General features: G+C 54.8%; 52 protein-coding genes and 1 pseudogene (1 of these 53 only partly in view). 19 read left to right on the top strand and 34 right to left on the bottom strand.

Going from position 1 to position 51,386, the window contains the following annotated elements; genetic code table 11:
• Positions 1–295 (top strand): hypothetical protein (locus BM205_RS24440; RefSeq protein ID WP_217646048.1); only part of this gene is annotated, 295 nt, incomplete at its 5' end.
• A 104-nt stretch (positions 296–399) separates the two neighbouring features.
• On the opposite strand, the gene BM205_RS14050 is transcribed toward BM205_RS24440, so the two are convergent.
• On the bottom strand, positions 400–1,104 hold the full coding sequence (locus BM205_RS14050) for an MgtC/SapB family protein (RefSeq protein ID WP_092355103.1): 705 nt from the start codon (positions 1,102–1,104) through the stop codon (positions 400–402).
• Positions 1,105–1,429: 325 nt separating this feature from the next.
• Positions 1,430–2,302 carry a tRNA cyclic N6-threonylcarbamoyladenosine(37) synthase TcdA gene (gene tcdA / locus BM205_RS14045; protein WP_092415444.1) on the bottom strand — a complete coding sequence of 291 codons (873 nt, stop codon included), beginning with the start codon at positions 2,300–2,302 and terminating at the stop codon, positions 1,430–1,432.
• 213 nt (positions 2,303–2,515) lie between these two features.
• On the opposite strand from tcdA, the gene BM205_RS14040 reads away from it, so the two are divergent.
• From BM205_RS14040 to BM205_RS14030, 3 genes are all read left to right on the top strand, one after another.
• Positions 2,516–3,064, top strand: coding sequence for a hemerythrin domain-containing protein (locus BM205_RS14040; protein ID WP_092415442.1), 549 nt, complete (start codon positions 2,516–2,518; stop codon positions 3,062–3,064).
• On the top strand, positions 3,061–3,714 hold the full coding sequence (gene pdxH / locus BM205_RS14035) for a pyridoxamine 5'-phosphate oxidase (protein ID WP_092415440.1): 654 nt from the start codon (positions 3,061–3,063) through the stop codon (positions 3,712–3,714). Before BM205_RS14040 ends, pdxH begins: the two co-directional genes overlap by 4 nt.
• Positions 3,715–3,795: 81 nt before the next feature.
• Positions 3,796–5,010: an SAM-dependent methyltransferase gene (locus tag BM205_RS14030; protein ID WP_092415438.1), complete on the top strand. Its 1,215-nt coding sequence runs from the start codon at positions 3,796–3,798 to the stop codon at positions 5,008–5,010.
• A 70-nt stretch (positions 5,011–5,080) separates the two neighbouring features.
• Here the strand turns inward: BM205_RS14030 and msrA are convergent, their stop codons facing one another.
• The 9 genes from msrA to BM205_RS13985 form a co-directional block, all read right to left on the bottom strand.
• Positions 5,081–5,614: a peptide-methionine (S)-S-oxide reductase MsrA gene (gene msrA / locus BM205_RS14025; protein ID WP_092415436.1), complete on the bottom strand. Its 534-nt coding sequence runs from the start codon at positions 5,612–5,614 to the stop codon at positions 5,081–5,083.
• Between the two features lie 171 nt (positions 5,615–5,785).
• The gene (locus tag BM205_RS14020; RefSeq protein ID WP_092415434.1) at positions 5,786–6,502 is read right to left on the bottom strand and encodes an OmpW/AlkL family protein; all 717 of its coding nucleotides are present in this window, start codon (positions 6,500–6,502) and stop codon (positions 5,786–5,788) included.
• A 272-nt stretch (positions 6,503–6,774) separates the two neighbouring features.
• Positions 6,775–7,830, bottom strand: coding sequence for an L-threonylcarbamoyladenylate synthase (locus BM205_RS14015; RefSeq protein WP_371326493.1), 1,056 nt, complete (start codon positions 7,828–7,830; stop codon positions 6,775–6,777).
• On the bottom strand, positions 7,831–9,027 hold the full coding sequence (locus tag BM205_RS14010; RefSeq protein WP_092415480.1) for a 5-(carboxyamino)imidazole ribonucleotide synthase: 1,197 nt from the start codon (positions 9,025–9,027) through the stop codon (positions 7,831–7,833). It lies immediately after the preceding gene.
• Positions 9,028–9,032: 5 nt separating this feature from the next.
• Entirely contained in the window at positions 9,033–9,542 is a 510-nt protein-coding gene (gene purE, locus BM205_RS14005) for a 5-(carboxyamino)imidazole ribonucleotide mutase (RefSeq protein WP_371326492.1), read from the bottom strand.
• On the bottom strand, positions 9,542–10,438 hold the full coding sequence (locus tag BM205_RS14000) for a phosphoribosylaminoimidazolesuccinocarboxamide synthase (RefSeq protein ID WP_092415428.1): 897 nt from the start codon (positions 10,436–10,438) through the stop codon (positions 9,542–9,544). The genes purE and BM205_RS14000 overlap by 1 nt, the downstream gene beginning before the upstream one ends.
• 230 nt (positions 10,439–10,668) lie before the next feature.
• On the bottom strand, positions 10,669–11,733 hold the full coding sequence (gene fba / locus BM205_RS13995) for a class II fructose-bisphosphate aldolase (protein WP_092355129.1): 1,065 nt from the start codon (positions 11,731–11,733) through the stop codon (positions 10,669–10,671).
• Positions 11,734–11,828: 95 nt separating this feature from the next.
• Positions 11,829–13,262: a pyruvate kinase gene (pyk, locus tag BM205_RS13990; RefSeq protein ID WP_092415426.1), complete on the bottom strand. Its 1,434-nt coding sequence runs from the start codon at positions 13,260–13,262 to the stop codon at positions 11,829–11,831.
• A 71-nt stretch (positions 13,263–13,333) separates the two neighbouring features.
• On the bottom strand, positions 13,334–14,524 hold the full coding sequence (locus tag BM205_RS13985; RefSeq protein ID WP_092415424.1) for a phosphoglycerate kinase: 1,191 nt from the start codon (positions 14,522–14,524) through the stop codon (positions 13,334–13,336).
• Between the two features lie 283 nt (positions 14,525–14,807).
• On the opposite strand from BM205_RS13985, the gene BM205_RS13980 reads away from it, so the two are divergent.
• The 5 genes from BM205_RS13980 to BM205_RS13960 all read left to right on the top strand — a co-directional run bounded on the left by BM205_RS13980 (position 14,808) and on the right by BM205_RS13960 (position 18,130).
• Positions 14,808–15,734 carry a branched-chain amino acid transaminase gene (locus BM205_RS13980; protein WP_092415422.1) on the top strand — a complete coding sequence of 309 codons (927 nt, stop codon included), beginning with the start codon at positions 14,808–14,810 and terminating at the stop codon, positions 15,732–15,734.
• Between the two features lie 64 nt (positions 15,735–15,798).
• Positions 15,799–16,002, top strand: a complete 204-nt coding sequence (locus tag BM205_RS13975) for a zinc-finger domain-containing protein (RefSeq protein WP_092415420.1) — start codon at positions 15,799–15,801, stop codon at positions 16,000–16,002.
• An 85-nt stretch (positions 16,003–16,087) separates the two neighbouring features.
• Positions 16,088–16,519 carry a YybH family protein gene (locus BM205_RS13970; RefSeq protein WP_092415418.1) on the top strand — a complete coding sequence of 144 codons (432 nt, stop codon included), beginning with the start codon at positions 16,088–16,090 and terminating at the stop codon, positions 16,517–16,519.
• Positions 16,520–16,560: 41 nt separating this feature from the next.
• Positions 16,561–17,532 carry a YheT family hydrolase gene (locus tag BM205_RS13965; protein WP_092415416.1) on the top strand — a complete coding sequence of 324 codons (972 nt, stop codon included), beginning with the start codon at positions 16,561–16,563 and terminating at the stop codon, positions 17,530–17,532.
• Between the two features lies 1 nt (position 17,533).
• Positions 17,534–18,130, top strand: coding sequence for a DUF2946 family protein (locus BM205_RS13960; RefSeq protein ID WP_092415414.1), 597 nt, complete (start codon positions 17,534–17,536; stop codon positions 18,128–18,130).
• Positions 18,131–18,220: 90 nt separating this feature from the next.
• On the opposite strand, the gene BM205_RS13955 is transcribed toward BM205_RS13960, so the two are convergent.
• Complete coding sequence (locus BM205_RS13955; RefSeq protein ID WP_092415412.1) at positions 18,221–19,726, bottom strand: M48 family metalloprotease; 1,506 nt, start codon at positions 19,724–19,726, stop codon at positions 18,221–18,223.
• Between the two features lie 132 nt (positions 19,727–19,858).
• On the opposite strand from BM205_RS13955, the gene moaC reads away from it, so the two are divergent.
• Entirely contained in the window at positions 19,859–20,359 is a 501-nt protein-coding gene (gene moaC / locus BM205_RS13950; RefSeq protein WP_092415410.1) for a cyclic pyranopterin monophosphate synthase MoaC, read from the top strand.
• Positions 20,360–20,380: 21 nt separating this feature from the next.
• Here the strand turns inward: moaC and BM205_RS13945 are convergent, their stop codons facing one another.
• The 9 genes and pseudogenes from BM205_RS13945 to recA all read right to left on the bottom strand — a co-directional run bounded on the left by BM205_RS13945 (position 20,381) and on the right by recA (position 29,447).
• Positions 20,381–21,862, bottom strand: coding sequence for an O-antigen ligase family protein (locus BM205_RS13945; RefSeq protein ID WP_139227270.1), 1,482 nt, complete (start codon positions 21,860–21,862; stop codon positions 20,381–20,383).
• Between the two features lie 120 nt (positions 21,863–21,982).
• Positions 21,983–22,426, bottom strand: a complete 444-nt coding sequence (locus tag BM205_RS13940; protein WP_305763957.1) for a pilin — start codon at positions 22,424–22,426, stop codon at positions 21,983–21,985.
• A 413-nt stretch (positions 22,427–22,839) separates the two neighbouring features.
• Positions 22,840–23,442, bottom strand: a complete 603-nt coding sequence (locus tag BM205_RS13935) for an FHA domain-containing protein (protein ID WP_092415406.1) — start codon at positions 23,440–23,442, stop codon at positions 22,840–22,842.
• A gap of 221 nt (positions 23,443–23,663) precedes the next feature.
• On the bottom strand, positions 23,664–24,428 hold the full coding sequence (locus BM205_RS13930) for a Stp1/IreP family PP2C-type Ser/Thr phosphatase (RefSeq protein ID WP_092415404.1): 765 nt from the start codon (positions 24,426–24,428) through the stop codon (positions 23,664–23,666).
• 378 nt (positions 24,429–24,806) lie between these two features.
• The gene (gene sucD / locus BM205_RS13925) at positions 24,807–25,688 is read right to left on the bottom strand and encodes a succinate--CoA ligase subunit alpha (protein WP_014007776.1); all 882 of its coding nucleotides are present in this window, start codon (positions 25,686–25,688) and stop codon (positions 24,807–24,809) included.
• A gap of 20 nt (positions 25,689–25,708) precedes the next feature.
• Positions 25,709–26,881 (bottom strand): annotated as a pseudogene (sucC, locus tag BM205_RS13920) (ADP-forming succinate--CoA ligase subunit beta); the annotation flags it as partial.
• Between the two features lie 28 nt (positions 26,882–26,909).
• Entirely contained in the window at positions 26,910–27,518 is a 609-nt protein-coding gene (locus BM205_RS13915; RefSeq protein WP_092415400.1) for a DUF2889 domain-containing protein, read from the bottom strand.
• A 187-nt stretch (positions 27,519–27,705) separates the two neighbouring features.
• The gene (recX, locus tag BM205_RS13910; RefSeq protein WP_092415398.1) at positions 27,706–28,164 is read right to left on the bottom strand and encodes a recombination regulator RecX; all 459 of its coding nucleotides are present in this window, start codon (positions 28,162–28,164) and stop codon (positions 27,706–27,708) included.
• 152 nt (positions 28,165–28,316) lie between these two features.
• Positions 28,317–29,447: a recombinase RecA gene (gene recA, locus BM205_RS13905; RefSeq protein ID WP_092415396.1), complete on the bottom strand. Its 1,131-nt coding sequence runs from the start codon at positions 29,445–29,447 to the stop codon at positions 28,317–28,319.
• Between the two features lie 414 nt (positions 29,448–29,861).
• On the opposite strand from recA, the gene ggt reads away from it, so the two are divergent.
• From ggt to BM205_RS13880, 5 genes are all read left to right on the top strand, one after another.
• A complete protein-coding gene (gene ggt, locus BM205_RS13900) occupies positions 29,862–31,613 on the top strand; it encodes a gamma-glutamyltransferase (protein WP_092415477.1) in 1,752 nt (583 codons plus the stop codon).
• Between the two features lie 197 nt (positions 31,614–31,810).
• Positions 31,811–32,848 carry a DUF1338 domain-containing protein gene (locus BM205_RS13895; RefSeq protein WP_092415394.1) on the top strand — a complete coding sequence of 346 codons (1,038 nt, stop codon included), beginning with the start codon at positions 31,811–31,813 and terminating at the stop codon, positions 32,846–32,848.
• Positions 32,848–34,287 (top strand): FAD-binding oxidoreductase, encoded by a 1,440-nt coding sequence (locus tag BM205_RS13890; RefSeq protein WP_254783893.1) that lies wholly within the window; start codon positions 32,848–32,850, stop codon positions 34,285–34,287. Before BM205_RS13895 ends, BM205_RS13890 begins: the two co-directional genes overlap by 1 nt.
• Positions 34,288–34,292: 5 nt before the next feature.
• Positions 34,293–35,312: a transcriptional regulator GcvA gene (gcvA, locus tag BM205_RS13885; protein ID WP_254783887.1), complete on the top strand. Its 1,020-nt coding sequence runs from the start codon at positions 34,293–34,295 to the stop codon at positions 35,310–35,312.
• Between the two features lie 142 nt (positions 35,313–35,454).
• Positions 35,455–36,975, top strand: a complete 1,521-nt coding sequence (locus tag BM205_RS13880) for an L-piperidine-6-carboxylate dehydrogenase (protein ID WP_092415390.1) — start codon at positions 35,455–35,457, stop codon at positions 36,973–36,975.
• Positions 36,976–37,035: 60 nt separating this feature from the next.
• Here BM205_RS13880 and BM205_RS13875 read toward each other — a convergent pair whose 3' ends face one another.
• Genes BM205_RS13875 through BM205_RS13855 form a run of 5 tightly spaced genes read right to left on the bottom strand, consistent with a single transcriptional unit; the run spans position 37,036 to position 41,771 of the window.
• Complete coding sequence (locus BM205_RS13875; RefSeq protein WP_092415388.1) at positions 37,036–37,890, bottom strand: SDR family NAD(P)-dependent oxidoreductase; 855 nt, start codon at positions 37,888–37,890, stop codon at positions 37,036–37,038.
• 32 nt (positions 37,891–37,922) lie between these two features.
• The gene (locus tag BM205_RS13870) at positions 37,923–38,693 is read right to left on the bottom strand and encodes an SDR family oxidoreductase (protein WP_092415386.1); all 771 of its coding nucleotides are present in this window, start codon (positions 38,691–38,693) and stop codon (positions 37,923–37,925) included.
• Positions 38,694–38,740: 47 nt separating this feature from the next.
• The gene (locus tag BM205_RS13865) at positions 38,741–39,463 is read right to left on the bottom strand and encodes a histidine phosphatase family protein (protein WP_092415384.1); all 723 of its coding nucleotides are present in this window, start codon (positions 39,461–39,463) and stop codon (positions 38,741–38,743) included.
• On the bottom strand, positions 39,460–40,527 hold the full coding sequence (locus BM205_RS13860) for a phosphotransferase family protein (protein ID WP_092415382.1): 1,068 nt from the start codon (positions 40,525–40,527) through the stop codon (positions 39,460–39,462). Before BM205_RS13860 ends, BM205_RS13865 begins: the two co-directional genes overlap by 4 nt.
• Positions 40,524–41,771 carry an acyl-CoA dehydrogenase family protein gene (locus BM205_RS13855; protein WP_092415381.1) on the bottom strand — a complete coding sequence of 416 codons (1,248 nt, stop codon included), beginning with the start codon at positions 41,769–41,771 and terminating at the stop codon, positions 40,524–40,526. Before BM205_RS13855 ends, BM205_RS13860 begins: the two co-directional genes overlap by 4 nt.
• Before the next feature lie 104 nt (positions 41,772–41,875).
• On the opposite strand from BM205_RS13855, the gene BM205_RS13850 reads away from it, so the two are divergent.
• Positions 41,876–42,817, top strand: coding sequence for a LysR family transcriptional regulator (locus tag BM205_RS13850; RefSeq protein WP_092415379.1), 942 nt, complete (start codon positions 41,876–41,878; stop codon positions 42,815–42,817).
• Positions 42,818–43,246: 429 nt separating this feature from the next.
• On the opposite strand, the gene BM205_RS13845 is transcribed toward BM205_RS13850, so the two are convergent.
• The 5 genes from BM205_RS13845 to BM205_RS13820 form a co-directional block, all read right to left on the bottom strand.
• Positions 43,247–43,765, bottom strand: coding sequence for a hypothetical protein (locus tag BM205_RS13845; protein WP_139227268.1), 519 nt, complete (start codon positions 43,763–43,765; stop codon positions 43,247–43,249).
• Positions 43,766–43,876: 111 nt separating this feature from the next.
• Positions 43,877–44,095 (bottom strand): DUF6434 domain-containing protein, encoded by a 219-nt coding sequence (locus BM205_RS13840; protein ID WP_092415375.1) that lies wholly within the window; start codon positions 44,093–44,095, stop codon positions 43,877–43,879.
• A gap of 98 nt (positions 44,096–44,193) precedes the next feature.
• Positions 44,194–44,748 (bottom strand): GNAT family N-acetyltransferase, encoded by a 555-nt coding sequence (locus BM205_RS13835; RefSeq protein WP_092415373.1) that lies wholly within the window; start codon positions 44,746–44,748, stop codon positions 44,194–44,196.
• Between the two features lie 291 nt (positions 44,749–45,039).
• Positions 45,040–45,627, bottom strand: coding sequence for a hypothetical protein (locus BM205_RS13830; protein ID WP_092415371.1), 588 nt, complete (start codon positions 45,625–45,627; stop codon positions 45,040–45,042).
• A 470-nt stretch (positions 45,628–46,097) separates the two neighbouring features.
• Entirely contained in the window at positions 46,098–46,559 is a 462-nt protein-coding gene (locus tag BM205_RS13820) for a helix-turn-helix domain-containing protein (RefSeq protein WP_092415367.1), read from the bottom strand.
• Between BM205_RS13820 and BM205_RS13815 the strand changes: the two genes are divergently transcribed.
• Positions 46,558–47,355, top strand: coding sequence for an SDR family NAD(P)-dependent oxidoreductase (locus tag BM205_RS13815; protein WP_092415365.1), 798 nt, complete (start codon positions 46,558–46,560; stop codon positions 47,353–47,355). The two genes, BM205_RS13820 and BM205_RS13815, sit on opposite strands and share 2 nt — an antisense overlap.
• Complete coding sequence (locus BM205_RS24040) at positions 47,318–47,632, top strand: hypothetical protein (RefSeq protein WP_139227266.1); 315 nt, start codon at positions 47,318–47,320, stop codon at positions 47,630–47,632. The genes BM205_RS13815 and BM205_RS24040 overlap by 38 nt, the downstream gene beginning before the upstream one ends.
• Before the next feature lie 182 nt (positions 47,633–47,814).
• Here BM205_RS24040 and trpS read toward each other — a convergent pair whose 3' ends face one another.
• From trpS to BM205_RS13800, 3 genes are all read right to left on the bottom strand, one after another.
• On the bottom strand, positions 47,815–48,849 hold the full coding sequence (gene trpS, locus BM205_RS13810; RefSeq protein ID WP_092415363.1) for a tryptophan--tRNA ligase: 1,035 nt from the start codon (positions 48,847–48,849) through the stop codon (positions 47,815–47,817).
• Positions 48,850–48,985: 136 nt separating this feature from the next.
• Entirely contained in the window at positions 48,986–49,948 is a 963-nt protein-coding gene (locus BM205_RS13805; protein WP_092415361.1) for a Tim44 domain-containing protein, read from the bottom strand.
• Between the two features lie 238 nt (positions 49,949–50,186).
• Positions 50,187–50,588, bottom strand: a complete 402-nt coding sequence (locus BM205_RS13800; protein ID WP_139227264.1) for a hypothetical protein — start codon at positions 50,586–50,588, stop codon at positions 50,187–50,189.
• A 112-nt stretch (positions 50,589–50,700) separates the two neighbouring features.
• Between BM205_RS13800 and BM205_RS13795 the strand changes: the two genes are divergently transcribed.
• Positions 50,701–51,386, top strand: the 5' portion of a protein-coding gene (locus tag BM205_RS13795) for a response regulator transcription factor (RefSeq protein WP_092415357.1). The gene runs 49 nt beyond the window's last position; 686 of the gene's 735 nt are visible here — the first part of the coding sequence; its start codon is at positions 50,701–50,703; the stop codon falls past the right edge of the window.

Here is a 51,386-nt window from a genome sequence, read left to right as displayed (position 1 = left end):
AAACGCCCACACTTATCGACTGTTAATTGTTAAAGAACCTTCTACTTCGCGTCACCAGAACCCCGGTTCGCGTCGCCGTCAAATCGTTTTGTTTGTCAGCAGCAGAGAGATGAGATTATGTGGCGTTTCCAGTTTTTCGTCAACTACTTTTTTATTCATTTCCGAAAAACTTCTTACCGCCCACACCAACTTCAACCCGCTTTATTTCCCTCAAACTCCGCACCCTAAAACAGCCTTTTTACCTCTCGGCTGCTTCGTTTATTTCGCGTCGTTCTCAACGGGAGGCGAACTATAGCAACCCTCTCCCGCCCCCGCAAGTACTTTGTTAAAAATATTTCGATTTACTTCATTTATCCAATTCAGCATCTATAAACACTACTTATTAACAGACGCTACTTATTACACATCGACAGAGTTCAATACAGCCCAGCGGGCAGCGCTGACGCCCTTCTCCAGGCTGACCCGGCTGACTATCTGCTCCAGCTGCAAGTGATTGCTAGGTGAAGTAATCAAGTCCGCCCGTACTTCCAGCTGGGTACCTGACGCCAGATCCTCGCTATGCAACGACTGCACAACCAGGTGCGGCATGCCATTGAGCATATGCAGCATCAAGGTCCGCACCTGCACCTCGTCTTCAGGGCGGCATACTACAGAGAGACGATATACCTGCTCGATTTCGGTCGCGCTATGCAGATCCTGGCGATTGATCATATGAGAGACGCCGCGCAATAACACATTCGCGCCCAGAATTGCCGCGGCGCCGATGGCGGCTTCCAGCGCATGGCCAAGCCCGCACAGCACGCCGACCGCGGCGGAGCACCACAATGTAGCTGCGGTATTGAGTCCACGCACGTTAATCCCTTCGCGCATGATGACGCCGGCGCCGAGGAAACCGATACCGGACACCACATAAGAGGCAATCCGGGTCGCGCCTTGCGGATCCGATTCAAATGCCGACACCATGACGAACAGCGCCGCGCCGATCGACACCAGGGCATTAGTCCGCAAACCCGCCATGCGCTGGCGCATTTGACGCTCTGCGCCTATCAGTGAACCTAAGGTCAGGGCGAGCAAGACTCGCAGGGTAAATATTTTCCAATCCATCTTCACTACCTTTCTGTGTGCATCGGACTGCCAGCCGGCGACATTCCATGGGTGCGCATCGCCGCCTCAGAAACTGAAGATCAGCTAGCAAATCGAACAAACGGACGGACGGGATATATATAACGTATATATAAGACGCAGGGCGGCGATGCGAAATCGCCTGAGATACTACAGCGCGTCAATTCACCGGCTGTAGTTATGATCGACTAAAAGCAGGTGAATTGCGTCGGGCTGTGCGCCCATCCACAGGTACTGGTACAACTGTCCAAAACCGGATCTCCTACAAAGATAGTCCGCACGATTCTATTTAGACACCATTGGCAAGTCAAGCAATGCCCGGCGTATCTGTCACATTCGCGGCCACATCCGCCGCCAGCTTGCGCATGATGTGGGCGGCTGCCACCAGGCCGAAGGTCGCGGTCACCACCACCGCCGAACCGTAACCGGCGCAATTCAGGCCGGTTACGCCAGGCGCGACGTCGCCATCAACGGCACATACCTCTTCACTAAGCGGCGCACTTAACGGCTCGGTAGAAAACACAGCGTCGATGCCGAAGCGCACTTTATCGCCGCGCGGGAACCGGTACTCGGAACGCAGACGCTTGCGCACCTTCGCCAGCAGCGGCTCTTGTTCGGTTTTGGCAAGGTCGCGGACTTCAATACAGGTCGGATCAACTTGCCCTCCCGCGCTGCCAATCGTGATCAACCGAATGCCCTTGTCGCGGCAATAGGCGATCAAGGCCGCTTTGGCGCGCACATTATCGATGGCGTCGATCACATAATCGTAGCGCCCTTCGCCAATCATTTCGGGCAAATTATCGGTGGTGATGAAATCCTCCACCTCGGTGACATGGCAGTACGGATTGATCTGGACGATACGGGCCGCCAACGCACTCACCTTGGCCTGGCCGAGCGTATCGGTCAACGCATGGATCTGGCGGTTGATATTAGATTCAGCCAGGTTATCCAGATCGATCATGGTCAGATTGCCGATCGCACTGCGCGCCAATGCCTCGATCGCCCACGAGCCGACACCGCCAACCCCGATCACGCAGACATGCGCTTGCAGAAAACGTGCCAGCGCGGCAGCGCCATACAGGCGGGCGATACCGCCAAAACGCCGGTCGAAATCAACCTCTTCGAGGTCTATGACAGGAACAGATGCGTCGGTAGCGCTTGATACGGCAGATGAAGGCATGGTCGGGAGCAAAAAAATGTACGGGCAATTGCCAAAATATCCAGGAATGGCCGGATATCGCTATTGACGCTATTTTACCGGCTCCGTGAGACGGAATTATTTTGAAGTGTTTTAATATGCTTGTATTGATATTCGTCGCCATTTATCGTCAAATTATCAAATAAGCATCAATTCGCCGCGAGCGCCCCAGTTTAATCCACGAGATACATCATCATGCCGAATGCACTGATAGACACCGCGCCAGATTTCAGCCAGCCGATAGCTGTCCTCAAGCACTGCCACGACCGGATACGGAAGCAGTTAACCACGCTGCAGAATTTGCTCGACCATGTGCCGCAACATGGCAACGACCCTCAGGCACAGCAAGCAGCCCACAGCGTAATGCGCTATTTCAACCAGGCCGCCCCGCATCATCACGCGGATGAGGAACACGACTTGCTGCCGATGTTGCACGCCACAGCGACCGGAGAAGATGCCGCCGTGCTGCAAAAATTGATGCCGGAAATCCTGGCTGAACATCAACAGATGGATAGCCTCTGGCATTCTCTTAACCAGCAATTGACACATATCGCCGACGGTGACGCGGCAACGTCGGAAACTCAGTTGTCGACGCAAGAAGTCAATCAATTTTCCACCATCTACTCTGCGCATATGGAAAAAGAAGAAACCTGGATCGCACCGATGGCGAAACGAATTTTCAATGCAGAGCAGATGCAACAGCTAGGAGCAGCAATGCAGCAACGTCGAGGTATTTCAGCATGAGCCAGACCAAGAACCAGTCAATCGCCGATCTCCGGATCGACTACAGCCAGGCCAGCCTGTCCGAGGCCGACAGCGCCGCCGATCCGTTTACGCAATTCGGAAAATGGTTCGATGAGGCCATCCACGCACAAGTGCCGGAAGCGAATGCGATGAGCCTGGCAACGGTGGGTAGCAATGGACGGCCGTCGTCGCGCATCGTGCTGATCAAACAATTCGATGAACATGGCTTCACCTGGTTTACCAATTTCGACAGCCGCAAGGGCCACGAACTGGCGCAGCATCCCTACGCCGCACTGTTGTTTCACTGGATAGCGCTGGAGCGCCAGGTGCGCATCGAAGGGCGGGTCGAGCGCGTCTCCGACAGCGAGAGCGACGCTTATTTTCACAGCCGGCCGTTGCGCAGCCGGCTCGGTGCGATCGCCTCGGCGCAAAGCCAGGCGATTGCCAGCCGCGACATGCTCGAAGCCGAGTACGCAAAGGTTGAACAGAAATTTGGTGATAACCCGCCGCGGCCAGATCATTGGGGCGGCTACAAACTTTTACCGGATACGGTAGAATTTTGGCAGGGACGTCAGTCTCGCTTGCATGACCGCATTCTGTATACACTGGATGCAGCTGGCAGCTGGCAGCGACAACGCCTGCAGCCTTAGCGCACTGTTATGGGTCGACGCTGACAGCTTGGCAGAGGTACGCTTGATACAAGTTACAAGTATTTAACCGGAGGAGAAATCGTGTTCTGGGAAAAACGGCTTGAAAACTGGGTTAATGAAGTTCGTCACCGTGCCGCGCTGCCACTGCGGCTCGAATTGTGGAACGGTCAGCGGTTTGACTTTGGCACATATACCGCGCCGGAGGTTACCGTACGGGTGCCGCATGTCTCAGCGCTGTCTTACCTGCTAACGCCATCCCTCGCCAATCTCGGCGAGGCTTATGTCGAGGGGAAAATCGAAGTCGAGGGGAAAATCAGGGAAATCATCGCCATCGGCAATGCACTGGCGGCGAATACGCTGAAAGCAGATGGCAAATTTGCCCGTATTACTCGCACCTTCCGCCACAACAAGGAAAAGGATGCCGAAGCGATTCGTTATCACTACGACGTTTCCAATGATTTCTACAAGTTGTGGCTGGACCAGAACATGGTTTATTCATGCGCCTATTTTGAAAACGGCGATGAAGACCTGGCCACCGCGCAAATCAAAAAAATCGATCACATCCTGACCAAGATCCAGCTTCAACCCGGCCAAACCTTGCTCGATATCGGCTGCGGCTGGGGTGCACTGGTATTACGGGCGGCGCAAAAATTCGGCGCAAAATGCGTCGGCATCACGCTTTCGGAAAATCAGTACGCGTTAGCCAAAGAGCGGGTTGCACAAGCCGGCCTTGAAGACCAGATAGAGATTCGCCTGCAGGACTATCGCGACATCACCGGTAGTTTCGACAGGATTACCAGCGTCGGCATGTTCGAGCATGTCGGCCTGAACAACCTGCCGATGTATTTTTCGCGCATCCGCAGCTTGCTGGCGGACGACGGCATCGCGATGAATCACGGCATTACCACTACCGACGTCGACAATGGCGAAACGCCATACGGTGGCGGTGAATTCATCGAAAAATATGTATTCCCGCACGGTGAACTGCCGCATATCGGCCTGGTGCTGAAAACCATGCAGGAAGGTGGATTGGAAGTATTCGACGTAGAAAATCTACGGCGCCACTATGCCAAGACTTGCGGCATCTGGGCCGACAATCTGGAAGCGCGCGCCGATGAAGTAAGGAAAGCCACCGACGACCGCCGTTTCCGCATCTGGCGAATTTATCTGGCCGGCAGTTCCTACGGCTTCGAGCGCGACTGGATGTCGCTGTACCAGGTGGTTTGCCGCAAAGCCGGTCGCAGCGCGAACACGCTACCCTGGTCGCGGGATTACATTTACCAGGCTTCGCAATAATCCGCGGGTTATCGATACATCTACCCACTGTTCTTGCAGGAACGGTGGGTAGATCAGTAGCTGCTACCGCTCAGCTACTGATCACCTTCTCGGTAAAAATCTTCCGCAGCTTTGCCACTTTAGGCGCGACCACGAATGCGCAATAGCCTTGCAACGGATGCTGGCGGAAGTAATTCTGGTGGTAATCCTCTGCCTTGTAATAAGTTTCGGCGGGACTCAATTCAGTGATGACCGGTGCGTCCCAGACGTTAGCCATTTCGGCAATCACTTGCGTCGCAACGTCCTTCTGCTCCGGCGACTGATAATAAATCGCAGAACGGTATTGCGTGCCGACGTCGTTGCCCTGCCGGTTCAGCGTGGTCGGATCGTGGATTGTGAAGAAAATTTCCAACAACTCGCGAAAGCTGATCTGCTCCGTGTCAAAGGTCACCGCCACCACCTCGGCATGACCGGTTGTGCCGTCGCATACCTGCTCATAACTCGGGTTGGCCAGGTGGCCGCCGGTATACCCCGATTCAACATGCTCCACTCCCTTTATTTCCTGGTAAACCGCCTCCAGGCACCAGAAGCATCCGCCTCCTAATACTGCAATTTCCTTGGTCATGGCTGCTCTCCCCTGGTTGCCTTCTGATTACGCTTTAACTTTAACGCAATCTGCTCACACTTGTCGATGTAGATATACGCAAAGTCACGTTCAACTCACGTGCAATCAAAGCAGGCAAAAAAATGCCCTGACTATGCAGGGCATTTAATCCAAACCTTATACGACGACGATTTAGAACTTGTAGCCGACACTCAGCACCGAAACCAAAGGGTTCAGAGTGATTTTAGTCGTGGCGTGCGTTGTCGTTCCATCGCTATGACGAGTAGCCAGATCAGCCTTGGTCTTCAGCGGGACATAAGACAGGGAGACGTTGGCGGACCAGTTCTTGTCGAAATTATAGGCCATACCAACGTTTGCGACTGGCGCAAAAGAACTGCTCAGATCGGCGCTGGTAGAAGCGCCAGGATCGCCACCGCCGAGAAGACCGGTCAAACTGTTGGACAGCTTGATATTTGAATACCATACGTACGTCGCACCCGCGCCAACATAAGGACGGAACTGGCTGTTAGCGTCGCCGAAGTAGTACTTGACCAACATAGCCGGGCTCCATTGCGTGGCCGTGCCAAGCTGACCCAAACCGTTGAGGGAGCCAGAACCGTTGAGCTTGAACTTCGGCGGGATACCCAAATCCGCCGTTACGGCGACATTGTCGGTAATGAAGTGGGTGAAAGACAGAAGAAGGGTATCAGCGTTGGAAACATGCGCACCACTATTGGGAACCGTAAAGGTCCCGAGCTTTAGTGGTTCGCTGGATTGATTCAGGCCGAGGTGAGCCCAGCCTGCATTGACGAGGTTATCGCCAGCTTGTTGCGCCATTGCGGGTGCGGCAAATGCTGCCAGCACGGACAGGGCTGCCAGCTTTGGTAATACGTTGAATTGTTTTTTCATATGTCTTCTCCAAGTTACACTTCATTTTCCATTGCGGGATCTTTGCCTGCAGCGAATACAGTACAAACCCATTTTGTGGCGTTTTGCAAATCTGGTCCGGCCACGCTAGGCCAAGCCAGACAACGCTCTCTTATTCGACTGCGGTTACCAAATTCGCGTATCCGTGATTTCCGGATATCGTCCCACGCACATTACCCCGAAAAGAACGCGCGTGCTATTCTTTTTTTACACTATGCCAGCTTTGGAATCATTTGACTATAGTTGTAGCTTTTTTACCTCAAATTATTTTTAAAACCTGCCAGAACGGCAGATGAGTCGTGCGCGGCTCGACGCAAACGATCGTTGATGCCCTGCCAGGCAAGGTCGGATGGTGGTGCTTCCACCACAATCAGGTCGGCCGCCGCGTGATCCATATTCCGCAGTGCCGCATAAAGATCATGGGCATAGGCTTGCGGCGATGCGGTCATTGGCGAGTGCGCGGCCAACGGTGGTACTTCTGCGGCGAGCGCCGAATAATTGATCAGTGCCAGACTTTGCCCGGCCTGATGTAATTGCTGCAGTGCGCCAGTCAACTGCTCCGGAGGCACTAGCAGCACTGGGGTGCGCGGCGCGTAATGCGATTCCAGCGTACCGGAAGCACGTGGTGCAGATGCATCGGCGGCTTGTACCGCAACCCCCAGCACCGCGCCGACTTGTGCGGCGCTGATGTGACCGGGCCGCAACAGCACCGGGCCATGCGAAACCAGGCGCGACAAATCGACGATGGTCGACTCGATGCCAACTTCGCTCTGGCCACCATCCAATATGCAGGCGATCGGGCTGTCCCCATCGGCGTCGAACTCATCGCGCACATGCTGCGCCGTGGTCGGACTGACATGGCCGAACTTGTTTGCAGACGGGCCGGCAATGCCGCCCTTGCCACCTTTGAACTCACGCAGCAATGCCTGAGCCACCGGATGTGAAGGACAACGCAAGCCAATCGAGTTCTGGCCACCTGAAACCTGATCCGGTATATGCGCTGCGCGCGGCAGTATCAGTGTCAGTGGTCCCGGCCAAAAAGCGGCGATCAATGCCCGCGCCTGTGGCGGCACCGACTCCACCCAATAGCCGATGTCCGCCTCGGGCGCCACATGGACAATCACCGGATGGTTGGACGGCCGTCCCTTGGCGGCATATATGCTGGCAACCGCCGCTGCATTCTCCGCATCGGCTCCCAACCCGTACACCGTTTCAGTAGGAAACGCGACCAATGCACCGGCTTCCAGCTTGCGTGCGGCCAGCTGGATTGCTTGCAGATCTATCTTCGCATCCTTCATTGTTTCCTTCATTTACGGCGCAATGCCGAGGATATCGCAAGCCGCCGTCATTTGCTTCTGAGCTTCGGTCAAGGTCGCTGCAATGAAAGTGATATGCCCCATTTTGCGCGCGCGGCGTGCCTGCGCCTTACCGTACAAATGCAAATGCGCCGCCGGCAAAGCCAGGATCCGGTCCCATGCAGGCTCGCGCGCTTGTTCGCTATCGCCGTCAAACCAGACATCGCCCAGGATATTCAACATCACCGCCGGCGAATGTTGACGGGTATCACCCAACGGCATGCGCGCCATCGCGCGGACTTGCTGTGCGAACTGGCTGGTGACGCAAGCATCCATGGTGTAGTGGCCGCTATTGTGCGGACGCGGCGCCATCTCGTTGACCACCAGGGAACCGTCTTGCAGGACAAAAAATTCAATGCACAGGACGCCGACATACGCGAGTTGTCCGATGATGGCCAGCGCTGCATGCTGGGCCCGTTTTGCAGTTTCGTCGCAAACATTCGGGCCTGGCACCGTAGTGGTAAACAGAATGCCGTCGCGATGCACGTTTTCGGCAATCGGATACACCGCTGCCGTGCCGTCGACGCCACGCACCACCAGCACCGAGACCTCGTAGGCCAGCGGCAGCATTTTTTCCAGCACACAGGCAACGCCGTTCATATCGGCAAATGCCAGGCGCACTTCGTCCAGGGTGCGCACCCGCGCTTGCCCCTTGCCGTCGTAACCGAGCCGCACCGTTTTCAGGATGCCTGGCAATAAGTCGGCCGGGATATTATCGATATCCGCTGCCGACGCAATCAGATGATGTGGCGCAGGTAGCACCGTCGATGTCTTGGCGCAATCGGTAAAGAAGCGCTTTTCCACCATCCGATCCTGCGCTACCGAGACGCAGGCGGCGGCAGGAGCGACAAAGCTGTTCCGCGCCAGAATCGCCAGGCTTTCGGCGGCGACGTTTTCAAACTCGGTCGTGACCGCCGCACACAAACCGGCCATCTCGGTCAAAGCAACTTCGTCGCTGTAATCAGCCAGGAAATGGCGATCGGCGACATGCCCGGTCGGGCAATCCTGCTCAGGCTCCAGCACGGCTACCTTGTAGCCCATGGCTTGCGCCTCGTGCGTGAACATGCGGCCCAGCTGGCCACCACCCATCACGCCAAGCCAGGTTGCCGGCGTGGTGGTTGGAACAATCGGATCGATGGAATCGTGTTGCATACTGCTCATACCGGTGGCAATTTCATATCAAGGGCAATTTGCGTCTGTTTGACGCGGAACGCCAGCAACTTGTCGGCCAGCGCCTGGTCGGTGGTCGCCAGCATGGCGATGGCTGACAGCGCCGCATTGGCCGCGCCGGCTTCGCCGATGGCGTAGGTGGCGACCGGAATGCCTTTTGGCATCTGCACGATCGACAGCAGGGAATCTTCACCGCGCAGGTACTTGGACGGCACCGGCACACCCAGCACCGGCACAATGGTCTTGGCTGCAATCATGCCCGGCAGATGAGCGGCGCCGCCAGCACCAGCGATGATGGCGCGCAAGCCGCGCGCGCGCGCGGTTTCGGCGTAAGTAAACATTTGATCCGGCATGCGGTGCGCCGAGATCACTTGCGCCTCGTGCGCCACGCCAAACTCAGTCAGGATGGCGACCGCGTGCTGCATCACATCCCAATCGGAAGAAGAACCCATGACGATGCCGATCAGCGGCTGGTTCACAGTATCCTTGGTCATCATCAATCCTTCAGCGTTTCGCCGGTAAGGCTGAACAGTGCTTCACGATACTTGGCGCCGGTTTTTTCGATCACATCATCAGGCAAGGTCGGCGCCGGAGCGGTCTTGTTCCAGCTGGTGACGGTTTCCAGGTAATCACGCACGAACTGCTTGTCGAACGAGGGCGGCGAAATGCCAACCTGATAGCTGGACGCCGGCCAGAAGCGCGACGAATCGGCGGTCAGCACTTCATCCATCAAATGCAGCGTGCCGTCCTGATCGAGACCGAATTCAAATTTGGTGTCGGCGATGATGATGCCGCGGGTTGCCGCATAGTCGGCAGCCGTCTTGTACAGCTCGATACTGATGCTGCGGATCTTGCCAGCCAGTTCCTTGCCGATCCGGCTTTCCATATCGGCAAAGCTGATGTTCTCGTCATGCTCGCCCATCTCGGCCTTGGCGGCCGGCGTGAAAATCGGCTCGGCCAGCTTGGCTGCCTGTTGCAAACCCGCCGGCAAGGTAATGCCGCAGATCGCACCGGTTGCTTGATAATCCTTCCAACCCGAGCCGATGATGTAACCACGCACCACCGCCTCGACCATGATCGGCTGCAGGCGTTTCGCCACCACCGCACGGCCACGCACTTGCTCGACCTCATCCGCCGCCACCACCGATTCCGGAGCAATCCCGGTCAGATGGTTAGGCACAATCGCCGCCAGCTTGTCGAACCAGAAATCGGACATGCGGTTCAAGACCTTGCCTTTGCCCGGAATCGGTTGATTCATGATGACGTCGAAAGCCGACAGGCGATCAGACGTAACGATCAGAATCTTGTCTTCACCGACGGCATAGTTTTCGCGCACTTTGCCGCGACCGAGCAACGGCAGGGAGGTGATGGTGGATTGGTAGAGGCTTGTCATGGTTATTCCATAAGGGGATTTACGCAAAATTCCGCCAGCAGCGTTATACCTCCTTGCCGTACATCCGTACTGTCAGCGTCGGCATGCCTTGCTGGCGAAACTTTGCGTAAATCCTACAAAAGTCAGAAAACCAGCTGCCGGATGATTGATACATCATCCTGCAAGCTGGTAAATTATTGCGCCCGGCCATACCGGGCGCTATTACTACATCTATCTGCTACTAAGATCAGTTACTGAACGATCTGCGCCAGCTCGCCCTTCTTGTATTTCTCTGCAATTTTTTCCAGCGAAACCGGCTTGATCTTGGCAGCCTGGCCTTCACAGCCAAACGCCAGGAAACGAGCTTTCACCACTGCCTTGGCTGCTTCGCGCGCCGGCTTGAGGTAATCGCGCGGATCGAACTTGCTTGGATTCTCGATCAGGTAACGGCGAATCGCACCGGTCATTGCCAGGCGGATGTCGGTATCGATATTGATCTTGCGCACGCCATGGCGAATCCCTTCCTGGATTTCTTCCACCGGCACGCCGTAGGTTTCTTTCATGTCGCCGCCGAACTCGCGGATTTCCGCCAGCAATTCCTGTGGCACCGATGACGAACCGTGCATCACCAGGTGAGTGTTTGGAATGCGGGTGTGGATTTCCTTGATACGCTCGATCGCCAGGATATCGCCGGTTGGCTTGCGCGAGAACTTGTAAGCGCCATGCGAAGTACCGATGGCAATCGCCAGCGCGTCGCACTGGGTCAGCTTGACGAAATCGGCAGCTTGCGAGACATCGGTCAACAACTGTTCACGCGTCATCTTGCCGTCGGCGCCGTGGCCGTCTTCCTTGTCGCCCATCATGGTTTCCAGCGAACCGAGCACGCCCAGCTCCGCTTCCACGGTAACGCCGATCGCATGCGAGAACTCCACCACCTTGCGCGACACTTCCACGTTGTATTCGTAGCTGGCAACCGATTTGCCGTCTTCCATCAACGAGCCGTCCATCATCACCGAAGTGAAGCCGGACTTGATCGCCGCCATACATACCGCAGGCGACTGGCCGTGATCCTGATGCATCACCACGGGGATGTGCGGGAAAGCTTCTACTGCAGCTTCAATCAAGTGGCGCAAAAATGCTTCACCAGCATATTTACGAGCACCGGCCGAAGCCTGCATGATGACTGGCGCGCCGACTTCATCGGCCGCTTGCATGATGGCGGTGACTTGTTCCAGATTGTTGACGTTGAAAGCAGGCAGGCCATAGCTATTTTCAGCTGCATGGTCCAACAATTGACGCATGGATACTAGAGGCATGTTGTACTCCGATAATAGAAACTTGTTGTGGAACAGCGTTCAAGCGTTGCATTGTTATTACTAGCCTGCAGCGCACCGATTCTGTTCCAACGAATTCAATACTCGCCGATCTTCATGATCTTGAGCGCGTTGGTACCGCCGATTTGTCCCATCGGCTCACCCCATGTCACCACCACCAGATCGCCCAGCTGCACCGCGCCCTTGGCCAGCAACAAATTCTGCGCGGCCATCAACACCGCTTCGCGGTCGGTCGATTTGGCCAGCTCGAAAGTCTGCACGTTACGGTACAACGCAGCTTTGCGCTGGGTGGCGACGCTCGGGGTGATAGCAAAAATAGGGATATCGATGTTGTGGCGACTCATCCACAGCGCAGTAGAACCAGACTCGGTCAACGCGGCAATTGCCTTGACGCGCAAATGGTGAGCGGTAAACAAGGCGCCGTAGGCAATCGACTGGTCGACGCGGGTGAAACGGACATTCAGGAAATCGGCATCGAGCTTGCAATCTTCCGATTTCTCGGCTTCCAGGCAAATCGCCGACATCGCTTCCACCGTCTCTACCGGATATTTACCGGAAGCGGTTTCAGCGGAAGTCATCACGGCGTCGGTGCCATCTAGCACGGCGTTGGCGACGTCGGACACTTCGGCCCGGGTCGGCACCGCATTGACGATCATCGATTCCATCATCTGGGTCGCGGTGATCGCCAGTTTGTTGGAAACGCGCGCCATCTTGATCATACGCTTTTGCAGCGCCGGTACGGCGGCATTGCCGACTTCCACTGCCAGGTCGCCGCGGGCAACCATGATGCCGTCGGAGGCGTCGAGAATTTCTTGCAATACCGGGATCGCTTCGGCGCGTTCGATCTTGGCGATCATCATCGGCTTGTGATCGTAAGCTTCACCGGCCACATTGCATAATTGCCGCGCCATTTCCATATCGGTCGCGTTCTTCGGGAACGACACTGCAACGTAGTCGGCCTGGAAACTCATGGCGGTCTTGATGTCGTCCATGTCCTTGGAAGTCAGCGCCGGCGCGGTCAAGCCGCCGCCCTGGCGATTGATGCCCTTGTTGTTGGACAGTTCGCCGCCGATCTTGACGATCGTATGAATTTCATTGCCGAGGATTCTTTCGACAATCAACACGATCAAACCATCGTTAAGCAACAATACGTCAGCCGGTTTCAGGTCACGCGGCAAGGCTTTGTAGTCGAGGCCGACACGTTCCTGGCTGCCCATGGCGCAATCGGCGTCGAGAATGAATTTTTCGCCATTCTTCAACTCGATCTTGCCTTGTTCGAACTTGCCGACCCGGATCTTCGGCCCTTGCAAATCGGCCATGATCGCGACTTGCTTGCCGCAGGCCGCAGCCACTTCACGCACCAGCCTGGCGCGATCGATATGGTCCTGCGCCTTGCCATGCGAGAAATTCAGTCGCACCACATCGACCCCGGCGACGAACATCCGCGCCAGTGTGTCGGCATCGCTGGATGCAGGTCCGATAGTGGCGACGATCTTGGTAGCTCTTTGCATGGACAACCTTTCAGTACATCATGAACAAACACCGGGACAGTTGGTCGGGACCAACCAGCTGTCCGATTACACTAAGCTGCGCGCTGCAACAAAATCTCAACCGCCGGCAAAGTCTTGCCCTCCAAAAATTCCAGGAAAGCGCCGCCGCCAGTGGAGATATAGCCGATCTTGTCGGTAATCTCGTATTTGGCAATTGCCGCCAGCGTATCGCCGCCACCGGCAATCGAGAAAGCCTTGGAATTGGCAATCGCCAACGCCAGGGTTTTAGTACCTTCGCCGAACTGGTCGAATTCGAACACGCCGACCGGGCCATTCCAGACCACGGTACCGGCCTGGCCGATTTGCGCTGCCAGTATCGCTGCAGTCTTCGGGCCGATGTCCAGGATCAGGTCGTCGTCAGCAACATCGGCGACATCCTTGATCTGCGCAGTTGCGGTTGGCGAAAATTCCTTGGCGCACACCACATCCACCGGAATCGGTACCGAGGCGCCACGTTTGGCCATCATCTCGATAATAGCTTTGGCTTCTTCCACCAGATCTGGTTCCGCCAATGACTTACCGATTTTCAGGCCGCTTGCCAGCAAGAAGGTATTGGCAATACCGCCGCCGACGATCAGATTATCGACCTTGTCGGCCAGCGCTTTCAATATAGTCAGCTTGCTCGACACTTTCGAGCCGGCGACGATCGCCACCAGCGGCCGCGCCGGCTGGTTCAGGGCTTTGCCCAAGGCATCCAGTTCAGCGGCCAGCAAAGGGCCGGCACAGGCAATCGGCGCAAATTTGGCGATGCCGTGGGTGGTGGCTTCGGCCCGGTGCGCGGTACCGAAAGCGTCGTTGACGTAAATATCGCAGAGCTTGGCGATCTTTTGCGCCAGCTCGTCGCTATTCTTTTTCTCGCCCTTGTTGACACGGCAATTTTCCAGCAACACCACCTGGCCCGGCGTCACTTCCACGCCGTCGGTCCAGTTTTGACGCAGCTCAACCGGCTGGCCCAGCAATTCCGCCAGACGTTTGGCGATAGGCGCCAGCGAATCTTCCGGCTTGAATTCGCCTTCGGTCGGACGTCCCAGGTGTGAAGTCACCATCACCGCCGCACCCGCATCGAGTGCCTGGCGAATCGCCGGCACCGAAGCGCGCACACGCGTATCTTCAGTAATATTGCCCGCGGCATCTTGCGGTACATTGAGGTCGGCGCGGATGAACACGCGCTTGCCTTGCAGCTGGTGTTGCGCGATCAAGTCGCTTAGTCGATTGAATTTCATGTCGATCAGGCAATATTAGTGAGGAAAAGCCGCTATTTTACTCCAGCAGCCTCTGTCGAAACACGGTTTTGCGCACATAGCGGTACTCAAAAGTCACATTCCGAAACCAATATTCTACAGAGTAGGCCTCATCGAATCCGTTAAAATGTCACTTTATACCTGAGAATCTGCCAAATATCCGTAGTGAGCGCGTCGTGAATCATGAACGCTTGGCCGCAACTACAAATAATTGCAGATTAAGCAATTTTCCAGCAACTTCTTATTATTTATCGGAGATTTGAACATGTCCATGGATGACCGCGACGGCAAGATTTGGAAAGATGGCAAACTGATTGACTGGCGCGAAGCCAATATCCACGTCCTGACGCATTCGCTGCACTACGGCATGGCGGTTTTCGAAGGCGTGCGCGCCTATGAGACAGACAAAGGTCCAGCGATTTTCCGCTTGAAGGAACACACCCAGCGCCTGCTGAATTCGGCCAAGATTTTCCAGATGCACGTGCCTTACGACCTGCAAACCCTGATCGATGCACAAATCGAGGTGGTGCGCGAAAACAAGCTGGAATCCTGCTATATGCGGCCGCTGGTCTGGATCGGTTCAGAAAAACTCGGCATTGCCGCCAAAGGCAACACCATCCACGTCGCGATTGCCGCCTGGCCTTGGGGTGCCTATCTGGGTGAAGACGGACTGGCCAAAGGGATACGCGTCAAGACATCATCATTCAGCCGCCACCACGTCAATGTATCGCTGGTGCGCGCCAAAGCCAGCGGTTATTACATCAACTCGATCCTGGCTAACCAGGAAGCATTGACTGACGGTTATGACGAGGCTTTGCTGCTGGATACCGACGGCTACGTCTCGGAAGGCTCCGGCGAAAACGTGTTTATCGTCCGCAACGGCAAGATCTATACGCCTGACCTGGCTTCCTGCCTGGACGGCATCACCCGCGATGCAGTGCTGACCATGGCGCGCGACAGCGGCATCGAAGTCATCGAAAAACGCATCACCCGCGACGAAGTATATTGCAGCGATGAAGCCTTTTTTACCGGCACTGCAGCAGAAATCACGCCGATCCGCGAACTCGACAATCGCACCATAGGCGCAGGCAAGCGCGGTCCGATCACGGAAAAACTGCAGTCGATGTTTTTCGATGTGGTGGCAGGCAAATCGCCCAAATATCAGCACTGGCTTACCGTGGTTGGGAAATAAACCGGCAAGCCAGCCTCAATACAAGTTAAACAAAAATTAAGCAAAAGCAAATTTGGAGAAGCAAATGAATACAGCAGCAACTAAGATTCAAACCCCGGTTGAACTCGACGGCAAGGATTTGCCGGCGCATTGCCCTAACCCGCTGATGCCGGTCTGGTCGTCGCATCCCCGCGTGTTCCTGAATCTCGACAGCAGCGGCAGCGCCAAATGCCCTTACTGCGGCACGCAATACCGGTTGAAACCGGGTGCAGTAGTCGCAGGACACTAATCAACACAAAGGGAGCTCGGCTCCCTTTTTTAATGACGGAAAAGCATTGCGATAGCCGATCAAACTGTTTGAACACGGAGCCCCTATGCCACATGCCAAATTCATGCACGGTTCAGCCGAAGAAACCGAGACCGCTTTTTACGACGCCATGAGCCGAGCCGATATCGAGGCAATGATGACGCTATGGGCCGATGACGACGAAATCGTCTGCATCCATCCGAATGCCACCAGGCTGCATGGACATGCGGCGATCCGGGCAGCTTTCGAAAGCTTGTTCGAACGCGGCGGCGTGCATATCCGTGTGCGTCAGCTACATGTGACGCATAATCTGTCGACCAGCATTCATAACCTGGTGGAAGAGCTGCACCAAGCCAGCGAGTCCGATCGCGAGATGCATATCCTGGCGACCAATATCTATATGAAGACGCCACGCGGCTGGCGTATCGTGCTGCATCACGCCTCCGTGGCGCCAGGCGCAGCGCCGGAAGAAACCGCATCCAGCACTACCTTGCATTGAACAGATTGAATAGATTACACAGCTCCGACATAGAAAATAGTATGCCTGCTTCCGTCTCACTCAGTTCCTACCCTGCACCGCTTTGGCTGCCCGGCGGCCACCTGCAAACCATTTACCCGGCCACCTGCATCAGCAAACCGGCGGTCGCCTACAGACGCGAACGCTGGGATACGCCGGACGGCGATTTCATCGATATCGATTTTGTCGACGGCCAGCCAGGGCAACCACTGGTGGTGCTGTTTCACGGCCTGGAAGGTTCTTCCGCAAGCCACTACAGCCGCGCCCTGATGGCTCAACTGGCAACGCTCGGCTGGTCCGGTGCGGTCCCGCACTTCCGCGGCTGTTCCGGTGAAATCAACCAGGCACCGCGTTTTTACCACTCCGGCGACGCCGAAGAAGTCGACTGGATACTGCGCCGCCTGGTGGCCAGCCGTACTACCCGGCAATTCGGAAAATTCTATGCGACCGGCGTTTCACTTGGCGGCAACGCGCTGCTGCGCTGGCTCGGCGAATCCCAGCACCAGGCAGAAATCATCGACGCCGCCTGCGCCATTTCCGCGCCGCTCGATCTGGCCGGCGGTGGCGCCGCCTTGTCGCATGGTTTCAACATGGTCTACACCCGCTCGTTCCTGCGCACGATGAAAAGCAAGTCGCTCGACAAGCTGCAACAATTCCCGCGCCTGTTCGATCGCGAAAAAATGCTGAGCGCGCGCGACCTGTACGAGTTCGACAACATCGTCACCGCACCCCTGCACGGTTTCCGCGACACCGACGATTACTGGCATCGCGCCAGCGCCAAGCTGGTAATCAACGACATCACAGTGCCGACGCTAGTACTCAACGCCCGCAACGACCCGTTCCTGCCGCCGCAGCATTTGCCGCCCAAGGCCGCCGCCAGCGTCACCCTCGAATATCCCGATCAAGGCGGTCACGTAGGATTCGCCGTCGGCGGTCCGCCCGGTCGCCTCGATTGGCTGCCGCAGCGCATGCTGCGTTTTTTGCAAGGTAGTTAAAATGGATCAAGTCGTAGCCCAAGCCATGCAGAAATGGCCCAACGTCCCCCATTGCCACGGCTGGCTGGGACTAGACGCGCGCGGCGCCTGGCGCATGCGCGATGAACAGACCCAGCGCCAGAACCTGCCCGGCGACAAGATCATGCACACAGCGCTGGTCGGTTTTATCAACCGCAATTACGGCGCGGACGAACAAGGCTGCTGGTACTTCCAGAACGGCCCGCAACGAGTCTATGTCGACCTGGAGTTGACACCCTACATCGCCCATACAGATCCGCTCCAAGGTTTTGTCCTGCAAACCGGCGAGCCGATGACGGCAATCGAATCGGTCATGCTGACCGAGCAAGGCCGGCTACTACTGATCGGCCCAAACCAGGTAGTCGCAATCGACGATCGCGACCTGGCGCAATGCCTGGCCGACCTATGCATAGATGGAAAAATCGCTAGCGATGAAGCACTACTGGAATGGATGGCAAACCCGTCAAAGAGTCAAACCCTGACATGGCAAAAAGCCGGAGCAGCACTAACAGTCGAACCCATAGCCACAGAAAACATCCCAACCCGCTTTGGCTTTACTCAAAAACCTCGCCAGAAATAGTTAAATAGGGTCAGAGTCAACTTTCGCAGGCTTTATCGCGAAACTTGACTCTGACCCTACTTAACGGACCACGGAGCAAACACCCCAGCACTAACGCTCCTTAGAAGCCTTCAACTCCTCCTTCCACCGCTCCTGCAACTCCCTCTCCCGCGCATCGATCATAGACTGATCATAAAACCCCGCATCCGCCGAGTTACGCGCAATCCGCAACTGATCCAACGCCGCCGGCACGCTCCCCGTCAACACATAAGACTCCGCCAAAGCCATATGCTGCAACGCCCGCTTCCCCTGCGCCGAATAAACCTTAGCCAGCAAATCCTGCACATCCGCATCCTGCCGATACAACTGCGCCTGCTCACGCAGACATTTTTCAGCGTCGTCTAACCGCTTACCAGCAATCAACACCCGGGCATACTGATGCGCCAATCCACGCGACAACGGATACTGCAGCTGCGCCTGCTGCACCAGCTTCAACGCCTCACTCTCGCGATCCGTAGCCAACATGATCTCCACGCCAAGATCCGTCAGCACCAGGTTCTGCTTCGCCGGCAATGCCGCCGCCACCGCCTGCCGCAGCAAATCCTCAGCCTTGTCATAAGCCCCCTGCCTGAACGCCAGGAAAGCCATGCCATATTTAGCCGCAACAATTTGCTGCTTCGTATTTTGTAATAGCTGCGTATCAAATACGACCTGAGCATCACGCCGCCCCTGCTCGGTATCATCCTGCAGCACCCGCACGCGCGCCCGAATCAATTGAAAATCCAGGCTATCGGCACGCTGCCGATAACGCTGCTCACGGATCCGCGCCTCTATGTCGGCAATCCGTTCGGCGGTCAGCGGATGCGTCAGCAGATACGGCGGAACCACATCCGAATAATTGCGGGAAGCAGTTTGCAAGCGCCCGAAAAAAGCCACCATACCGCTGGTCTCAAAGCCGCCCGCATCCAGAATCGACAACCCGATACGATCCGCCTCGCGCTCGGCATCGCGGCTGAAATTCAACTGCCGTTGCATCGCCAGGCCGGTACCGCCCATCATCACCGCCGCGCCAGCGTCGCCGCTACCACGCATCGCCAATGCCCCCAGCAACATGGAAGCCAGGGCGATCATCGAATCCTGCTTCTGGCTACCCACCATGCGCGCGATATGCCGCTGCGCCACGTGGCCGATTTCATGCGCCAGCACTGAAGCCAGTTCCGATTCGCTCTGCGCCGCCAATAACAGTCCGGAGTGGACGCCGATGAAGCCACCCGGCAACGCAAACGCATTCAAGACAGGATCGCGCACCGCAAAGAAGAAAAAATCGAACCCGGCTTCGCCCCGTACTTCCGGCCGCGCTGCGACCAGGGTCAAGCCGAAGTTGTTCAAGTATTCCAGCAATGGCGCGTCGTTCATGTAATCAGGATCGCGCCGGATATCGTGCATGATTTCTTCGCCAAGCTTGCGTTCCATTATTGGCGATAGCGAACCGCGCGAGGTATCGCCCAAGGTTGGCAGGTTTTGCGCTGCCAATATCGACGCCGTCGGCAATGCGCAGCAGGCGCTGATGAGCGCGGCAAGCAGCAATTGTCGTGGAGATGGCGATAATCGATTCATTGAGTACTGGATAGTGTCAAAATCACGATGCTATGATACTAACAGAGGACAATTGTTCCACCTTCAGCATGCAGTGGCCGCTCAGAAAAATTCAATTAGCGATTCACTGCATCATCTAAAGAAAATGCCATCATGACTAACAAAATTCCAGCAAGCACCACACTGACCCACTTTGACCAGACCGGCCAGGCCCATATGGTTGATGTTGGTAATAAAGACGACACACACCGTATTGCTGTTGCCAGCGGTTGTATCCGTATGAAAGCTGAGACGTTGGCGCTGATCCAATCCGGTACTGCAAAAAAGGGCGACGTGTTAGGCATCGCCCGTATCGCTGCCATCATGGCCACCAAACGGACCAGCGATTTGATTCCGCTGTGCCATCCGCTGGCGCTGACGCGGGTTACGGTTGATTTCAGTGTTGATGAAAGCGACGCCAGCATTAGCTGTATCGCGCAGGCGGAAACGGTTGGCAAGACCGGGGTGGAGATGGAAGCGCTGACTGCAGTGCAGATTGGCTTACTGACGATCTATGACATGTGCAAGGCGGTGGACCGGGGGATGGTGATTACCGCTGTGCGGGTGATGGAAAAGCATGGCGGCAAGTCGGGAGATTGGAACGCAGATTTGTGAATCGAGACACCTTCTCGAACGTCAAAAATTGCCGTCAGTCCAAATTCGGGGATGTAATGCTCTTGGATGACTTAAAGATTCCCTCGTTAGCTCAGTCTTTAATCCGAATAATATGTCCATTTTTGGTAAAGCCCCATAGAGTATTCCACATACCGATATTAAGATTAAGAAACTTTGGAATAACCATCTCGACCATGATGGCGATACTTTTTGAGAAATTTCGTTATCAGAGATTGATCTAGACCATCCCATTGCACAGCCTACATAAAGTACGATAAGCAGTTGGCTGAAAGGCATAACCACCAGTCCAGAAAATTGGCTATCCACTAAAATTGCAACACCAATAACGATCCAAGCAGAAAATATTGTTTGATTTCGTATATCACTTGCAGAAATCATGTATACCGCTCGAAATAAATTTCTCATTCCAATGCTGATTGCAATGCATAAACACAGTAAAGCAGGTACGCCCCATTCAGCACCAATTTGCAAAATTAAATTATGAGGGTGTGCCCCATTATTTATATCGGCACCGTAGTGTGCAAAATGCATAGGTCCGACACCAACCCATGGATTCGAAAAAATTAGTTCAAGGGCTCTTTGCCACAACAGCAATCTTCCGGACGTTGGATCCTCAATCGAGCGTTGTGCTAACTGAAAAAAAACTCCGAATGGATGTAAGCCGACTAGAAAAGGCACCAGCATAAATAAAATAGCATATATAACTACCCCTACCATGCCCGTCGTCAACATCCCTTTGCAAAAAGTTATCGCGTATTTTGGTTGCACCATATAAGCTATGCCAGCTCCAGCCAAGAGCCCAACAATTGTTCCGCGTCCACCAGTCATGAATAGCAGCGACCACCAAAATCCCACAAAAATCATGTGCATCAAACTCGCTTTAGTTTCCTTTTTTTCCAGCAAAAAATATAATATTAAAAGTGGTAAAGCAATGGTTTGGGTATGATTTAAAAAACGGTAGTTGCTAAAACCTGGAACCAGGTTCATAACATCAGGTTGAATTCCAAGAACTAACACCGCAATGTATACGGTGAGAAATCTGAACGCGTATAACATGCATCCTACAGCGCAAATCATTAGAATCCAATTTATTGATCTGAAGCCCCTCTTGGATACCTCATTTGCTATATATAAACTAAGCACGCTCAAAAAAAATAGCGATGCAACTTCATAAAATGCAAATCGTAGCGAAAGTGCGCCAATACCCGACACTATTCCTAATAAGAAAAATAAAAAAACAAACAATCTTAGCCATGACAGCTGGATTATTTTTAATGGGATTTTATATAAAACTATTGCCGCAGTAGAAATTAATATTAATATTATTTGCAATAATCGCTGATCATCATGACTACCTGTATTTATAAAATTAGAGAAAGAAAATACGCAATTTAATATAATGAAAATACATAACAGAAGAGTTATTGGATATTGTTTTACCTCAAGACCGTCAAAAATTTCACGTAACCTGTTGCTCTCCAATTTAGCACCCTGACATCATATCAATAACAATTTTCATTATTCTGGTCTTATATATTTTGCGAATTTAAAAAAATAAAAAGCCGCCATGAAGGCGGCTTCCATTTTTTCTATAACGCAGTATCAGGTACCTGGGCGGCAATTTGCAGGCAAGAACTTAGCTGCAATATCTGCTGATCCGCATACCCAAGTCAACTGACCACTACCGACGTCCGTTGGAGTCAATGTCAGTGTTCCTGTTGCAGTTGGAACGGTGGAAACAATAGACACAACTCCGCTGTCAGCAATAGTGACACCCGAAACAAATTTCGTTGCGCCCGGGAAAGCATACCCACTCTTCGTGGCAGTAAAGCTTGCCAGACCACCAACTGAAGAACTTGTTTCAGCAACAGCTAACTTGGCTGGCTCACCCATAACCACAACTTCGCTCATCTTTGCACGAGTCGTATAATCCTGATAAGCAGGCAATGCGATCGCAGCCAAAATACCAATAATCGCCACAACGATCATCAATTCGATCAGGGTAAAGCCGCGCTGAGCACGTTTAATCATTTTCATCGATTTCATTTGTTTCTCCTGTTAATAAAAAGGGTGCTTCGCTTCACTACACGGGATATACAGCAATGTCTGTGCCAGTGGAAAATCGCTGGTTTTCAAAGGCTCAAGCCAGAAAAAGTGAGGAAATTTGGCAGAATTTCGATGCGAAGCTGACAAAGTTTGTCACAAAGAAACTATGAACATTCGTCGTTGACGACTTAATCCGATACCTGGTTTATATACAACCGCTGAGATATGAAATACGGCAAGGCACGCCCAGTTTCAGCGATTACCAGGGCGAATAACATTGGCTTTGAGCTTAAATCCGAGGAGGTAATACCACGTCACGGAGGCATTTCGTTGTGACATGGACAAGGTGCGCGTCGTAACAATTAGCGCTAAAAAAGTAATAAAAAAACGCCACGTACCAATTTTGCAACTAATTAAGCGCTCTTCCAAGAAAATTTCATCTGAGTCCCCGCAATATCAATCACGTCCTCATCCTTGAGCGCCCGCGCACCGGCACTCAACGGCGTGTCATTGACTCTGGTATAAGTCTGCCCCTCGACATGGGTCAACTCGTAACCATGCGGCCGACGTGTGACAATAGCCACCTGAATGCCAGGCCGGCCAATAGTAGTCAACACCTTAGTCAACAACATTTCCTTACCCGCACTAGGCCCATCCAACACGGTAATAGTTGCATCCGGCCGCGGCACCGGGAACATCTTCGGCCGGTTATCCTTGATTTCCTCATCCGTATCAACCTGATACAACAACTTGTACCTGGCCATCTGGATCACATCGTTATGTTGCAAAAAATGCTTGGTAACCGGATGCCCGTTGACCTGGGTGCCATTAGTACTGTTGAGGTCTTCCAGAAACGAATCGTTGTAGATAGTAATGATGACCGCATGCTCACCGCTGATGGCGAGGTTATCAATGACCATGTCATTGTGGGCGCGGCGGCCGATGGTGGTGCGCTCTTTGGTGAGCGTCATCTCTTGTATTACGGTGCCGCCTTTGGTCAGGATGATCTTCGCCATTCCTATCTCTCTTGGGAAACGCTGTCTGTAAGTTAATTTAAAACCATACTGCAGATCCGCCGACATCCGCAATCATTGGTGCAGTTATTCATATTGGCGCTGCTCGAACATCCGGTTTTGCACACTTCCACAGGCCCCAGTTTAATGTTGTTTCGGGGCAATGATACGCAAATTTCGGGATTTATATTGCGAACTCGCTTGTAACGCTTGCCGTCGCAGGTTTATTCGTTCTCCGGCACCTGGATCAGTATCACCGACACATTATCCTGGCCCCCTGCCAGGTTGGCAGCATTGATAAGCATGGTGCATGCCATCTTCAGGTCGCCCTGGGCATCGCTGACGATATTGTCGATATCCGAATCGCCGATGCGATCCGACAAACCATCGGAGCACAGCAGGTAGAGATCGCCGGCTTTTACTTCGTGCTGATGCACTTCCACCACCAGCTGATAGTCGATACCGACAGCACGCGTGACAATGTTGCGGTTCATCGCAAACTGCGCGTCTTCGGCGCGGATCAGGCCGGCATCGATCTGTTCTTGCAGGAGGGAGTGGTCGCGCGTCAGTTGTTCCAGCAAGCCGTCGCGGATGCGATAGGCGCGCGAATCGCCGACATGGGCGATGCTGACGCTGCCTTCCGGCGCGAACCATGCGACCACCAGCGTAGTGCCCATGCCGCGGTATTCCGGCTCGCGGCGGGCGGCATTGATGATGGTGCTGTTGGCCTGGCGCACGGCTTGCATCAGCCACATGCGAGTCGGCAGCTCGGCTTCCGGCTTTTGCAGGCGGCGGTATTCCTGCAACTGGCTTTCGATTTCTTCCTGGATGGCGACGGTAGCGATGCTGCTGGCGACTTCACCGGCGTTGTAACCGCCCATGCCGTCGGCCAGAATCGCCAGCTGCAAGACATCGTCGACGACGACGGTGTCTTCGTTTTGTACTCGCACCATACCAATATCCGTTTTGGCGGCAAACTCAAGCGGCATATGTCGAGACTTTAAGATGATCGGTGAAAGGATGGTTACGGAACTGGTTACAGATCAGGCCCTTGCCTTGTTACAAGTATTTTCCTTGGTTATGCGGGGGACGGCAAGACAAATTGTAAAGCCGGCGATAGCCTTGCTTCAGGATGCGACACTGGCTATCAAGCGCTGATTGCGCAGGGCGATAAAAAAGGGAGCCGAAGCTCCCTTTTTGTTTGATCCTGCATGCAGGCGATTACTCTGTAGGGTGGGCAATTATGCTCACGCGTGAACCGACACCACGCAGATACTTACTTCGATATCGCCTAAGTCTGCATTCCGTACATCACGGTAACGCGTGGGCATTCATGCCCACCCTACGCTCCTGCTATTCAGCAACTATTACAGCATCGCCTTCAGCAAGCGTGCCATTTCCGATGGATTCTTGGTCACGGTGATGCCACACGCTTCCATGATGTCCAACTTGGCTTGCGCAGTATCTGCACCGCCCGAAATCAAGGCGCCTGCATGGCCCATGCGCTTGCCCGGAGGAGCAGTAACGCCGGCGATGAAGCTGACAACCGGCTTCTTCATGTTGTCCTTGATCCAGTAAGCGGCATTGGCTTCGTCCGGACCGCCGATTTCGCCGATCATGATGACCGCGTCGGTATCAGGATCGTCGTTGAACATCTTCATGATGTCGATGTGCTTCAAGCCGTTGATCGGATCGCCGCCGATACCGACTGCCGACGATTGGCCCAGGCCCAGTGCTGTCAATTGACCGACTGCTTCATAAGTCAGGGTACCGGAGCGCGAAACCACGCCGATACGGCCCTTCTTGTGGATATGGCCTGGCATGATGCCGATCTTGATTTCGTCTGGCGTGATCAGACCTGGGCAGTTCGGTCCTAGCAGCAAAGTCTTGCTGCCGGCTTTTGCCATGCGGTCTTTCAATGCCAGCATATCGCGTACCGGGATGCCTTCGGTGATGCAGATGGCCAGGTCGAGTTCAGCTTCGACGGCTTCCCAGATTGCAGCAGCAGCGCCTGCAGGCGGTACGTAGATAACCGATACGTTGGCTCCGGTGGCGGCCTTTGCTTCGGAAACGTTAGCGAAAATCGGGATGCCTTCGAAATCTTCGCCGGCTTTTTTCGGGTTGACGCCAGCGACAAACGCGTTCTTGCCGTTTGCATAATCGCGGCAGCCGCGGGTGTGGAATTGACCGGTCTTGCCGGTAATGCCTTGGGTGACGACTTTAGTGTCTTTGTTGATCAGGATCGACATATCTGTTCCTAGTTATTTACTTATTTACCGTTGGCCGCAGCAACAACCTTCTGCGCCGCGTCTTCCATGCTTTCCGCCGAGATGATCGGCAGGCCGGATTCAGCCAGCAATTTCTTGCCGATTTCTTCGTTGGTGCCCTTCATGCGGACGACCAGCGGTACTTGCAGCGATACGGCCTTGGATGCTGCGATCACGCCTTCGGCGATAACGTCGCAACGCATGATGCCGCCGAAAATGTTGACCAGGATGGCTTTCAGGCCTGGGTTTTTCAACATGATCTTGAAGGCTTCAGTGACTTTCTCAGTCGTGGCGCCACCGCCGACGTCGAGGAAGTTGGCAGGTTCGCCGCCGAACAGCTTGATGGTGTCCATGGTAGCCATGGCCAGACCGGCGCCATTTACCAGGCAGCCGATATTGCCGTCGAGCGAGATGTAAGCCAGGTCGAACTTGGAAGCTTCGATTTCAGCTGGATCTTCTTCGTCCAGATCGCGGTAAGCGACGATTTCAGGATGACGGTACAGCGCATTGGCGTCGAAATTGAACTTGGCGTCCAGTGCGATAACCTTGCCGGAACCGGTAACGATCAGCGGGTTGATTTCAGCCAGCGACGAATCGGTATCCCAGTATGCTTTGTACAGACCTTGCAATTGCTTGCGTGCATCTGCGATAGAACCGGCAGGTACGCCGATCTTGGTCGAGATGCTGTCTGCTTCAGCGTCAGTCAGGCCGGTAGCCGGATCGATGACGACTTGATGAATTTTCTCAGGGTGGCTGGCAGCCACTTCTTCGATGTCCATGCCGCCTTCGCTGGATGCCATCAGCACCACACGTTGGCTGACACGGTCGGTAACCATACTTACGTACAGTTCTTGCTTGATGTCAGCGCCTTCTTCGATCAGCAGGCGACGTACTTTTTGGCCTTCTGGTCCGGTTTGATGCGTAACCAGTTGCATGCCCAGGATCTGGGTGGCGTATTCACGCACTTGCTCCAGCGATTTAGCAACTTTAACGCCGCCGCCCTTGCCGCGACCACCAGCGTGGATCTGGGCTTTTACGACCCAAACCGAACCGCCTAAGGTTTCAGCTGCCTTGACCGCGTCATCGACGTTCAGGCACGGGATGCCACGCGGTGTTGTTACTCCGAACTGGCGGAGAATTTCTTTACCCTGATACTCATGGATCTTCATACGAGCTTCCCTTCTGACACTTAATTAAATGAAATTACTTGGTTGGATAAATAGATTGGGAGTCAACTGCTTCTGGAGGGCTGATTGCCCACTTCGGATAATATTTGGCGACAACTGCGCCATCACTACGTAATGCATGACAACGATCAAGCTGGGCCGGCTTCTTTTGCTCCGCTGCCGGATCGCCCTGGCGATCTCGATTTCGATCTGGATCTATCTCGTGGCCGAAAGCCTGCAATGCCGCCGTCGGCAATATCTGCGCCAACTCGGTCAAATGCGTGCAGCCGAGCGTGCCGCCGATATTCTCTCTCAGAGTATGGCGAAAGCCCTTGACCAGGCTCAAGCCGATCAATTTTTTGTAATCAGGTGCGATGGTATTGCAATAGCCGCTATAGGGCACTGCTTCAGAATTTGCCTCGACGTCAACGATGACGAACTGACGATCGAGCGTCAGCCTCAGCCACAGGCTGTGCAACGGCTGGCCTGCCAGCAAATTGCCGGACGGCAAAGAAAGATCGAAAGGTTTGGTATCGGTAACATGCGCGTCGATTTCCCATAGGTCGTCATCGCGTACAAACGCTTCGATGTGAATCGCGCGGGTGTGCTTTAACGCTCGGCGGGAAATGGAGGTTGTCAGAGACATAATGATGGATTGATTTGCGTGTCGTTACCACAGTTTCTATGGTAACTGCCGCTCCTGCGGTTTGCAAAAAACCCCAAAAGTGTAGCACAGCTTGCGCGGCTTAGCGATTTTGATCGACAAATGCAAAATAGCTATCGAACACCGCCAGTGCTGAATCCGTCAGTATAAAGCTGCACGCTTTCCCGTCTCAGCAATCATCGTCATCGCTGCCGCCCTTCACCGCCGCTTGTATGGCGCGATGAGAAAAACCACGCTGCAGCAAGAACCGCATTTGCTTGGCGCGCTCGGAGGCGTCTGCCGCTGGCTGATTGAATTTCTTGCGCCAGACTTCACGCGCACGAGCGATTTCACCGTCGGCCAGGTCGGCCTTGATATTCACCAGTGACTCGGCATCAATGCCGTGACTTTGCAGTTCGGAGAGAATGCGGCTGTTGCCGTAACGATGGGCGCGCCGATGAATCAGGGATTCGGAAAAGCGCGACTGGGACAAGAGTTTTGCTGCTTCCAGCGTATCGAGCAAGGCTTCGATGTCGTCGCCTTCCTGTGCATAACGCGCAAGCTTGCGCGCCAGCTCCATGCGGCTGTGTTCACGTGCCGACAGATAACGCAGCGCCCTGCCTTTCAGACTGATTTGCAGCTTTGCCATGGCGGCTTCCCGTAATCCAGATACTTCCACATGCCGATACACACCGATTTAAAACAAAAACGCCTTTCAACAATCCGTTTGGCGGAGTTGTATGAAAGGCGCTTGCCGAAGCGGGTCGGCCAGATCGCTAAAAGCGAGGCATTAGCGAAATATTAAACCGCCGGCTCTTCAGCCTTGGCTGCCGCGGCAGCAGCAGCAGCAGCAGCTTTATTAGCCTTGGCAGCAGCCTTGTCAGCTTTATCGCCACCGTCCGCTTTGATCGCGCCCAATTCAGGCACGCCCAGTGAAGCACGTACTTTATTTTCGATTTCGCGCGCCAGCTCTGGCCGCTCTTTCAGGTATGTACGAGCATTGTCCTTACCCTGGCCGATGCGTTCGCCATTATAGCTATACCAGGCACCGGACTTTTCAACGATCTTGGCGTCGGAGCCGAGATCGAGGATTTCACCTTCGCGTGATGTGCCTTCGCCATACAGGATATCGAAGTGCGCTTCCTTGAATGGCGGCGCGATTTTGTTCTTGACGACTTTGACTTTGGTTTCGTTACCGATGACTTCATCGCCCGACTTGATCGAACCGGTACGGCGGATATCCAAACGCACCGAAGCGTAGAATTTCAACGCGTTACCGCCGGTAGTCGTTTCCGGATTGCCGAACATGACGCCGATCTTCATACGGATCTGGTTAATGAAAATCACCAGCGTGTTGGTACGGTTGATGCTGCCGGTCAGTTTGCGCAGTGCCTGCGACATCAGACGCGCTTGCAAACCTGGCAGTGAATCGCCCATGTCGCCTTCGATTTCAGCGCGTGGGGTCAGCGCTGCAACCGAGTCGATCACGATCAGGTCGACGCCGCCGGAACGCACCAGCGCATCGGTGATTTCCAGCGCTTGTTCGCCGGTATCCGGTTGCGAGATCAGCAGTTCGGACAGGTTGATGCCCAATTTCTGTGCATAACCGACATCCAGTGCATGCTCTGCATCGATAAACGCGCAGGTGCCGCCCAGTTTTTGCATTTCAGCGATGGTTTGCAGTGTCAGCGTGGTTTTGCCCGACGATTCAGGACCGTAGATTTCAACTACCCGGCCGCGTGGCAAACCGCCGACGCCGAGTGCGATATCGAGACCGAGCGAACCGGTCGAGACAACCTGCACTTCTTCGACCACGGCGCCGTCGTCCATCCGCATGACCGAACCTTTGCCGAACTGCTTTTCAATCTGCGCCAAGGCCGCGGCAAGGGCCTTGCTTTTATCCGGGTTGGCTGCGGATTTTTTATCGTCCATGGTTGCTCTTTCGACAAAAGTAGTGAGATATTCGAGACTTCAGGTAGCACTGTATAAAAAAACAGTGATTTATGCAAGCACTGTCGTATTTTTCTAAAAACATGTGGCGTATTGTATGTGCAGAAATCGCTGTCCGGAATCCGTACCTTCGAAAATCTGTCGCGCGTAATCACGTTTTAGGTGCGAACTTATGTGAATCCGATTGAATGTACCGGGCGCATTTTATGCTTAATACGCATATCGTCATCGGGCAAAGTAAAAAGCATGCCGGGTGCGCGAGAGAATGCAATAATTGTCGCGCATTTCATTTGTGCCGGTAGCCGGTTCGCTATCGTGCAATGCGTCATATTCAAAGGCAGGGGCAAGCGGCTTGCCCACTAATAATAGGGAGAAGGTATGCGTATTACATATTTGATGAAACCGTTAGCAGCATCGATATTGCTGCTAGGCTTGCTGGGTACGGTGCAGGCAGCATCCGCGCCTGCGGTCGAAGCCAAAAACGGCATGGTCGTGACTTCCCAGCATCTGGCATCGCAAGTCGGTGTCGACATTCTCAAGATGGGCGGCAACGCGATCGATGCAGCGGTAGCGGTAGGTTACGCGCAAGCGGTAGTGAATCCTTGCTGCGGCAATATCGGCGGCGGCGGTTTCATGACGATCCACCTGGCCGATGGCCGCGATACCTTCATCAATTTCCGCGAAACAGCGCCGGCTGCGGCTAGCGCCAATATGTACCTGGATTCCGCCGGCAAGGCGATCACCAACGCCAGCTTGTTTGGTTATCTGGCCGCAGGCGTGCCAGGCACAGTACTTGGCCTCGATACCGCGCAACGCAAATACGGCAAGCTGACCCGCGCGCAAGTGATGCAACCGGCGATCAAGCTGGCGCGCGACGGTTATATCCTGAACCGCGGCGACACTGACATCCTCGACACCACCATCGCCCAGTTCAAGAAAGATCCTGAATCGGCACGCCTGTTCCTGCGCCGCGACGGCACGCCATTGCAGCCAGGCGACCGCCTGGTGCAGAAGGATCTGGCCAAGACGCTGGAAGCCATCTCGCGCAACGGTCCCGATGCTTTCTATAAAGGCGCGATTCCGGCAGCAGTGGAACGCGCGTCCAAGGCTGGCGGCGGGATTATCACCGCAGCCGATTTCGCCAGCTACAAGATCAGCGAAAGCGCCCCGCTGTCGTGTACCTATCGCGGTTATGTGTTCGTCTCCGCACCGCCACCTAGCTCCGGTGGCGCCACCATGTGCCAGATCCTCAACATTCTTGAGGGTTACGACATGAAGGGATTGGGCTTCCATTCTGCTGCTTCGGTACACTATATGACCGAAGCCATGCGCCACTCCTATATGGACCGCAACACGTTCCTCGGCGATCCGGCGTTTGTCAAAAATCCGCTTGAGCGTTTGATGAGCAAGGAATATGCGGCTTCGATTCGTGCAAAAATCAGCGCCGACAAAGCTACACCTTCGGTAGAAGTACAACCGGGCATGGCGCCGCATGAAAAGCCTGAAACCACCCATTACTCGATCGTCGACAAGGACGGTAATGCGGTTTCCACTACTTATACAATCAACGGCCGCTTCGGCGCTGTGGTGATTGCTCCGGGCACTGGCTTCTTCCTGAACGATGAGATGGACGACTTCACCGTCAAGGCCGGCGTGCAAAACCTGTTCGGCCTGGTGCAAGGCGCCACCAATTCGATCGCACCGGGCAAGCGTCCGCTGTCGTCGATGGCGCCTACCCTGGTGACCAAGGATGGCAAGACTTATATGGTGCTAGGCTCCCCGGGCGGTTCGCGGATCATCACCATCACGCTGGAAACAGCCTTGAACGTGATCGACTACGGCATGGCGCCGCAAGAAGCGGTCGACGCGCCACGCGTCCATCATCAATGGCTGCCGGACGAGGTGTATTACGAAACCCGCGGCCTGTCGCCAGATACGCTGAAAATCCTGGATGGCATGGGCTACAAGATGAAGGAACAAACCCCTTGGGGCGCGGCTGAACTGATCATGATCGGCTTGCCAGGCGCCGCCGGCGTGAGTGGCGCCAGCTCCGGTAACGATGCTGGTGTCTCAGGTATCGTTCGCCCGGGCTATTATTACGGCGCAAACGATACACGTCGTCCTGCCGGTGCTGCGATCGGTTATTAAACCGCTTCACAGGATTACCGGTCGGATCGAAAGATGAGTATGAAGATGGGTGCTTTGCACCCATCTTTTTTTTCGTCAAAAACTAATCAAAAAGATCAAAGCATGAGAAAAACGCATTGATCCATCAGAATTAATCGTTTTATCAAGCTACCAATCAAATTTAAACTGCGCCTATCCTCCCCCGATAAAGAGCGCGCATGTCCTCCACCAACCTGCAATTCATGCTGACGTCGCTGCTAGGCGCCGAGCATGCCAGCCAATTGTCCGATCTGCTGCAAATCCCGGCCAGCACTCTGCGGCCACGTTCTGACACGGTTTCCCGTATCGAAATAGCCCAGGCGCTGAATATGTTGCTGTTCGAGAAACTGCTGAAAGCTGTCCCGCAAGGGAATGACTATGTACACGATTCGGTACGCGCAGGTAACAAAATCCGCTTTGACCATGGTGCTTTGCGTACCGTGCTTGGTATCAGCACCGGCACTTTGCCGCCTGGCGAGGCTGCGTTCACCCGGATCCTGCTGCCGTTGGGTTACTTCGTGAATGGTGTCTACCCGTTGCAACGGATCAGCATGACCGGCCGCGCTTACGCGCATGAAGACGACGCCGAGGAAATCGCTCAATTTTTCCTGAGCGAACTACACCCGCATCACTTTTCGAACGAGTTCCAGGCAACCGTCAACAATGTCTTGTCGACCTCGCAAGATCCGATCGATGCACACTCGGCACAATTGCTACAGCAGCTCGGCGCCAGCAAAACCTTGCCGGTCGCCGATGCGCTGGCGCTGTTACCGGTGCTGGTAGCGTGCTTCGATCGTCAACACGACTTGCCCAGCATTGCCGAATACCAGACCTTGCTGGCGGAATCGGCCGAAATGGCCTGGATTTCAACTGAAGGCAATGCCTTCAACCACGCCACCGATCGCGTCCCGAATGTAGAACAGGTAGCCGATGCGCAACGCGCGCTGGGTCGTGCCATCAAGGAAAAAATCGAAGTTTCCAGAAACGGCCGGGTGCGGCAAACCGCCTTCCGTGCCAGTACCGTGACGCGTCTGATGCGCGATGAAAATGGTGTGATGGTCGAGCTGAAGGTGCCGGGATCGTTCTACGAATTCATTTCGCGCGACCGTTACCTGGATGAAGAAACCCAACGTGAAAAACTGGACCTGACCTTTGACAGCGGCAACGCCCAGGGGATTTTCAAGATGACCGCTTCCGCAGACGCCACATCGTGCTGATGGCTGACATGGGCGACATCGACCTGATCCGGCAACGCATCAGCGACCTGCTGGGTTCGCAAGGTTGCCTGAGCGCGGAGGAGCAGCGCCAGCCATACGAAAAAGGAGCGCGCTACGGTGACGGCCAGGCGAGTTGCATCGCGCGCCCGGCCAGCGTCGAAGAGGCGGCCGAACTGATGCGCCTGTGCGCCAGGGAGAAAATCCGCATCGTTGCGCAGGGTGCGAATACCGGCCTGGTGGGAGCGGCATCGCCGGATCGTTCCGGGCTCGATGTGGTGCTCAGCATGGAGCGTATCAAGGGCGTGATTGACATCGACCCGGTCGACCGTGTGGTGCAAGCCTATGCCGGCACCCGCCTGTCCGATCTGAACCAGGCGCTCAAACAACACGATCTGTACTTTCCCATCGATCTGGCGGCAGATCCTTCGCTAGGCGGCATGCTGGCCGCCAACACCGGCGGTGCGCGCCTGATCCGCTACGGCGACGTGCGGCATAACGTGCTGGGGCTGGAAGCATTACTGATCGATCCGCCCGGCCAGCGTCTCGATCTCACCAACCGTCTCAGGAAAAACAATACCGGCCCCGACTGGAAACAATGCTTCATCGGCAGCGGCGGCGCTTACGGCATCATCACGCGGGCCGTGCTGCAGGTGCATCCGCTGCCGCAGCAATGCGCCACGGCGCTGGTGGTGCCGGCTTCGTTGCAAGCTGCGGCGCTGCTGTTGCGCGACGCCGAGCGTAACTTCTCGGATTTCCTGAGCGCATTCGAAGGCATCTCGCACAATGCGATGCAGTCCGTTCTACAGCACATCCCATCCATCCAGGCCCCGTTCGATCCACTGCCGCCTTATGCTTTCCTGATCGAATTGAGCAGTGCACGGCCGCGCAGCGCCGACTTCGACCTGGAAAAACTATTCGGCGCCTGGCTCGAAGCCGGTTTCGGCGACCTGATCCTGGACGCGGTGATCGACAAGCCGGAAATCCTGTGGCGCATCCGCCACGCCATCACCGACAGCGTGCGCCGGGAAGGCAAGGTCATCGCCTTCGATATTGCCGTACCGCGCTCAAAACTGGCAACCTTTCGCGATGAGGCGATAGCACTGCTGGAGCGGCGTTATCCAGGTGTCAAAGTGTTCGATTTCGGCCATTGGGGCGATGGCGGCCTGCATTTCAACCTGGTTGTGCCGCAACAGCTGGTGGACGACTTTCCACCCCAGCGCATTCATACCCTGCGCCAGGAAATCTATGATCTGGCGGTGCGCAAGTATCACGGTAGTTTCAGCGCCGAGCATGGCGTCGGGCCGTTCAACCAGCAGTTCTACGAGCGCTACACCGCGCCCGAATCTCTGGCGCTGGCCGCCAGGATGCAAACCGTTTTCGACCCGGCGCAGCTGTTGGGGGTGACCCGTTTCGGTTCACCCTTCGATTCGGCTGCATAGCGTCCATGCCTGATTCTCCGCGCAGCCAGGCTGAAGTTCGCGCTAAAGGTAAAGCTGACGCTGAAAAACGGCGCCGCGTTTGGTATAGTGCCTGCTCGGCAGCAAGCACTGCGGCAAATACCTATCCGGCTCCAAGAAAAATGCGCAGATTCATCCCCTCTACCTCCTGCCTGATCGCCTTTGATACGGCTGCGCGCCATTTATCGTTTACCAAGGCCGCCAACGAGTTGCACATGACGCAAGGCGCCGTCAGCCGTCAGGCTGCCATCCTGGAAGATTATCTCGGTGTCAAACTGTTCGAACGCATCAACCGCCGCCTGATCCTGACTGCCGCCGGGGCCGAATATGCGGCCCAGGTTGCCGCCATCCTTAAGGAAATCGAAATGGCGACCTTCCAGGTGATGGCGCACAAGAACTCCGGCGGCGTGCTCAATCTGGCAACATTACCGACTTTCGGCGTCAAATGGCTGATTCCGCGCCTGGCCAAATTCACGGCCGCCCATCCCGACGTGATCCTCAACCTGAGCACAGAGGTGCTGCCATTCGATTTCAACAGCCGCTCGGTGGATGCGGCGATTCACTTCGGCGAGCCCAACTGGCCCGGCGCGGTCATGGTCCGGTTGATGGGTGAAGAAGTGCTGCCGGTTTGCAGCCTGGAGCTGAGCCAGAAAATCAAGCGCATCGAAGATCTGCCTGCCATGACTTTGTTGCAACACACTACCCGGCCGCAAGCCTGGCAGGACTGGTTCAACCATGTTGGCGTGGCCTGCCCCGATGCCCTTTCCGGTCCCCGCTTTGAACAACTGTCGATGGTGATCCAGGCCGCCGCTGCCGGTCTGGGTGTGGCATTGATGCCAAAATTTCTGGTGGAAACCGAAATCGCCCTTGGCCAGTTACATGTGCCATTCCCGTTCGCCGTCAAAAGTCCGCAATCCTACTACCTGACTTATCCCGAAAAGAACGCCAGCAAGGCAGCCGTTATCAAATTCCAGGAATGGATATTGAGCGAACTGGCGGAAACCTGAACTACGCCGCTTCTGCATGATCAAAAGTAATGATGTTCTGTTATTTTTTGATTTTAAGAAATCGCGATTTATTCCTTATACTCGATGCCATACCTCGCCGATCTCGCGGCGACCAGATTGACTCCGGAACAAAGGCATTCCAATGACGCAAATTTCCACCATTTTCAATGAGCTCGGCTTCGACTTTTCCGCGCATGCCGGCAACGATCTCCATTCACGTTCCCCGCGCGACGGCGCCGCGATTGCTTCGCTGCGCGCCCACACTACGCAAGAGGCCGAAAACGCCATCAAGAACGCCCACCAGGCCTACGAAAAATGGCGTGTAGTGCCGGCGCCGGTACGCGGCGAGCTGGTGCGTATCCTTGGTGACGTGCTGCGCGAACATCGCGAGCCGCTGGGCAAGCTGGTGACGCTGGAATCCGGCAAGATCCTGTCCGAAGGCATCGGTGAAGTACAGGAAATGATCGACATCTGCGATTTCGCCGTCGGCCTGTCGCGCCAACTGTACGGCCTGACCATCGCGTCCGAACGTCCAGGCCATCGCATGATGGAAACCTGGCACCCGCTGGGTGTTTGCGGCGTCATCACTGCGTTCAATTTCCCGGTCGCGGTATGGGCATGGAATGCAGCTTTGGCGCTGGTCTGCGGCAATGCCGTGATCTGGAAACCATCGGAAAAAACCCCGGTCGTTGCATTGGCGGTACATGCCTTGTTTGAAAAAGCTGCGGCACGCTTTTCAGAGCAACGCCCCGACCTGCTGCCGGCCAATCTGTGCCAGGTATTGCTGGGCCGCGCCGAAATCGGCGCAGCACTGTCCGCTTCGCCGCTGGTACCGTTGGTCAGCGCCACCGGCAGCGTGCGCATGGGCCGCAAAGTCGCCACCACGGTGGCGGAACGCCTGGGCCGCAGCTTGCTGGAACTGGGCGGCAACAACGGCATGATCGTCACGCCTACCGCCGACTTGAGCCTGGCTCTGCGCGCCATTACCTTCTCTGCGGTCGGCACTGCAGGGCAACGCTGCACCAGCTTGCGCCGGCTGTTCGTCCACAGCAGTATTTATGAAGATGTGGTCAGCCGCATCGAACGTATCTACGCCAGCGTCAAGGTCGGCGATCCACTGGATGGCGGCACGCTGGTCGGTCCGCTGGTCGACCAGGCGGCATTCGAGGCGATGCAAGCTGCGCTGGTCCAGGCCAAGGCTGAAGGCGGTGTGGTGACAGGTGGCGAACGTTTGCCGGTTGGCGATGCCGCCAATGCCTTCTACGTACGGCCGGCGCTGGTGCGCATGCCGCAACAAAGCGCCATCGTGCATCACGAAACCTTCGCGCCGATTCTGTATGTGCTGCGCTACGATAGTTTCGACGATGCCGTGCATCTCAACAACGCCGTGCCGCAAGGCTTGTCGTCAGCCATCTTCACCAACGATGTACGCGAAGCGGAGGCTTTCATGTCTGCCAGCGGCAGCGATTGCGGCCTGGCCAACGTCAACATCGGCACCAGCGGCGCTGAAATCGGCGGTGCTTTCGGTGGCGAGAAGGAAACCGGCGGCGGCCGCGAATCCGGCTCCGATGCGTGGAAGACTTACATGCGTCGTGCGACTAATACGATCAACTACAGCCGTACCCTGCCGCTGGCGCAGGGCGTCAAATTTGACATCGACTAAGCTTTACTCTCAGGGTGGATCAGCATCAGTTGATCCGCCCTGCTCCTTGCCAGCCAGTATTCAAATCTTCAACAAAGTCGGCGCCCGCTGCTGCAGTATATCTTCCATCCGGATCTGTATCGCCTGCTTCATCTCCGGATGCGTCAGAATATAAAATCGCTCCGCAGCAATCGCATTAAACACTTCATCGGCAACCTGCGCCACCGGAATCCCGTTCTGCACAGCTTGCATTATCGACATGCCGACCTTGAGTGTCACCGCATCAACCGCCGGCGTCGCCTCGCCATTATTTCCGGTCCCTGCCGCTGCCCGATTACGCTCGGAATGCGCAACTCCGGTCTTGACCCACCCCGGACACAACACAGACACCTTGATACGCGACTGCCGCAACGTGAGATCATGATGCAAGCCTTCCGATACCGTCACCACAGCATGTTTGCTGGCATTGTAGGTGGCTAGGCTGGGCTGCGATGTCAAGCCGGCCATCGATGCGGTGTTGACGATATGACCTTCTTCGCCATGCTTCAACATGGTGGGGACGAAGGCGCGCAAGGCATGCGTGACGCCGTAGAAATTGACACCCATGACCCAGTCCCAATCCTGTTGCGTGGCTTCCCATGCCGGCTTGGCGACGGCTACTCCGGCGTTATTCACCAGCAAATGCACGTTGCCGAATTTGGCAAACGCCTGCTCTGCCAGCGCGTTGATCTGCTCTTCCCTGGCGACGTCGGTCGGCACGCCGACTACTTCAACGCCATTGGCCTTGAACTCCGCCACCGTCAGCTCCAGCTTGGCGGCGTTGATATCCGCAAGCACCAGTTTCATGCCTTCAGCCGCTGCGCGGGTCGCAATGCCCTTGCCGATGCCTTCTGCAGCGCCAGTGATAACGGCGACCTTGCCTTGCAAATTCTTCATATGGTTTCCTGTCGATTCCGCGTTAGAGCCGCTTAGTTGAGCAAATAGCCGCCATCTACATTCAAACAAACGCCGGTTGTATAAGTGGCGGCAGGCGACACCAGATACAGCACCGCGCCCGCCATTTCATCCGGCTGGGCCACCCGGTTCATCGGGATGTGTTGCAGCGCCTGTTTCAAGATCGCCGGATTGTCGATCAAGGCGGCGGCGAATTTAGTTTCGGTAAAACCCGGCAATAAAGCATTGACGCGCACGCCGCTGGCCGCGCATTCCTTGGCGAACGATTTGGTCATGGAAATCACCGCAGCCTTGGTAATCGAATAGATACCCTGGAACACGCCCGGCGTCACGCCATTCACCGACGCAACGTTGACAATCGCACCGCCGCCGTTCTGCGCCATCAGCTTGGCGCCGTAAGAGGACATGAAAAAATAACCGCGGATATTTACGTCGACAGTCTTCTGGAAGGCTGCCACATCGGTCTCGACGATCGGTCCGAAATGCGGATTGGCGGCCGCGTTGTTGACCAGGATATCGAGCCGCCCGTGCTTGCCGCTGATGGCCTGGTACAACGCTTCGATCTGCGCCATTTCGCCGATGTGGCAAGCGATGGTTTCCGCCGATCCGCCAGCGGCCTGGATCTCGGCCACCACTTTGTCGCACGCCTCCGCCTTGCGGCTGGATACGATCACGTGTGCGCCCTGCTGCGCCAGGAGTTTGGCAATCGATGCACCGATGCCGCGGCTGGCGCCGGTGACCAGAGCGATCTTGCCTTTCAGATCAAAAAGGGTTGTGCTTGTCATGTTCTCTGTCTCCGCTTATTAGGTGATGTAGGGTGATATTCGGTGGCTTAGCGATAGCTCACCAAGCCTGGATCGCATGCGCTTTCAAGATGCGCAAAATTATTCAAATAACTCAGGCTGACGCGCCCCGGACGACACAGCAATTTGGTCACGCCGGTGTTGACCAGCGCCCAGTTCAATTCAAAAATCCGCCGGTCCGGAATCGCCAGCAACTGCTGGCAAATCACACTGATCGGGCCGCCGGAAGTAAATACCCAGACTGACTGCCCCTGGCCGATACGTTCCTGCAGCCGCGCCAACGCATCGCTACAGCGCGCCTTGAAGATCGGCCATGGTTCGCTGTAATCGCTATCATGCTCGCCACTGACCCAGCGCGCTACCGCCTTGGCAAACAGCTTTTGAAATGCACGCCCGCGCTGCTCCTGCTGCGCCATGTATGCTGCAAACACAGCGGGATCGGCAAATTGCGGCATGAATTTATCTATATACAGCAGCAGTACTTGCTGGTGATCGAACTCATCGAATCCCGGATCGTGTAAAACCTGGCGCTCGCCTCCGGCTGTCAGCGCTGGCATTGCTGCCATGCAGGCATTGCTGCTCTGCTGATGACGACGGTGACCGCCTGTAACCAGCAACGGCATCTCCTGGCCGGTCTGCGTCAGCCACTGTCCCAGCAATGCCGACTGGCGCAAACCCAGTTCAGACAAATGATCGTAATCGGCGGCGCCGAAACTGGCCTGGCCATGACGCACCAGATAGATATTGCTCATATGCTCGACTGCGCAATCAGATTCTTGCAGCGCTGTTCCAGATAATTGGTGACGTGGACAAAGAATGCGAATTGCGGATTCTTGGTTTGCCCGTGATGAAAACGATAGTAGATTTGCTGCACGATCACTGCCAGCCGGAACAGTCCATAGATTTCGTAAAAGTCGAAATGATCGGTGCGGTAGCCTGTCTTTTCGCCGTAGTAGGCAATCACTTCATTGCGCGTCAGCATGCCCGGCAAGTGCGTCGGCTGACGTCGCATCTGCTTGAATTGCGGTTCATCGTCGGCCTGCACCCAATACGCCAGCGTATTGCCGAGATCCATCAGAGGATCGCCGAGGCTCGCCATTTCCCAATCCAGTACACCGATGACGTTGAGTGGATTATCAACATCGAGCACCACATTATCGAAACGGAAATCGTTGTGGATCAGGCAGGTGGCGACATCGGTGGCCGGCATTTTTTCATTCAGCCAACTCATCACAGACTCGAAATCGACGGCGTCGTCAGTGCGCGCCTTGCGGTAGCGCTCGCTCCAGCCGCTGATCTGCCGCTGTACATAACCGTCGCCCTTGCCCAGGTGCGCCAGGCCGGCGGCCTGATAGTCGACCTGATGCAATGCGATCATCTTGTCGATCACATTCAGGCACAACTGGCGCGTGTCGGCCTCGCTCAACACCAAGCCTTCAGGTAATTTGTCGCGCAGAATGACGCCCCGCAGCCGTTCCATCACATAGAAATCGCTGTCCATCACCGCACGATCCTGGCACGTTGCGAACACGCTTGGCACGTACGGGTAGACCGGCTTGAGTTCGGACATGATGTTTGCTTCGCGCAGCATATCGTGTGCCGACTTGACTTTGGCGCCGGAGGGCGGCCGCCGCAGAATCAACTCGCGATTGGCATAGCTCAGCAGATACGTCAAATTGGACGCACCACCGGGGAACTGGCTCACTGTCGGCAATCCTTCAAGACTGCTGTCGATGCTTTTCAGGAAAGCGGCGATCTTTGCCACATCCAGTTCTTCACCGCTGCGTACCGCACCGGCTTGATCGATCAGCGTCATGCCGGTTCTCCTGCTGTTGTAGCCAAACCGGCAGCTTTGGCAGCCTGTGCCTTCAATTCCAGCTTAGCGATCAAGGCGCGGTGCACCTCATCCGGCCCGTCCGCCAGCCGCAGCACCCGGGCGTAGGCAAACAATGCCGTCAGCGGCAAGTCGTCGCAAACACCCGCGCCGCCGTGAATCTGGATCGCCTGGTCGATCACCAACTGTGCCACGTTTGGCGCTACCACCTTGATCTGCGAAATTTCACTCATTGCCGCTTTGGCGCCGACAGTGTCCATCATCCATGCCGCCTTCAAAGTCAGCAAGCGCGATTGTTCGATTGCCATGCGCGCATTGGCGATGATGTCGGCATTTCCCCCGAGATCAGCCAACGGCTTACCGAAAGCGCTGCGCGTCAATGCCCGTTTGCACAGCATTTCCAGCGCCACTTCAGCCGCGCCCAGCGCCCGCATGCAGTGATGAATCCGGCCCGGCCCGAGACGGCCCTGGGCAATTTCAAAGCCGCGCCCCGGCCCGGCGATGATGTTGGCCAGCGGCACCCGGACATTGGTAAAACTGACTTCGCCATGACCGTAAGGCTCGTCGAGTGCGCCGAACACTGGCAGCATACGTTCGATCTTCACGCCCGCCGTCGCCATCGGCACGATCACCATTGAATGGCGCGCATGCTTGGGACCGTCAGGATAAGTCAGTCCCATGAAAATCACGAATTTGCAGTTGGGATGGCCGATGCCGGTGCTCCACCATTTACGGCCGTTGAGCAGCACCTCATCGCCTTCAACGATCGCCGTGGCGCGCATATTGGTGGCATCGCTGGAGGCGACGTCCGGCTCGGTCATGCAAAACGCCGAGCGAATTTCGCCGGCCAGCAACGGCTTGAGCCACTGCTCCTGCTGTGCCGCCGAACCGTACTTGGCCAGCACTTCCATATTGCCAGTATCCGGTGCGTTGCAGTTGAACACTTCCGGTGCGATGAACGAGCGGCCCATGATCTCTGCCAGCGGTGCGTAATCGGTATTGCTGAGGCCAGCCCCGAATTCTTCATCCGGCAGGAACAGGTTCCACAAGCCCGCTTCCTTCGCCTTGGCTTTCAAGGCCAGCATCACCGGTGGCACGTTCCATGGCAAAGGACCGCGCTTCAACTGACTGAAATACTCAGCTTCGGCTGGCAGCACATGCTCGGCGATGAATGCATTGAGCCGCTCGATATATTGGCGAGCCCGGGGAGAATAGGCGAAATCCATGATGTTCCTCAGCTGTTTAGCGACGTGGTCAGGCGATGTATTAAGTGTGCCGCAACAGCTATAATTCATCAAATGAATGATTTATATAGACGATAATTAATTTCATGCATATCAGCCGCATCGACCTCAATCTGTTCGTGGTACTCGATACCATCTATACAGAAGGCAACATCACCCGTGCCGCGAAAGCCCTCAGCCTGACCCAGCCGGCAGTCAGCCACGCCCTGGCGCGCCTGCGCGAACTGCTGGGCGATCCGTTGTTTGTCCGACAAGGTAGCAACATGCTGCCGACACCAATGACACGGTCACTCATCGGCCCGGTGCGGCAAGCGCTGCAAACGCTGGAAGTAAGCGTCAAACACGGCAATCAATTCGACCCATCCAGCACCCGCCGCAGCTTCAACCTCGGCTTGCCAGGCGTACTGGAAGCGCGGTTGCTGCCGCCGCTGATGCAGCTTTTGCAAACCCAGGCACCCATGGTGGAAATCAATTCGGTACGGGTAGAACGGCGGCAGCTGGAATCCGAACTGGCGGCCGGCACGCTGGACATTGCGGTCGACGTCCTGCTACAGCGCCCCGGAGAAATCCGCAGCACACCGTTATCGCGCGATGCATTGGTGGTGGTAGCGCGCCAGGATCATCCGGCGCTGCAAAACGGCCTGGATCTCGAAACCTATCTGGCGCAAAGCCACATCCTGGTCTCCTCCCGCCGCACCGGCCCTGGCGTCGAAGACGTAGAACTAGCCCGCATCGGCCGTCAACGGCATGTCGGTTTGCGTTGCCAGCACTATTACGCAGCTTGCCAGGTAGTCAGCGCCTCAGATCTGCTGACCACCATGCCTGAACATTATGCGCACATTGCCAATATCAACTTGCCAAACCGGATTTATCCGCTACCGCTGCCGACACCGCCGCTGGATGTTTATCTGTACTGGCATGAGAATGCCGAACTCGATCCGGCTAATCGCTGGTTGCGCGGGGTGTTGGGGCGATTGTTTCCTGAGCAGGGCCGCCTGGCAGCAAATACGTCCGGTATCGAGCAGTAACTCAGGGGGTATTCGTTCAGACTCATATTTCGTTGAAACTAAATCCTCTGCGAAGACTGAAATTAGCCACGAGCGGCCGAACGGTTCCACCAATCTGTTGCATCCACCGGCTGAATCCACAACTTTTACCGGACGTTCGTCAGAGGAGCGTGACAGGCAGTACACGACCCCGAGCGGACATACACTCAAAGGCGAAGCGGACACACAAAAAGTGTTGTCTACGAGCGTAAGACGGATGTTCAGCTAGCTTTGATAAAACGAATGGCATCCCCGCAGGCGATCAAGAGTATCGAGTGGAAGTAAAATACTCTGTCAGGATGACCTCTACTGCCAAAAACAAGAAAGCGGTGGGGGACGCAGTATCTGCACTGTCAGCGAAGCTAACAAATGCATTTGGCGCAGTTCTCAGAATTTGATCGCCAAAATCAGTTAATCGGGAAGATGTTTTGCATTAATGAAACTGAACTGCAATAGATTTTTTGCCAGCGAGACGGCTTGGATATCAGACGCCATCTTTCCCATCGTAATGACGACGTCCGCATCAGCATAATCATAGGTAACCAATTCCATTCTTTGATTAAAGTTTGTAGCTTGATAATTTTGCGGTTCCATTTTCTTGATATCGGCATGCGCTTTCAATAACGGCGGACACGAACTCACTTCATCCAACATCGCCGTGTAAGCGACCGACAATGCTTCCAAATTCTTGAAGTGCCACTGACAAGTATATGCAATACCGTCTTCATCGATTAAACATGAGCTTGCCCCCGCCAACAAAACCGTCGATACGAATTCCTCACCCTTTGCATCATTCGTCTTCCAGTTGCTGAAGTGCTGCTGCGACTCGACGTATATCGTACGAATGTCTTTGCACATATCCGCATGTACAACTTGAGAGAAAAGCAGCCCTCCAACAAAGAAAACCATCCATCTTTGAATACTCTCCATGGTCTCTGATTCCTGGAAATAAAAATTAGAAGCAGATCATGCAATGACACATAATCTGCAATTTTTTAATACAAGTGCGAAAGACCGCAAATGGCCGGAATAAGTCATTTGCTAATCTTGCGCAGTTGTACGTCGGCGCGTCCACTCGTCCACAACGTCGCCCATGTTCTTCTCGACGCCGTTTCGTATCCATGCCATCAGGTCGCGGTCAAATTTGAACTCCGGTCCACACTGATGTGAAAGAAAACGCCGAACGTTCTGCGTATTTTTGTAGGCAGAATCGACTAACGTTGTCCGCGAAATTACTCCGCCGTGCCAATCAAATTTCATGACCCAATTCCTCCAATATCGTCATCAGTTTAGCGGACGTCTTCGACCGTCCGATTTTGGCCGCTTACGGTCTCTCAATTGCAGATAACCCAAACGACTTACGCCATCGGATTGATAAGAGAGTTGAGCACCATGTCTTCCCATTTTCCTGCAATTTTCAGGTATGCCTTGGCATAACCTTCACGCTGGAATCCTAGATTGCTTAGCAATTTCTCGCTTCTCACATTGGAAGGCACATGATTTGCCATTATGCGATGCAGGCAAAGTACATCAAATACGTAACGTATTCCGGCTATCGCGACTTCTCGCATTAGCCCTTTACCCTCAAATTCCTTATCTACTGAATACCCCAGATTACACCCCAGAAAAGGGCCTCTTACAATATTCGTAAAATTACAGCCTGCAACCATCTTTTGCGAAGCTCGTTCAACAGCAATGAAATTCAGTGCGGAGCCATCCAAAAACCCGCGATACGCCTTTTCACTACGCTCGCGACAGGATTCAGCAGTATAAAAATTACTGTCCCTTGCCGGTTCCCATACGGCCAAATGTTCCGCGTTTGCTAGTTGGTAAGCAAACAGCAAGTGTGCATTCTCAGCGTGTAGCACGGTCAGAATAGTTCTTTGAGTTTCAATTACGGGCAATTGGGACATAGGCAAGAATAAGTGTGAGAAAACTGTTGCAAGAAGCCTTGTAGAAGTTCGTGGTGGATAAATGTCTAGTTGAATTAACCGTCCCTATTTCGATAGAGCTACTGACCGTCCGCTTCTGGCCGAGGCTGTGTAAAAACGCAGAAAAATTCGGCGCACGTAAAAATCGGCCTCTCAAAACGACCGCTACGCGATTTTTTCGATATCGGCAATGGTCACTCTACCCACGAAAATTTCATGTTTTTGCGTTTTTACACAGCCTCGGCCGACTACGGTCGTCCGCCGTGGGTAGCTTCAAAAGGGATTGTTCTCGCCCTGGGCGCCATTTTCAAACATATTGAATGCGCCTCTGAAAGCCCATATTTCGGGAGGTGTAGGCTGTCGAGGCCCGCCACGTGGGACTTGGCTTGTCTGTTTCTTGACCCATTGTCTGAGAATTTTCCAGAATTTTTCAGTTTGCATCGTCGCCCCGATACCAATTACACGATAATGATTGCCAATCCATTCAAAGGATGACAGACCTATGGTTCGCATTTCAGAGAGCTTATCCGTTTGCATATTGCGAATATTCAGCCAAATTACACCAGGGTGAGCACCAAAATAAGGGAGCGAAGTATCTGCTCCCGATTTAACCTCTACCCAACCGTCGAACGGATTGCTAATTTCTCCTGACGCTTCCTTAGCACCTCGAAAAAGAGGAAGGGAGCCACCGGGGATGTGCCAAAGGCAATAACGACTTGGCTCTAAAACCTCAATGCGTTTTACCGCTACCCATCGTCCTGCGCCGGCCGAAACGATGAACGCAATTTCCTCATTTTTGTTGAGATAAGAAAGCACTTCCAGCTGGTCGCATTCGTTGCAATAAATTGGTAGCCAAGGCATGTATTAACTTCCTATTCAAACGGCAATGTCTCGAGATTAAACTGCTTCCGCTTCTGGCAGTTAGTTGTCAATTTCGGAGTTCAAGTAGCGTACCAATTCTGCGGTCGGCACGGTACTCACCGAGTCCTCAATCATTTCTAGCGCGACAAATGCGCCTCTGCGACGTACAAATTCTCGCTCTTCATTGGAAAGCATGCGTTGTAGTCTAGCTTCGCAAATTCCGATGATTTTTATATGCCAATGTGAGACGATATTTTGACTGCCCATAAGAGGTCACGTAAATCCTGATTTGTCGCCAATTTGGAGGTCATCTTTGAACGGCGGCAATTGGCCGATAGTGACTATTCGCCGATTGAATGTCAGCGACTACTTCTGCTGATTGCAGACGCTCACGGAATGCAACGACGGCCCATTCATCTGGCGCCAAGCTATTGCCTCACATTTTTATCTGGCATAGCTCGCGAATCTTTTTATTTTTTTGGTGGATGGGCCACATGCCATTTGTTAACGCAGAATTCGATATATTCACTTATGCGGTTCTGCTCTTCCTCCGGTATCGCAAGGAACGATTCCACGCTGATACTAAAAGGCCATTGACTGGAAGGCTTAGTTACAATCTTCGGCTTGCCCATTCCAGTGGCAAGCCAAAACATATCAACGCCTAGAAATTTTGCGGCAAGCGCTGAATTTTCTGCTGTCAGCGCCTTGGTTTTTCCCGCGATCACCTGCCCAATTGCTTGCACGCTCACGCCGATGCCGTCCGCGAGCTCTTGTCTATCCTTTTTGGCTATTCGCAAAGCCTCTGCGAGTCGCGCTCCGTAATTGTTCACCATTACTAAAGAATACTTACAAGTAACTAAAGCATGGTTGCAATACGCACTAAAGAATGCTTTAATTGCCATATCAAATATTAATGGAGGTTCAACTGCCATGATTCCTGTCAGCACCTACTTCCCTCTCAAAAACAAAGTCGCTCTGATCACTGGCTCTACGCGCGGCATGGCGTTGCATATCGCCTGCGCGCTGTCTTCCGCCGGTGCGCGGCTGGCAATTCTCGACGAGCACGAGCAAGAAGGATTCGCCATTGCCAAGTTGCTCGGCAGTGCTCAGGGGCGGGCAAATTTCTGGCAACTCGATGTCAGCAACAACGATGCGGTGCGACGAGTGATGGCAGCAATCGAAGCTTACTTCGGCCGTATCGACATTCTGGTCAACTGCGCCGGCGTCGATGCCGACAATCCGTCTGCGCAGGGAATATCGATAAAACAATGGGACAAGGCCATGCAACTCAATGTGAGCGGCAGCATCTTGTGCACCAAATACGTGATCGCGGCAATGGAACGCGCCGGCGGCGGCACTATCGTCAATGTACTATCGCTGTGCAGCATGAACGACGAGCGGCGGGAGGCGGCCGATCACGTGGCGAAAGCCGCACTGCGGATTGCCAATATGAACGCGATGAGGTATGCCGCGCATAACATCCGTATCAACTCCATCCATCCATGCGTAATGCGACCACCGACGCTGGCTGCGGCCATGCGCGAGCAAGGCGACCTGACGCAGGTATTGACCGATACGGCCGAGTTGCGGATGTTGGCTGGCAAAGGTTCGACCACAGATGTGGCTGCGGGAATCTTGTATCTGGTGTCAGACGCTAGCCGCTTTGTTACGGGTAGCGAGCTGGTAATTGATGCAGGATCAGACGGCAACTATCAACGAGGCTGTTGACGTTGCAGTTGCTTTTGACTTTGCTTTTGACTTTGCTTTTGACTTTGCTTTTGACTTTGCTTTTGAAGCTGCTTTTGACTTGAATTCCGCATTGGGACGTTGCCAAATGTGGCGCGTGTCAGTCGGGAATTGTGAGGGAACATGTTTGAGCGCAGCGAGTTGGTTTCCTCACCCGACTGGCACGCGCCATATTTGGGAACCTGACCGAAGGGAGGGCAACGGCTTTGCGGTCGCCTTCTTTTTGGTTACTTTTTCTTGGCGAAGCAAGAAAAAGTGACTAGCTGCCGGGCTACCCCCGGCATGCATCCACGGAGTAGTTACCGTTTTAGGTAACGTGGTTTTCCGTAAAATGCCAACGAACGTACTCCGTGGGCCGTCAATTGGGGTCAGAGCCGCGCGGGGAGTGTAATTTACGACGATAGAACTGTCGTAAAAAAACTCTGACCCCAAATGACTACGTCAGAAGTAGCTTAGGCCCAGGGCTGCTTTGACTTCGTCGGCGGTTTTAGCCGCTACCTCGCGCGCCTTGGCGGTGCCATCTTTCAGGATCTGCATGACATGCCCCTTATCTTTGGCCAGCTCTTCGCGACGAGCGCGAATCGGCGCCAACAAATCCTGCAAGCAAGCCTCCAGGCGTGCCTTCACCAAACTATCGCCCAAGCCGCCGCGGACGTAATGCGCCTTCATCTCCGCCAACCCATCCCGATCAAGATCAAACGCATCCAGATAAAGGAAAGCCACATTCCCTTCCAGATGTCCAGGATCCTGCACCCGCAAATGCAAAGGATCGGTATACACCTGCTTGACCGCCGCCCGAATCTCATCCGCAGTAGCCCCCAGGTTGATCGTATTACCCAACGATTTACTCATCTTGGCCTTACCATCAATACCCGGCAAACGACCAATCTCCGGCACCAAAGCCTTAGCCTCAACCAGCACATCCCGCCCGACAGTACGATTAAACCGCCGCACAATCTCATTGGTTTGCTCGATCATAGGAATCTGATCCTCACCCACCGGCACCAGCGCCGCCTTGAACGCCGTGATATCAGCCGCCTGGCTAGCCGGATAAGTCAGGAAACCCGCCGGAATATCCCGCTCAAACCCCCGCAGCCGGATTTCCTCCTTAACCGTAGGATTACGCTCCAGCCGCGCCACGGTAACCAGGTTCAGGTAATAGAAAGTCAACTCCGCCAGCTCGGGAATCTGCGACTGAATCAAGATCGTCGACAAAGACGGATCGATACCGACCGCCAGGTAATCCAGCGCAACCTCCACCACATTCCGGTGCACCTTGTCGGTATCCTCCATATTGTCAGTCAGCGCCTGAGCATCGGCCAGCATGATGAATTGCCGGTAAGTGTGCTGATAAGCAACCCGATTCCGCAAGCTGCCGACAAAATGGCCCAGATGCAAAGGACCGGTCGGACGATCGCCGGTCAAAATCACGGCAGAATCCGGGGCTGTCGGAGACAAACTTGTTGGCAAACTCATTAACATTCCTTTAGCAATATCCTGAAAACCCCGTATTGTGCCATTAGTCGTACGAACCAAAAGAAAAAGCCACCGGCAATTTCTTGCCGGTGGCTTTTAAACACCATCCTGAGCTACAACTGCCTAAAGTCTAGATTCAGGCGTTTTGTTCCACTTGCTCGATCCCTGCCAGTATCCAACCGCCGTGTCCCGCGGTTGGCTTGGACAAGTTCCAGATCTCGGCAAACGGCGCAGCAGCAGAAGCGTCGTCTTCCTTGATCATGCCGGTGAACTTCACGCTGGCCAGATAATCGCTATCGACGGTCTCGATCCCCAGCAATTCAGCGTCCAGCGCCACGACATCGGTATGGTTATCCGATGCGCCGCGCTCTTGCAACTGCATACGTAACTCGGCAAACATCTCCGGCGTGGTGAATTCGCGGATATCGTTGCTATCTGCCTTATCCCACGCTGCTTGCAGACGCAGGAAGTAAGTCTTCGAATGACGCAAGAAACCGACAGTATCGAAGTCCGCAGGCACACCCCAGCCGCCAACGCCGGCTGCACCAGCTCCGGCACCCATCGCCGCCGCTGCAGGTGCGGCGTCAAAGGCCGTGCGTTGCATAGGCTGATCAGCTTGATCAACACGCGAAGCGATTTCCGGCGTGAAGCTGGAAGGCGCCGATGCCGCAAACGCAGGACGCATGCCGTTGTTGCCAGCGGCGCCGTTGCCCATCTTGCGGCGTACCAGCTTGTAAATGAACATGGCGGCAAACGCGAACAAGGCAATCATGATCATGTTGCTGATCATGCCTGCCATGGCGCCGCCCAGGCCCATGCTGGAAAGCAATGCGCCCAGGCCCAAGCCCAGCAAAGCGCCGCCCAGCATGCCTTTCCACATGCTAGGTTTGGCTGCTGCAGCAGCGGCCGGGGCTGCAGCAGCTGCTGCCGGCTTGGCAGCATTGGTGGCTTGATTCTGCGCAGGCGCCGCCTGGCGATTCATGCTTTGCGATTTTTTGCCGAAGGAACCGCCGCCGCCCATGCGCTTGGCTTCAACGGTCGACATACCAGCTGATAACGTCATGGCTACGACGATCAGCGCCACGAATAATTTCTTCATACATTCTCCTGAGATTTGATGCAATCACGGTCGTATCGATCATATCGATCACATGCGCCGCTAAATTTTGAAACTTCGCAGCCATGCATGATGCTGAACCGGCCCGGATTTAAGACCAGATGCGAGACGCATCGGTCTGCCGATCAGCATCGTGAATGGATGGAATCGCCGGGAGCTAGCCCGGCAGATAGGAAAACGCCCGCCGCCAGCTGCAACAGCAATGGCGGCGTAAAGGCGCTTAGGCTCTCGGCGGAGGTCCGGCCGGAGGTAAGAACGGAGGTTGGCGCGCTTTGTCGTTACTTAGCGCCGGTGTTGAAGCAATTGCCGCAGCGGCAAATATAAGGGGGAAAGCGGGTACCGTTTCATCGCCAAGATCGACATGCATCTCGACGTCGTCCACGGCGCTATCTTGTGAATTGCAATCACCGTCAGTTTTACTGGCCGGCGCATCTTGACGAGCGTCTTGATGATCATCTTGCTGAACCGCGTATGCCAGTGTCGTCACTACGTTTGCCTGAGGGTTTGCTTTAAATTCAGTCATGCCTGCAAAGACTTGCATTGGCAGCAGAAACATCAGCAAAAGAATCAGTAAACGTTGCATCAAAGTGGGAAAGCGGATCCAGGTCAGATTAGGTGGCAATGATTATACCAAACAGAAGCGGTAATTTTGCGGTCGGCCTTGCTGCAAAGAATGAAACGCCATAGACTACAAGTAGTACCTTCCATCCACCGTACACGGAAACACCACCATCATGCGCATTTTGCTTGCCGAAGACGACAGTGTTTTAGCCGATGGACTGACGCGTTCGCTACGCCAGTCGGGCTATGCCACCGACTGCGTAATGAACGGGATGGAAGCGGATTCGGCCTTGTCGACCCAGGATTTCGACTTACTGATCCTAGACCTGGGCCTGCCCAAAATGACCGGCCTGGAAGTGCTGCGCCGTCTGCGCGCCCGCAATTCGCGGTTGCCGGTACTAATCCTGACCGCCGCCGATTCACTCGAACAGCGGGTAAAAGGGCTCGACCTGGGCGCCGACGACTACATGGCCAAGCCGTTTGAACTGTCCGAACTGGAAGCACGGGTGCGTGCGCTGACCCGCCGTGGCGCCGGTGGCGGCCCCACAGTCATCAAGCACGGCCCGCTAAGTTACGACCAGGTCGGACGGATCGCCTATATCAACGAACAGATGCTCGACCTGTCGGCACGTGAACTTGGCCTGCTGGAAGTATTGCTGCAGCGCACTGGCCGCCTTGTCTCCAAGGAACAACTGGTCGATCACCTGTGCGAGTGGGGCGAAGAAGTCAGCAATAACGCCATCGAAGTGTATGTCCATCGATTGCGCAAGAAAATCGAAATCGGCGGCGTACGGATTGCCACGGTGCGTGGTCTTGGCTATTGCCTGGAAAAAATCAGCGAACCGCAGGTCATTTCGGC

The sequence above is a fragment of the Collimonas sp. OK307 genome, from assembly GCF_900113705.1.
In the GTDB taxonomy this organism is placed as follows: domain Bacteria; phylum Pseudomonadota; class Gammaproteobacteria; order Burkholderiales; family Burkholderiaceae_D; genus Collimonas.
Note: the sequence above shows the minus strand (reverse complement) of the source record. Positions and strands in the feature narration are given on the sequence as shown.

Excerpts from the sequence above, each read along its gene's own strand:
- BM205_RS14050 (WP_092355103.1), bottom strand. The coding sequence starts at position 1,104 with ATGGATTGGAAAATATTTACCCTGCGAGTCTTGCTCGCCCTGACCTTA.
- tcdA (WP_092415444.1), bottom strand. The coding sequence starts at position 2,302 with ATGCCTTCATCTGCCGTATCAAGCGCTACCGACGCATCTGTTCCTGTC.
- BM205_RS14040 (WP_092415442.1), top strand. The coding sequence starts at position 2,516 with ATGCCGAATGCACTGATAGACACCGCGCCAGATTTCAGCCAGCCGATA.
- pdxH (WP_092415440.1), top strand. The coding sequence starts at position 3,061 with ATGAGCCAGACCAAGAACCAGTCAATCGCCGATCTCCGGATCGACTAC.
- msrA (WP_092415436.1), bottom strand. The coding sequence starts at position 5,614 with ATGACCAAGGAAATTGCAGTATTAGGAGGCGGATGCTTCTGGTGCCTG.
- BM205_RS14020 (WP_092415434.1), bottom strand. The coding sequence starts at position 6,502 with ATGAAAAAACAATTCAACGTATTACCAAAGCTGGCAGCCCTGTCCGTG.
- BM205_RS14015 (WP_371326493.1), bottom strand. The coding sequence starts at position 7,830 with ATGAAGGAAACAATGAAGGATGCGAAGATAGATCTGCAAGCAATCCAG.
- BM205_RS14010 (WP_092415480.1), bottom strand. The coding sequence starts at position 9,027 with ATGCAACACGATTCCATCGATCCGATTGTTCCAACCACCACGCCGGCA.
- purE (WP_371326492.1), bottom strand. The coding sequence starts at position 9,542 with ATGATGACCAAGGATACTGTGAACCAGCCGCTGATCGGCATCGTCATG.
- BM205_RS14000 (WP_092415428.1), bottom strand. The coding sequence starts at position 10,438 with ATGACAAGCCTCTACCAATCCACCATCACCTCCCTGCCGTTGCTCGGT.
- fba (WP_092355129.1), bottom strand. The coding sequence starts at position 11,733 with ATGCCTCTAGTATCCATGCGTCAATTGTTGGACCATGCAGCTGAAAAT.
- pyk (WP_092415426.1), bottom strand. The coding sequence starts at position 13,262 with ATGCAAAGAGCTACCAAGATCGTCGCCACTATCGGACCTGCATCCAGC.
- BM205_RS13985 (WP_092415424.1), bottom strand. The coding sequence starts at position 14,524 with ATGAAATTCAATCGACTAAGCGACTTGATCGCGCAACACCAGCTGCAA.
- BM205_RS13980 (WP_092415422.1), top strand. The coding sequence starts at position 14,808 with ATGTCCATGGATGACCGCGACGGCAAGATTTGGAAAGATGGCAAACTG.
- BM205_RS13975 (WP_092415420.1), top strand. The coding sequence starts at position 15,799 with ATGAATACAGCAGCAACTAAGATTCAAACCCCGGTTGAACTCGACGGC.
- BM205_RS13970 (WP_092415418.1), top strand. The coding sequence starts at position 16,088 with ATGCCACATGCCAAATTCATGCACGGTTCAGCCGAAGAAACCGAGACC.
- BM205_RS13965 (WP_092415416.1), top strand. The coding sequence starts at position 16,561 with ATGCCTGCTTCCGTCTCACTCAGTTCCTACCCTGCACCGCTTTGGCTG.
- BM205_RS13960 (WP_092415414.1), top strand. The coding sequence starts at position 17,534 with ATGGATCAAGTCGTAGCCCAAGCCATGCAGAAATGGCCCAACGTCCCC.
- BM205_RS13955 (WP_092415412.1), bottom strand. The coding sequence starts at position 19,726 with ATGAATCGATTATCGCCATCTCCACGACAATTGCTGCTTGCCGCGCTC.
- moaC (WP_092415410.1), top strand. The coding sequence starts at position 19,859 with ATGACTAACAAAATTCCAGCAAGCACCACACTGACCCACTTTGACCAG.
- BM205_RS13940 (WP_305763957.1), bottom strand. The coding sequence starts at position 22,426 with ATGAAATCGATGAAAATGATTAAACGTGCTCAGCGCGGCTTTACCCTG.
- BM205_RS13935 (WP_092415406.1), bottom strand. The coding sequence starts at position 23,442 with ATGGCGAAGATCATCCTGACCAAAGGCGGCACCGTAATACAAGAGATG.
- BM205_RS13930 (WP_092415404.1), bottom strand. The coding sequence starts at position 24,428 with ATGCCGCTTGAGTTTGCCGCCAAAACGGATATTGGTATGGTGCGAGTA.
- sucD (WP_014007776.1), bottom strand. The coding sequence starts at position 25,688 with ATGTCGATCCTGATCAACAAAGACACTAAAGTCGTCACCCAAGGCATT.
- BM205_RS13915 (WP_092415400.1), bottom strand. The coding sequence starts at position 27,518 with ATGTCTCTGACAACCTCCATTTCCCGCCGAGCGTTAAAGCACACCCGC.
- recX (WP_092415398.1), bottom strand. The coding sequence starts at position 28,164 with ATGGCAAAGCTGCAAATCAGTCTGAAAGGCAGGGCGCTGCGTTATCTG.
- recA (WP_092415396.1), bottom strand. The coding sequence starts at position 29,447 with ATGGACGATAAAAAATCCGCAGCCAACCCGGATAAAAGCAAGGCCCTT.
- ggt (WP_092415477.1), top strand. The coding sequence starts at position 29,862 with ATGAAACCGTTAGCAGCATCGATATTGCTGCTAGGCTTGCTGGGTACG.
- BM205_RS13895 (WP_092415394.1), top strand. The coding sequence starts at position 31,811 with ATGTCCTCCACCAACCTGCAATTCATGCTGACGTCGCTGCTAGGCGCC.
- BM205_RS13890 (WP_254783893.1), top strand. The coding sequence starts at position 32,848 with ATGGCTGACATGGGCGACATCGACCTGATCCGGCAACGCATCAGCGAC.
- gcvA (WP_254783887.1), top strand. The coding sequence starts at position 34,293 with ATGCCTGATTCTCCGCGCAGCCAGGCTGAAGTTCGCGCTAAAGGTAAA.
- BM205_RS13880 (WP_092415390.1), top strand. The coding sequence starts at position 35,455 with ATGACGCAAATTTCCACCATTTTCAATGAGCTCGGCTTCGACTTTTCC.
- BM205_RS13875 (WP_092415388.1), bottom strand. The coding sequence starts at position 37,890 with ATGAAGAATTTGCAAGGCAAGGTCGCCGTTATCACTGGCGCTGCAGAA.
- BM205_RS13870 (WP_092415386.1), bottom strand. The coding sequence starts at position 38,693 with ATGACAAGCACAACCCTTTTTGATCTGAAAGGCAAGATCGCTCTGGTC.
- BM205_RS13865 (WP_092415384.1), bottom strand. The coding sequence starts at position 39,463 with ATGAGCAATATCTATCTGGTGCGTCATGGCCAGGCCAGTTTCGGCGCC.
- BM205_RS13860 (WP_092415382.1), bottom strand. The coding sequence starts at position 40,527 with ATGACGCTGATCGATCAAGCCGGTGCGGTACGCAGCGGTGAAGAACTG.
- BM205_RS13855 (WP_092415381.1), bottom strand. The coding sequence starts at position 41,771 with ATGGATTTCGCCTATTCTCCCCGGGCTCGCCAATATATCGAGCGGCTC.
- BM205_RS13850 (WP_092415379.1), top strand. The coding sequence starts at position 41,876 with ATGCATATCAGCCGCATCGACCTCAATCTGTTCGTGGTACTCGATACC.
- BM205_RS13845 (WP_139227268.1), bottom strand. The coding sequence starts at position 43,765 with ATGGAGAGTATTCAAAGATGGATGGTTTTCTTTGTTGGAGGGCTGCTT.
- BM205_RS13840 (WP_092415375.1), bottom strand. The coding sequence starts at position 44,095 with ATGAAATTTGATTGGCACGGCGGAGTAATTTCGCGGACAACGTTAGTC.
- BM205_RS13835 (WP_092415373.1), bottom strand. The coding sequence starts at position 44,748 with ATGTCCCAATTGCCCGTAATTGAAACTCAAAGAACTATTCTGACCGTG.
- BM205_RS13830 (WP_092415371.1), bottom strand. The coding sequence starts at position 45,627 with ATGCCTTGGCTACCAATTTATTGCAACGAATGCGACCAGCTGGAAGTG.
- BM205_RS13815 (WP_092415365.1), top strand. The coding sequence starts at position 46,558 with ATGATTCCTGTCAGCACCTACTTCCCTCTCAAAAACAAAGTCGCTCTG.
- BM205_RS13820 (WP_092415367.1), bottom strand. The coding sequence starts at position 46,559 with ATGGCAGTTGAACCTCCATTAATATTTGATATGGCAATTAAAGCATTC.
- BM205_RS24040 (WP_139227266.1), top strand. The coding sequence starts at position 47,318 with ATGCAGGATCAGACGGCAACTATCAACGAGGCTGTTGACGTTGCAGTT.
- trpS (WP_092415363.1), bottom strand. The coding sequence starts at position 48,849 with ATGAGTTTGCCAACAAGTTTGTCTCCGACAGCCCCGGATTCTGCCGTG.
- BM205_RS13805 (WP_092415361.1), bottom strand. The coding sequence starts at position 49,948 with ATGAAGAAATTATTCGTGGCGCTGATCGTCGTAGCCATGACGTTATCA.